At 44.2% G+C, this 57,671-nt stretch carries 48 protein-coding genes and 1 pseudogene (2 of these 49 running past the window's edge); 39 read left to right on the forward strand and 10 right to left on the reverse strand.

Annotation, left to right across the window (positions count from 1 at the left end):
* From AB4405_RS19435 to AB4405_RS19445, 3 genes are all read left to right on the forward strand, one after another.
* Nucleotides 1–289 carry the 3' end of a PhzF family phenazine biosynthesis protein gene (locus tag AB4405_RS19435; protein WP_372062459.1) on the forward strand. Its footprint begins 512 nt before the window's first position, so only the last 289 of its 801 coding nucleotides appear in the window; its start codon lies beyond the left edge, outside the window; its stop codon occupies nt 287–289.
* 118 nt (nt 290–407) lie between these two features.
* A complete protein-coding gene (locus tag AB4405_RS19440; protein WP_372062519.1) occupies nt 408–989 on the forward strand; it encodes an HD domain-containing protein in 582 nt (193 codons plus the stop codon).
* Nucleotides 986–1,222, forward strand: coding sequence for a GNAT family N-acetyltransferase (locus AB4405_RS19445; protein ID WP_372062460.1), 237 nt, complete (start codon nt 986–988; stop codon nt 1,220–1,222). The genes AB4405_RS19440 and AB4405_RS19445 overlap by 4 nt, the downstream gene beginning before the upstream one ends.
* Before the next feature lie 134 nt (nt 1,223–1,356).
* On the opposite strand, the gene AB4405_RS19450 is transcribed toward AB4405_RS19445, so the two are convergent.
* Nucleotides 1,357–2,832, reverse strand: coding sequence for a Na+/H+ antiporter NhaC family protein (locus AB4405_RS19450; RefSeq protein ID WP_372062461.1), 1,476 nt, complete (start codon nt 2,830–2,832; stop codon nt 1,357–1,359).
* An 18-nt stretch (nt 2,833–2,850) separates the two neighbouring features.
* The gene (locus AB4405_RS19455) at nt 2,851–4,194 is read right to left on the reverse strand and encodes a glutamine synthetase family protein (RefSeq protein WP_372062462.1); all 1,344 of its coding nucleotides are present in this window, start codon (nt 4,192–4,194) and stop codon (nt 2,851–2,853) included.
* Between the two features lie 344 nt (nt 4,195–4,538).
* On the opposite strand from AB4405_RS19455, the gene AB4405_RS19460 reads away from it, so the two are divergent.
* The 8 genes from AB4405_RS19460 to gabT all read left to right on the forward strand — a co-directional run bounded on the left by AB4405_RS19460 (nt 4,539) and on the right by gabT (nt 13,572).
* The gene (locus AB4405_RS19460; protein ID WP_102468981.1) at nt 4,539–5,285 is read left to right on the forward strand and encodes a gamma-glutamyl-gamma-aminobutyrate hydrolase family protein; all 747 of its coding nucleotides are present in this window, start codon (nt 4,539–4,541) and stop codon (nt 5,283–5,285) included.
* Between the two features lie 16 nt (nt 5,286–5,301).
* Entirely contained in the window at nt 5,302–5,859 is a 558-nt protein-coding gene (puuR, locus tag AB4405_RS19465) for an HTH-type transcriptional regulator PuuR (protein WP_102468982.1), read from the forward strand.
* A 26-nt stretch (nt 5,860–5,885) separates the two neighbouring features.
* Nucleotides 5,886–7,370 (forward strand): aldehyde dehydrogenase, encoded by a 1,485-nt coding sequence (locus tag AB4405_RS19470; protein ID WP_372062463.1) that lies wholly within the window; start codon nt 5,886–5,888, stop codon nt 7,368–7,370.
* A gap of 77 nt (nt 7,371–7,447) precedes the next feature.
* A complete protein-coding gene (locus tag AB4405_RS19475) occupies nt 7,448–8,725 on the forward strand; it encodes an NAD(P)/FAD-dependent oxidoreductase (RefSeq protein ID WP_372062464.1) in 1,278 nt (425 codons plus the stop codon).
* A 108-nt stretch (nt 8,726–8,833) separates the two neighbouring features.
* Nucleotides 8,834–9,700, forward strand: coding sequence for an N-carbamoylputrescine amidase (gene aguB, locus AB4405_RS19480; protein ID WP_372062465.1), 867 nt, complete (start codon nt 8,834–8,836; stop codon nt 9,698–9,700).
* Between the two features lie 10 nt (nt 9,701–9,710).
* The gene (aguA, locus tag AB4405_RS19485; RefSeq protein ID WP_372062520.1) at nt 9,711–10,793 is read left to right on the forward strand and encodes an agmatine deiminase; all 1,083 of its coding nucleotides are present in this window, start codon (nt 9,711–9,713) and stop codon (nt 10,791–10,793) included.
* Between the two features lie 62 nt (nt 10,794–10,855).
* Complete coding sequence (locus AB4405_RS19490; RefSeq protein WP_372062466.1) at nt 10,856–12,283, forward strand: NAD-dependent succinate-semialdehyde dehydrogenase; 1,428 nt, start codon at nt 10,856–10,858, stop codon at nt 12,281–12,283.
* A 14-nt stretch (nt 12,284–12,297) separates the two neighbouring features.
* Nucleotides 12,298–13,572, forward strand: a complete 1,275-nt coding sequence (gabT, locus tag AB4405_RS19495; protein WP_102468988.1) for a 4-aminobutyrate--2-oxoglutarate transaminase — start codon at nt 12,298–12,300, stop codon at nt 13,570–13,572.
* Nucleotides 13,573–13,858: 286 nt separating this feature from the next.
* On the opposite strand, the gene AB4405_RS19500 is transcribed toward gabT, so the two are convergent.
* Nucleotides 13,859–14,500, reverse strand: coding sequence for an HAD family hydrolase (locus tag AB4405_RS19500; RefSeq protein WP_372062467.1), 642 nt, complete (start codon nt 14,498–14,500; stop codon nt 13,859–13,861).
* Nucleotides 14,501–15,009: 509 nt separating this feature from the next.
* Between AB4405_RS19500 and AB4405_RS19505 the strand changes: the two genes are divergently transcribed.
* From AB4405_RS19505 to AB4405_RS19590, 18 genes and pseudogenes are all read left to right on the forward strand, one after another.
* A complete protein-coding gene (locus AB4405_RS19505) occupies nt 15,010–16,893 on the forward strand; it encodes a PTS mannitol transporter subunit IICBA (protein WP_372062468.1) in 1,884 nt (627 codons plus the stop codon).
* Nucleotides 16,894–16,995: 102 nt separating this feature from the next.
* Complete coding sequence (locus AB4405_RS19510) at nt 16,996–18,144, forward strand: mannitol-1-phosphate 5-dehydrogenase (RefSeq protein ID WP_372062469.1); 1,149 nt, start codon at nt 16,996–16,998, stop codon at nt 18,142–18,144.
* Complete coding sequence (locus AB4405_RS19515; protein WP_372062470.1) at nt 18,141–18,728, forward strand: MltR family transcriptional regulator; 588 nt, start codon at nt 18,141–18,143, stop codon at nt 18,726–18,728. Before AB4405_RS19510 ends, AB4405_RS19515 begins: the two co-directional genes overlap by 4 nt.
* Before the next feature lie 364 nt (nt 18,729–19,092).
* Nucleotides 19,093–19,860: a DeoR/GlpR family DNA-binding transcription regulator gene (locus AB4405_RS19520; RefSeq protein ID WP_372062471.1), complete on the forward strand. Its 768-nt coding sequence runs from the start codon at nt 19,093–19,095 to the stop codon at nt 19,858–19,860.
* A gap of 71 nt (nt 19,861–19,931) precedes the next feature.
* The gene (gene glmS / locus AB4405_RS19525; RefSeq protein ID WP_372062472.1) at nt 19,932–21,764 is read left to right on the forward strand and encodes a glutamine--fructose-6-phosphate transaminase (isomerizing); all 1,833 of its coding nucleotides are present in this window, start codon (nt 19,932–19,934) and stop codon (nt 21,762–21,764) included.
* 580 nt (nt 21,765–22,344) lie between these two features.
* Nucleotides 22,345–23,073, forward strand: coding sequence for a GntR family transcriptional regulator (locus AB4405_RS19530; RefSeq protein ID WP_372062473.1), 729 nt, complete (start codon nt 22,345–22,347; stop codon nt 23,071–23,073).
* 207 nt (nt 23,074–23,280) lie between these two features.
* Nucleotides 23,281–24,645: a PTS transporter subunit EIIC gene (locus tag AB4405_RS19535; protein ID WP_372062474.1), complete on the forward strand. Its 1,365-nt coding sequence runs from the start codon at nt 23,281–23,283 to the stop codon at nt 24,643–24,645.
* A gap of 45 nt (nt 24,646–24,690) precedes the next feature.
* The gene (locus AB4405_RS19540) at nt 24,691–26,127 is read left to right on the forward strand and encodes a sucrose-6-phosphate hydrolase (RefSeq protein WP_372062475.1); all 1,437 of its coding nucleotides are present in this window, start codon (nt 24,691–24,693) and stop codon (nt 26,125–26,127) included.
* A gap of 79 nt (nt 26,128–26,206) precedes the next feature.
* Nucleotides 26,207–27,311: pseudogene (locus AB4405_RS19545) on the forward strand (carbohydrate porin).
* 30 nt (nt 27,312–27,341) lie between these two features.
* On the forward strand, nt 27,342–28,268 hold the full coding sequence (locus AB4405_RS19550) for an aminoimidazole riboside kinase (RefSeq protein ID WP_372062476.1): 927 nt from the start codon (nt 27,342–27,344) through the stop codon (nt 28,266–28,268).
* 653 nt (nt 28,269–28,921) lie between these two features.
* Complete coding sequence (locus AB4405_RS19555; RefSeq protein WP_372062477.1) at nt 28,922–29,662, forward strand: DAPG hydrolase family protein; 741 nt, start codon at nt 28,922–28,924, stop codon at nt 29,660–29,662.
* A gap of 74 nt (nt 29,663–29,736) precedes the next feature.
* Entirely contained in the window at nt 29,737–30,378 is a 642-nt protein-coding gene (locus tag AB4405_RS19560) for a TetR/AcrR family transcriptional regulator (protein ID WP_372062478.1), read from the forward strand.
* Nucleotides 30,379–30,452: 74 nt separating this feature from the next.
* Nucleotides 30,453–31,283, forward strand: coding sequence for a DAPG hydrolase family protein (locus AB4405_RS19565; protein ID WP_372062479.1), 831 nt, complete (start codon nt 30,453–30,455; stop codon nt 31,281–31,283).
* Between the two features lie 206 nt (nt 31,284–31,489).
* Nucleotides 31,490–32,344, forward strand: coding sequence for a TnsA endonuclease N-terminal domain-containing protein (locus AB4405_RS19570; protein ID WP_372062480.1), 855 nt, complete (start codon nt 31,490–31,492; stop codon nt 32,342–32,344).
* On the forward strand, nt 32,328–34,409 hold the full coding sequence (locus tag AB4405_RS19575) for a Mu transposase C-terminal domain-containing protein (RefSeq protein WP_372062481.1): 2,082 nt from the start codon (nt 32,328–32,330) through the stop codon (nt 34,407–34,409). Before AB4405_RS19570 ends, AB4405_RS19575 begins: the two co-directional genes overlap by 17 nt.
* The gene (locus AB4405_RS19580) at nt 34,409–36,046 is read left to right on the forward strand and encodes an AAA family ATPase (RefSeq protein WP_372062482.1); all 1,638 of its coding nucleotides are present in this window, start codon (nt 34,409–34,411) and stop codon (nt 36,044–36,046) included. The genes AB4405_RS19575 and AB4405_RS19580 overlap by 1 nt, the downstream gene beginning before the upstream one ends.
* Nucleotides 36,047–37,591, forward strand: a complete 1,545-nt coding sequence (locus AB4405_RS19585) for a TnsD family Tn7-like transposition protein (protein ID WP_372062483.1) — start codon at nt 36,047–36,049, stop codon at nt 37,589–37,591.
* The gene (locus AB4405_RS19590; RefSeq protein WP_372062484.1) at nt 37,549–39,147 is read left to right on the forward strand and encodes a Tn7-like element transposition protein TnsE; all 1,599 of its coding nucleotides are present in this window, start codon (nt 37,549–37,551) and stop codon (nt 39,145–39,147) included. Before AB4405_RS19585 ends, AB4405_RS19590 begins: the two co-directional genes overlap by 43 nt.
* A gap of 1,187 nt (nt 39,148–40,334) precedes the next feature.
* Here AB4405_RS19590 and AB4405_RS19595 read toward each other — a convergent pair.
* Nucleotides 40,335–41,321 carry an MBL fold metallo-hydrolase gene (locus tag AB4405_RS19595; protein WP_372062485.1) on the reverse strand — a complete coding sequence of 329 codons (987 nt, stop codon included), beginning with the start codon at nt 41,319–41,321 and terminating at the stop codon, nt 40,335–40,337.
* A gap of 562 nt (nt 41,322–41,883) precedes the next feature.
* On the opposite strand from AB4405_RS19595, the gene AB4405_RS19600 reads away from it, so the two are divergent.
* Entirely contained in the window at nt 41,884–42,384 is a 501-nt protein-coding gene (locus AB4405_RS19600; RefSeq protein ID WP_372062486.1) for a YcxB family protein, read from the forward strand.
* Between the two features lie 41 nt (nt 42,385–42,425).
* A complete protein-coding gene (locus tag AB4405_RS19605; protein WP_372062487.1) occupies nt 42,426–42,701 on the forward strand; it encodes an IS3 family transposase in 276 nt (91 codons plus the stop codon).
* A gap of 59 nt (nt 42,702–42,760) precedes the next feature.
* On the opposite strand, the gene AB4405_RS19610 is transcribed toward AB4405_RS19605, so the two are convergent.
* Nucleotides 42,761–44,110 carry a polysaccharide lyase family 7 protein gene (locus AB4405_RS19610; protein ID WP_372062488.1) on the reverse strand — a complete coding sequence of 450 codons (1,350 nt, stop codon included), beginning with the start codon at nt 44,108–44,110 and terminating at the stop codon, nt 42,761–42,763.
* Between the two features lie 534 nt (nt 44,111–44,644).
* Here AB4405_RS19610 and AB4405_RS19615 point away from each other — a divergent pair.
* From AB4405_RS19615 to AB4405_RS19625, 3 genes are all read left to right on the forward strand, one after another.
* Nucleotides 44,645–45,736 (forward strand): alkene reductase, encoded by a 1,092-nt coding sequence (locus AB4405_RS19615; protein ID WP_372062521.1) that lies wholly within the window; start codon nt 44,645–44,647, stop codon nt 45,734–45,736.
* Between the two features lie 291 nt (nt 45,737–46,027).
* Nucleotides 46,028–46,525 (forward strand): DUF2798 domain-containing protein, encoded by a 498-nt coding sequence (locus AB4405_RS19620; protein ID WP_372062489.1) that lies wholly within the window; start codon nt 46,028–46,030, stop codon nt 46,523–46,525.
* Nucleotides 46,526–46,588: 63 nt separating this feature from the next.
* Nucleotides 46,589–46,903: a DUF3861 domain-containing protein gene (locus AB4405_RS19625; protein ID WP_372062490.1), complete on the forward strand. Its 315-nt coding sequence runs from the start codon at nt 46,589–46,591 to the stop codon at nt 46,901–46,903.
* Nucleotides 46,904–47,012: 109 nt separating this feature from the next.
* Here the strand turns inward: AB4405_RS19625 and AB4405_RS19630 are convergent, their stop codons facing one another.
* Complete coding sequence (locus tag AB4405_RS19630; protein ID WP_102469004.1) at nt 47,013–47,582, reverse strand: NnrU family protein; 570 nt, start codon at nt 47,580–47,582, stop codon at nt 47,013–47,015.
* 235 nt (nt 47,583–47,817) lie between these two features.
* Here AB4405_RS19630 and AB4405_RS19635 point away from each other — a divergent pair, with 235 nt between their 5' ends.
* A complete protein-coding gene (locus tag AB4405_RS19635) occupies nt 47,818–48,798 on the forward strand; it encodes a Gfo/Idh/MocA family protein (protein ID WP_372062491.1) in 981 nt (326 codons plus the stop codon).
* Between the two features lie 93 nt (nt 48,799–48,891).
* Here the strand turns inward: AB4405_RS19635 and AB4405_RS19640 are convergent, their stop codons facing one another.
* A complete protein-coding gene (locus AB4405_RS19640; protein WP_372062492.1) occupies nt 48,892–49,665 on the reverse strand; it encodes an ABC transporter substrate-binding protein in 774 nt (257 codons plus the stop codon).
* 12 nt (nt 49,666–49,677) lie between these two features.
* Nucleotides 49,678–50,763, reverse strand: coding sequence for a histidinol-phosphate transaminase (gene hisC / locus AB4405_RS19645; protein WP_372062493.1), 1,086 nt, complete (start codon nt 50,761–50,763; stop codon nt 49,678–49,680).
* Between the two features lie 190 nt (nt 50,764–50,953).
* Here hisC and AB4405_RS19650 point away from each other — a divergent pair, with 190 nt between their 5' ends.
* Together AB4405_RS19650 and AB4405_RS19655 are read left to right on the forward strand one after the other, a co-directional pair.
* Nucleotides 50,954–51,850 carry a LysR substrate-binding domain-containing protein gene (locus AB4405_RS19650; protein ID WP_372062494.1) on the forward strand — a complete coding sequence of 299 codons (897 nt, stop codon included), beginning with the start codon at nt 50,954–50,956 and terminating at the stop codon, nt 51,848–51,850.
* Between the two features lie 227 nt (nt 51,851–52,077).
* Entirely contained in the window at nt 52,078–52,287 is a 210-nt protein-coding gene (locus tag AB4405_RS19655; protein ID WP_102469015.1) for a hypothetical protein, read from the forward strand.
* 150 nt (nt 52,288–52,437) lie between these two features.
* Here AB4405_RS19655 and AB4405_RS19660 read toward each other — a convergent pair whose 3' ends face one another.
* Entirely contained in the window at nt 52,438–53,607 is a 1,170-nt protein-coding gene (locus AB4405_RS19660) for a threonine/serine exporter family protein (protein ID WP_372062495.1), read from the reverse strand.
* Nucleotides 53,608–53,792: 185 nt separating this feature from the next.
* Nucleotides 53,793–55,457 (reverse strand): amidohydrolase family protein, encoded by a 1,665-nt coding sequence (locus AB4405_RS19665; RefSeq protein WP_372062496.1) that lies wholly within the window; start codon nt 55,455–55,457, stop codon nt 53,793–53,795.
* A 221-nt stretch (nt 55,458–55,678) separates the two neighbouring features.
* Between AB4405_RS19665 and AB4405_RS19670 the strand changes: the two genes are divergently transcribed.
* A complete protein-coding gene (locus AB4405_RS19670) occupies nt 55,679–56,653 on the forward strand; it encodes a GTP-binding protein (protein ID WP_372062497.1) in 975 nt (324 codons plus the stop codon).
* Between the two features lie 72 nt (nt 56,654–56,725).
* On the forward strand, nt 56,726–57,671 hold the 5' portion of the coding sequence (locus AB4405_RS19675; protein WP_372062498.1) for an amidohydrolase family protein. 731 nt of this gene lie beyond the right edge of the window; only the first 946 of its 1,677 coding nucleotides appear in the window; the start codon lies at nt 56,726–56,728; its stop codon lies beyond the right edge, outside the window.

A 57,671-nucleotide genomic window follows, 5' to 3' on the forward strand; every position in this document is an offset into this window, starting at 1 on the left:
CGTGGCATGCGAAGGTCGCGCGATGGTGCTTACCGCACAATCGAACCGTACCGACATTGATTTTATTGCCCGTTATTTTGCTCCATGGGTTGGTGTCGATGAAGACCCAGTGACCGGTTCCGCGTATTGCGCATTGGCGCCTTACTGGGCTAAGCAACTAAATAAATGCTCACTTGTCGGTTACCAAGCCTCAGAGCGTGGTGGCTATGTCGCGATGATGCTGAAAGAAGATAGAATTGAGTTGACCGGTCAGGCCGTCACGTTGATCCGTGGTGAAATCAGTGTCTGATAATACAGTGCTTGATAAAACTATATTCAATGAAAGCTCATTGAATGAAACTCAGCTTAGTGAGGCCGCATTTAACGAGACTTGGAAGCCCGCATTACTGAGATTTATTCAACAGGAAATGGTGACGGATGCGGCACATGATATTCAACATGTTGTTCGAGTGGTAAATACTGCGACCCGCCTTTCTGAGACAGAAGGTGGCGATTTATGTGTCGTGCTGCCAGCGGCATATCTGCACGATTGCTTCACTTACCCCAAAGATCATCCTGACAGAAAACACAGCGCTTTTATCGCCGCGGATAAAGCCTGCGAATTTTTATCGAGTATTCATTACCCAAATCAGTATTTAAACGCTATTCATCACGCCATCGTTGCACACAGTTATTCTGCAAATGTGGCACCGACTACGCGTGAAGCCATGATCGTGCAAGATGCCGATCGGCTTGATGCGTTGGGGGCGATTGGGATAACACGTTGTATTCAAGTATCGGCGAGTTTACAGCGAACCCTGTATTCAAATGACGACCCATTTTGCCGTGAGAGAACCCCCGACGATAGTCAGTTTACGCTGGATCATTTTTATACCAAGTTGTTTTCGATTGCAGACACAATGAATACCTCGGCAGGTCAAGCTGAAGCACAAAACCGAGTCGAATGTATGCAATATTATTTAGCGCAGTTAAGCAGAGAAATATCATGATTGAACACCAGATGGATAGGAAGCGATTTGTGTACAGTAAAGAGGGTCAGGAAGGCGTATTAGATTACAAACTGACGGGCAATACGGTTAACTTTACTCATACGTTCGTTCCGGATGCCTTTCGCGGTCAAGGTGTAGCTAAACAGTTGGTAGAAGAAGGGTTGAGCTGGGCGCGAGAGCAGCGTTATGACATTGAAGCCGACTGTTGGTATGTCGCTAAAGCTTTAAAATAGAAAGATTTATGTCGCTTCATTTCGGCTAAAAGCTAAAAGCTAAAAGCTAAAGTAAGCAAATAGAGAAATAAAGAAAGGGATGCCGGCTGAGTGGCATCCCTTTTTAGTCTTACCTTTGGAGCCTATCTCTTAACTTAGGCAACCACGATAAAGAATAGGGTAGTAGCAACAATACCGATCAATGCGTATGGAAACTGGGTGGTGGCGTGTTGCATTGATGTACAGCCAGAGCCCTGTGCGGACAGCACGGTAGAGTCACTAAAGAAGCATGAGTGACTCCCTGCCGCAGACGCCGAAAGCATCGCTGCAATGGTAAGGTGCAATGGAACACCAATTTGGTTAGCTAGTGGTAAAATAATTGGCATCGCTACCGCAAATGTTCCCCATGATGATGCTGACGCAAACACCAAGCCACCCGTAATCAAGAAGATTAGTGCTGGAAAATATTGCGCTGACAAGTACGGACTTGCCGTTTCGATAACAAACTGAGTAAGCCCCAGTGAGTCGTTGACGCTCTTTAGCATAAAGCCGCCGATCACGGTTGCTAGAGGTAACAACATCACCTTAATACCGTCATAGACTGCATCAAATAGCTCGTTCATTGTGACGAGTTTTTGGATGCCATAGAAACAGATGGTAAAGACAATGGCGACGAATACGCCTGCTAATAGGTCAATACCAAAATACCAACTCGCACCGACAAGAACAATCATTGGCAGCATGAAGTTGATCAAACCCATGGTTGGATTTGAATGCGCTTTAATGTCAGCGCCAAAATCAATATCGGTGGCGCCATCTGGCTTCACTTGACCCGCTTTTGCTCTCGCTTCTGCCGTTTTCATTGCGCCGAGATCTGGCATTTTGCCCATTGCGACTAAGAATACAATGATGAGGGTAACCCAGCCGTAAGCCATGTAAGGAATGGCTTGTATATAAGCGGCTATCCCTTGACCCGGTTCGGCGACGCCATTCGCTTCTAATAACGAACTGAAGAAAATGGCCCAAGTGGAGATCGGCACTAATATACAGATTGGGGCGGCCGTTGAATCCACCATATACGCCAGTTTCTCACGAGAAACTTGGTAGCTGTCGGTGATTTTTTTCATCGATGAAGAGATAGCAATCGCATTTAAGTAGTCATCAATAAAGATCAAAATACCGAGGAAAAAGGTCATTAAAAGCGATTGATTACGGCTTTTTACTTTATTGACGAGCATGTCACTGAAACTGAGAATGCTACCGCCTTTTTCAAGAACAGCGATGAGTCCCCCCATCAAACCGCACACGAGAATAATCCATGCAATGGTTTCGTTCATCATGACATCCATAGAAATGCCAACAATCTGTTGAACGGCCTCTGAAGGATTAATCAGTAGAACGCCTGCAATTGTGCCACTAAATAGAGCTTCAACGGTACGGTGCGTAGTCAGAGCGAAGACAAGCACTAAACTGGTGGGTAATAGGCTCATCCACCCATAGCTCTCACCGGGGACGTGATTTAGGCCGATCGTAGTAAAAGTAATGAACAGAAACACAATCGATAAGCTTACCGCGACATGTTTACTGCTTAACTTGAATGGCGCGTCCAGCGCCTTGGTTTGCGTAGTCATAAAAACAAATTCCTTCTGTTATGCCGAGTGTAACATCCAGTCGATTTCTAGCGGCGTGATAATGCGCTCAAACTCAACGAGTTCACTTCGTTTGCAAGCAAGATAGAGGTCAATGAAGTCCTTCGAGAAATATTCACCTAACTCACTGCTTTCTAATTGAGTTAGGGCGTCAGACATACGGGTAGGTAAGTCAACAGCATTATCGCTCAGAGCCGGAGGACATTGATCTTGGTTATAATTATTACTCGCTAATACGGCTGAAAGTACTACGGCAGCGAGAATGTATGGGTTCACATCGGCACCTGCAATTCGGTGCTCTATACGACGGTTTTTACCGTCACTAATGGGAATTCGAAGGGCAACACCGCGATGGTTTTCGCCCCAATCAGCTTTGGTCGGTACGTACGCACCAGGGACAAAGCGACGGTAGGAGTTAACGTTGGGACATAGCAGCGCCATGGCATCAGAAATGTGCGATAGCATTGCCGTTAGGGTTTGATAGAAGAGCGGACTCGCAGAGTCATCAGATTGGGTGAAGAGATTGTCACCGTTGCTATCAACGAGACTTAAGTGCATGTGCTGGCCATTGCCTGCTTCTTCAAGGAATGGCTTGGCCATAAAGGTCGCATCAAAGCCATGTTTGTGCGCGACTTGCTTGATAAGACGCTTAGAAAAGATGATTTCATCACACACGCGGAGTACATCTTGAGAATGGTTGAAGTTAATCTCAAACTGGCCCGGTGCCGATTCAGATAGCGCACCTGCAGTATTTAAGCCTTGCTCAGATGCCGCGTTGTTTAAGTCCGCTAGAAAATCAGCGTAATCATCGAGCCCGTCGACATCATAGACTTCTGTGTCGCGTTCTCGACGGTTTTTTGTTGGGTTAATCGCCGTTTGTAGTTCGCCATTTTCACCGCGTACTTTATCAATCAAATAAAATTCAAGCTCTAGCGCAACCACTGGAAATTGATTGTTGCTGTGAAGCTGGCCAAGCATACGTTCAATAATGTTACGGATAAAGAGATGGTGAGGCGTTTTACCATCATCTTCCATCATACTCAGTAAAACCTGACCGGTTTGAGATTTAGCCGTTGGCAGTAAGCTACCTAGTACAGGGAAACACAGATTATCAGGTTCACCTAGATCCTCTCCCAGCCCAGCAGACTCAACGACGGCACCTTTTGTATCGAGTGTAATCGTTGATAGAGGAAGCGCGACACCTTTGGCCAGTTTATCGAGCGCATTGACTGGGATTCGCTTGCCTCGTGGTGTGCCATTGAGGTCGGTGAATATAAGGTCAACGTATTCGATTGTTGGCCATTTTTGGCGAAAATTTTTAACTTCCTGTAGATATGCTTCCATCTTTATTACTCCTAATTACCCAACGTAACGTTATTTACACCATGCTGACTTAACAATTTCACTACAAAATCCACGGCAAAGTTAGGGTTATTGATTAAAATTCAATTTAACTTATTGATTTAAAATTGTTTTTAGTTATTTCTGGTTGTTTTTAACTTGTTATCGGTTAACTAATTTGTAACAGTTGATGCTCTTTTGCTCAATATATCGAACGAAATTAGTCTTTTTTTTAACCAAAATAGGGATGCTAGTCACATTTTGGCATCTATTTCGAACAATGGTGTTGATAATTTTGCACGCTGATTGTAGGGTTTTTGTTAAATAAATCGAACATGGATGTAATGATGTCTGAAACTAGAAAACCGATTATTGGACTCGTAAGTTGCAGGAAGTCATTAGGTGGCTACCAGATTCAGTCATTAAATGAGTTCTATCTTCAGGCAATTAAGGATTTTGGCGGGACGGCAATCATTTTGCCTTCATCTATAGAAGCGTCAGAGTTTGACCGTATCGTTGGAATTTGTGATGGATTAGTGTTTCCTGGCAGCCATTCAAATGTCGCACCCCACCGTTATGATGGTACGCATGAAGAAGCCAAAAAAGATGAAGATCGTGATGAATTGGCATTAACACTCATTCGTTACGCGTTAGACAAAAATATCCCGTGTCTGGGCATTTGTCGTGGCTTCCAAGAGATGAACGTCGCGCTTGGCGGGTCGCTTGACCCTGCGGTTCATGAGTCTGGATATGATGATCATCGTGAGAATCCAGTAGAAAACTTTGAAGAGAAGTATGCACCTGCTCATCCTGTATTCGTAGAACCTGGTGGTGTTGTATCTCAATGGTTAACACAAGCCCAATGGAACAATACTCAGTCATTTGAGGTAAACACCCTTCATAACCAAGGGATTAAAACGCTAGCAAGTGCATTACGAGTGGAAGCGAAAGCACCCGATGGATTGGTTGAAGCATTTAGCTTGCCAGGGCAAAAATACTTTGTTGGCGTGCAGTGGCACCCAGAATGGGAAGCCAAACACAATCATTTCTCACAAATTTTATTTAAAGAATTTATTATGTCCGCCTCAGATTGATTTAAGGACCGAATAAATGGACAACCACCAAATTGGTAAAAATATTGCTCAACTTAGAAAAGAGCGTGGATGGTCACAAAGAGAATTAGCAGAGAGAGCCGGCATTACACATAGTGCGATCTCTTCGATAGAGAATGGAAAAGTTAGTCCGTCAGTGAGTTCGTTGCAAAAAATAGTGAACGAATTTTCATTGTCGCTCTCAGAGTTTTTCACGCTGGAGCAACAGAACGAGAAAGTAATCAAGGTATTGGTTAAGCAAGAAGAGCTCATTGAAATAGGCAGTAAGTTGGTCTCAATGAAGCTGGTCAGCAATGGCAGCAACAAACAGGAAATTGGCTTTCTAATTGAGGAATATGCCCCGAATAGCACCACAGGGTCAGCCAATATTAAACATGAAGGTGAGGAAGTCGGCACCGTGTTAGACGGTGAGATTGAACTGGAATACGACGGCGAGACTTATCTTGTGAAAACAGGTGAGTCTTATGTTATCGACACCACGATTCCTCATAAATTTACCAACCACTCCGATAAGGCATGCAGAATGATTAGTGCCCATACGCCTAAAGCATTCTAGCACCTTGAGGTCAGCAAGGAGCGAGTATGAAAACGCAAGAACAATGGATTGAATATAGAGACGCATTAGCGATCGAACAGCGAGCTTTCCTCAACGGTGAGTATTGCAATGCAGCACAAGGTGAGACGCTAGAAGTCGTCAATCCAGCGACAGACGACATCATAGCGAACATCCCTCGCTGTCAGTCTGACGATGTGGATCTTGCGGTTAAGTACGCTAGGCAGGCTTTTATTGATGGAGAGTGGAGTCAAAGTGCTCCTTCACATCGTAAAGAAGTGTTGATGAAGTTTGCTGCGCTCATTGATGAAAACACCGAAGAATTAGCGATGTTGGAAACCATGGATACGGGTAAACCCATCTCGCACAGTGTGTCTACCGATATACCTGGTTCGGCAAAATCCATTCGTTGGTATGCCGAAGCCATCGATAAAGTGTACGGCGAAGTGGCGCCTACAGAAAAAGATGTCCACGCGTTCGTATCCCATCAAGCCATTGGCGTTGTCGCTGCCGTCGTACCATGGAATTTCCCTTTATGGTTGGGCAGTTGGAAACTAGGCCCAGCGCTTGCTGCGGGTAACAGCGTCATCCTAAAACCTTCAGAGAAGTCTTCACTCACCGCAATTTTTCTTGGCAAGCTTGCCAATGAAGCGGGTATCCCACATGGCGTATTTCAAGTCGTGACCGGATTTGGGCATGAAGCGGGCGAAGCTCTTGCTCGACATGATGATGTTGATTGCATCGCGTTTACCGGCTCAACGCGTGTTGCGGGGCACCTAATGATTAGTTCGGGTGAAACCAATCTAAAGCGTGTTTGGGCTGAAGCGGGCGGCAAAAATGCCAATATCGTATTTGAAGATTATGAAAACCTTGATCGCGCAGCAGAAGAAACCGCGGCGGGTTGTTTTTACAACCAAGGTGAAGTGTGTGTAGCCGCAACCCGTCTTTTGGTTCATGAGAGCATCAAAGAGGTGTTTATCGACAAAGTGATCACGGCGGCGCAACGTTTTATGCCAAAAGATCCAATGGATCCAACCTCGGCGATGGGGGCATTGATTGACCGTGAGCACAAAGAAAAGGTCTTAGGCTATTTGAAGTTAGCGCAAGACGCAGGCGCGGTGGTTCGCTGCGGCGGTGACGTTAAGGGTGTTGGCGCATTTGTTGAGCCTATCGTGATTGACCAAGTCGACAATAAAATGCGTGTTGCTCAAGAAGAAATTTTTGGTCCGTTGTTATGCGTCATTTCATTTCAAACAGAGCAAGAAGCTATCGATATCGCAAATGACTCTAAATACGGTCTGGGCGCAGCGCTGTGGAGCGATAACCTAAACCGAGTGCATCGTGTCGCCAAAAAGCTAGAAGCCGGTTCAGTTTGGGTCAACAACTACAACGAAGGCGATATGACCGTCCCATTTGGTGGATTTAAAATGAGCGGAAATGGACGAGATAAATCGATCCACGCCATTGAAAAATTTACAGAAACCAAAACGACGTGGATTCGTCTCCAACCTTAGACCTATAGCACTTAAGTTTATCAAACGTAAATAAACGAAGTTTAAGGCTATAGCAGCAATAAAAAAGGAATTGAACAATGAATAAACATACTGATTCATACTACGCTGACTCAATTTTAAATGTAAGTGAGTACCCACAACTACGCGATAATATTGAGTGTGACGTATGTGTTGTTGGGGCTGGTTTCTCCGGCCTATCTTCTGCTCTGCACCTTGCAGAGAAGGGCTTTAAGGTGGTTATTCTAGAAAACGCTAAGGTTGGTTTTGGTGCTTCAGGGCGTAATGGCGGTCAGATTGTCAATAGCTACAGCCGTGATGTGGATGTGATTGAAAGCCGTTATGGCGAAAAACAAGCGAAAGCATTGTGTGACATGATTTTTGAAGGCGGCAGCATCATTCGCGGCTTGATTGATAAGCACAATATTGATTGTGATTTCAAACAAGGTGGGATGTTCACTGCGTTGAATTCAAAGCAGATGAAAGGCTTAGAAGAACACAAAAAACACTGGGAACGCTACGGCAATGACCAGTTGAGCTTATTAGATGCGAAAGAAGTGGAATCTGCTGTTGGTACCAACGCTTACCAAGGTGCCTTGCTTGATATGAGCGGTGGGCATATACACCCATTGAAATTAGCATTAGGTGAAGCGGCAGCCGTGACCGCGCTGGGCGGACGCATTTTCGAACAGTCAGGCGTGACCCGAATTGATAAAGGAGCGAATCCTGTTGCTCATACTGAGCATGGTAGTGTGAAAGCAAAATATATGGTGCTGGCGGGTAATGCATACCTGGGTGGTTTAGCGCCGAATATCAGTAATAAAGCGATCCCTTGTGGTACTCAAGTTGTTGCGACAGAGCCTTTATCAGAAGCGCAACTGCAACAAATTTTGCCGTCAGATTACTGTGTTGAGGATTGCAATTACCTGCTGGATTACTTCCGTCTTAGTGCTGACAAGCGCTTGTTGTTTGGTGGTGGTGTCGTATATGGCGCTCGTGACCCTGAAAACATTGAATCTTTGCTTCGTCCTAAAATGGAAAAAATATTTCCACAACTTAAGGGCATTGGGATTGATTACAAATGGACAGGTAACTTCTTGTTGACGTACTCACGCATGCCACAGTTTGGTTCATTTTCTGACAATATCTACTACTTGCAGGGATACAGTGGCCATGGTGTCACCTGTACTCACCTTGCGGGTAAGTTGCTTGCCGAGGCCTTAGCGGGTCATGCTGAACGCTTTGATGCCTTTGCACAGCTCACTCATATTGCCTTCCCAGGAGGTCGCCATTTTGCCATTCCAATGACGGCAATGGGCGCGGCGTATTATAACTTGCGTGACAAGCTTGCCATCTAGGCAGCGTGTACCCTAAGACTCATTCAATAACGTGAAACACACAAAAGAAGCGCCTGCTATGACGGGCGCTCATCAGCCAAGATCAACGAATCGATAAAGGAAGATCCCATGAGTAGAGTAGTAAAATTCGCCGCACTTCAGCTGTCCAAAACGTGGGACCTAGACGCCAATATGGCGAAAATCAAAGGTGCCATTCGTGAGGCCGCTGCTAATGGTGCCAATGTTGTTGTTCCACAAGAGCTGTTTGCAGCCCCTTACTTTTGTAAGAAGCAAGAATCGAAGTATTTTGAGTTGGCCGAAGAATTCGCGACCAGCCCACTGATTAAAACCATGAGTGAACTTGCTAAAGAGCTTAATGTCGTGATCCCTGTGAGCTATTTCGAGAAAGCAGGCAATACCTTTTTTAATTCACTCGTCATGATTGATGCCGATGGCACCATCTTAGAAAACTACCGTAAATCACATATCCCAGATGGCCCAGGTTATAGCGAGAAATACTACTTCAGCCCGGGTGACACAGGGTTTAAAGTCTGGAAAACAAAATTCGGTACTTTTGGCGCTGGTATTTGTTGGGACCAATGGTTCCCTGAGCTTGCTCGCAGCTTGGCGTTGAACGGTGCAGAAGCAATTTTCTACCCAACAGCGATTGGGTCTGAGCCTCAAGATTTGACATTAGATTCGCGCGATCATTGGCAACGTACAATGCAAGGTCACTCTGCCGCCAATCTAGTGCCCGTCGTTGCGTCCAACCGTGTGGGTGTTGAGGTTGATGACGGCATTGAAACGACCTTCTATGGTTCATCGTTTATTACCGACCATACCGGTGGAAAACTGGCAGAAGCGCCACGCGAAGGTGAGACCATTATCTACGCTGAGATTGACCTTCAAGCGACCACCAAAGCACGCCATGCTTGGGGTTTATTCCGAGACCGTCGTCCTGATTTATATCAAGATGTCATGAGTATGGCTCTATAGCGAGGTCATGATGAGACTCACTACGACTCCAAAACAAGATGGTTTCTCTTTTCCGGCTGAGTTTGAGCCGGTAAGAGAAGTATGGTTGGCTTGGCCCGAGCGCAAAGATAACTGGCGCAACGATGCTAAACCGGCGCAACAAACCTTTGCTAATGTGGCTAATGCCATTGCCGACGTGGTTCAGGTCACTGTCGCAGTGACGTCTACCCAATATGAACGAGCTCGTACTCAACTGCATAGTTCAATAAAGCTCGTAGAGATGGCATACAACGACTCATGGATGCGAGATATTGGACCAACAGTGGTCGTGAATGCACGCGGAGAACGACGAGGAGTAAGCTGGAAATTTAATGCTTGGGGCGGCGAGTATAATGGCTTGTATGATGACTGGAGCGCCGACGACCAAGTGGCGGAGTCAGTATGTGAAGTTGCCGGAATGGATCATTACCAAGCGCCAATCGTGCTAGAGGGTGGTTCTATTCACACCGATGGTGAAGGGACGTTATACACAACCGAAGAGTGTTTGTTGAGCCCCGGACGAAATCCAGAGTTACAACAAACCGATATCGAAAAAACCTTATGCGAATACTTGGGCGTTGAGAAAATAGTCTGGTTACCTAAAGGCCTTTATAACGATGAAACGGATGGTCATGTTGATAACCTTATTCACGTAATTGGTCCGGCAAAAGTGATACTGAGTTGGACGGATGATCCCTTCGATCCACAATTTAAGCTATCTCGAGAGGCTTATACGGCACTGCGCAGTCAAAAAGATGCAAAAGGTCGTGACATTGAGGTGATTAAAATACCAGTTCCTGGTCCCTTGTATTACACCCAAGAAGAAGCCGAAGGGATTGATTCCAGTGATGGCATGGTTCGACAAGAAGGGGAGCGACTAAGCGCATCATACGCTAACTTTTTGATGGTAAATGAACATGTGTTTCTGCCATTGCTTGATGAGCAGTTTGACAGCATCGCGATGGAGATACTAAAAACAGCGTTACCAAATTTTCATATTGTGGGTATACCTACCAGAGAAGTTCTACTGGGCGGTGGCAACATTCACTGTATAACACAGCAGATCCCTGCTTAATAAATAGGTGTTTTCCGATAAAAGCATGTGGCCTAAGGAAGACAGAAGGAAGGTAAATCAATATGCAGCAAATACAAAATAAAAGCTTACTCTCTTTTATGACTTCTGCAGCAGAGCAGGCTATTGCGGTAACTAACCCCGCCACTGGAGACATTGTTGGCCACGCGCCAGTGTCTAATGAACAAACCTTAATGGACGCCATTGAGCGGTCCCATGTCGCCCAAAAAGAATGGGCGAAGTTACCGGCAAAAACACGTGCTGGTATGCTGAATCGCTGGTATCAGTTGATTCTAGAGAACAAAGACGACCTCGCAAGAATTATGACGCTTGAGCAAGGTAAGCCTCTGGCCGAAGCCGCAGGTGAAGTGCTTTATGGCGCCAGCTTTATTGAATGGTTTTCTGAAGAAGCTAAACGTACCTATGGCGACACTATTCCAGGCCCAACGGCAGATAAGCGATTGGTAACAATCAAGCAACCGATTGGGGTGGCGTGTGCGATCACGCCGTGGAACTTCCCTATCGCTATGATCACCCGTAAGGCTGGTCCAGCGCTCGCTGCGGGTTGTAGTTTTATTGTTAAGCCTTCTGATTCGACGCCGCTGTCGGCATTTGCCACGGTAGAATTAGCGTATCAAGCGGGTATTCCTCGCGATGTATTACAGGTGGTATTGGGGGAAAGTTCTCGCAAAATTGGTGCAATTTTTACATCGCACCCACTCATTCGAAAGCTGTCTTTTACGGGGTCAACGCAAGTCGGCAGCGTACTGATGGCGCAAAGTGCGAAGGACATCAAACGCACGTCAATGGAACTTGGCGGCAACGCACCGTTCATCGTTTTTGAGGATGCTGACATCGATGCGGCTATCCAAGGGGCGATGGCCTCTAAATTCCGTAACGCAGGACAGACATGTGTGTGTGCAAACCGATTTTATGTGCATAGCAAGGTGTACGATGAATTCGTTACCAAATTTGATGCGGCGGTTCAGCAACTGAAAGTAGGAAATGGTCTGGATGAAGGCGTGAATGTGGGTCCTGTCATTAGTGAATCGGCTAAACAAGGGATTCAGGCGCTTATTGACCGTGCCATTGAGCAGGGTGCGACCCCTACGTCAGAGTTGCAAAAGCTGGATAGTTTGTTCATGCAACCTGTCGTACTTAAAGATGTGACCCATCGTATGGACATCATCCAAGAAGAGATCTTTGGTCCGGTTGCACCGGTTGTGCGTTTTGAGACGGATGAAGAGCTGATTGAGATGGCGAATGACACCATCTATGGCCTAGCATCTTACTTTTATAGTCAAAACATCCATCGTGTTTGGAAGGTCGCGGAAGCGCTCGAGTACGGCATGGTGGGAATTAACGAAGGCATCATCTCTACGGAATTGGCGCCATTTGGCGGCGTGAAACAATCGGGCATTGGGCGTGAAGGCGCAAAACAGGGTATCGACGAATATATGGACGTTAAATACCTGTGTTTTGGTGGCAACTAAGAAGGACAATTAAAATGAACAATCAACAATTACACCAAAGAAGAAATCAAGTCATTGCCCAAGGCATGGGTGCGCTGTACCCACTTTACGTAACGAAAGCGGATAATGCTTTGGTCTGGGATGTCGATGGTAACAAGTATATTGACTTTGCTGCGGGCATTGCTGTCACCAATACTGGCCACTCGAATAAGCGCATCTCTGAGGCAGTGAAGGCACAGATTGATAATTTCTCGCATACTTGTGCGATGGTGACGCCGTATGAGTCATTCGTGGAGTTGGCCGAAAAACTAACCGATATTGTCCCGGGTGATACTCAGAAAAAAGCGATCTTCTTAACAACAGGTGCTGAAGCGGTAGAGAATGCTGTCAAGGTTGCTCGTGCTCATACAGGCCGCAGTGGAGTGATTGCCTTTAAAGGTGGCTTCCACGGTCGTACCAATATGACGATGGGTTTAACAGGCAAGGTTGCACCTTATAAGGCAGGCTTTGGACCGTTCCCTAATGAAATTTTTCACGCACCGTATCCGAATGAATACCACGGTGTGTCGATTGAGCAAAGCCTTCAAGCCCTACAAGATTTGTTTGCCTGTGATATTGAACCTAGCCGAGTCGCTGCGATCATTTTTGAGCCAGTACAAGGCGAAGGCGGCTTTTATCAAGCGCCGCCAGCCTTCGCACAAGCGTTGCGTAAGCTGTGTGATGACCACGGTATTTTATTGATTGCTGATGAAATTCAAACAGGGTTCGCTCGTACGGGTAAAATGTTCGCGACTGAATACTTGGGAATTGAACCGGATATGATGACGCTAGCCAAAGGGATTGCTGGTGGTTTTCCAATCTCTGCATTAGTCGGTAAGGCGCATGTCATGGATTCTGCGTTGCCAGGTGGTTTAGGTGGCACTTATGCGGGTTCACCTCTTGGATGTGTTGCGGGTCTTGAAGTGCTTAAGATCATCGAAGAAGAGCAGTTATGCGCAAAAGCGCAAGGGATTGGTGAAATCGTAAATGCTCGTATCAATAAACTAAAAGAAACCGTGCCGGCAATTGGCGAAGTTCGTACGATTGGCGCGATGATGGCCATTGAATTTACTGACCCTAACACGGGCTTACCTGGTCAAGACATAACGAAAGCGGTCATTGGGAAGGCGCAAGAAAATGGCCTGATTTTATTATCATGTGGTGTAAAAGCGAATGTCATTCGCCTCTTACCACCGCTAACGATAGAACCTGAAGTTTTGGCTGAGGGTTTAGACAAGCTAGAAGCGATCATTCAAGACGTCGCAAAATAGCGATGACGTCTGCCGAGCAAACGATGATGTAAGCCGTACCTATATTTTGTATCATCGTGGTAAAGCAAAGCCCCCTCGATTCGAGTCCGAGGGGGCTTTTTTAATCGTTACTACAGATGTGATATTGCGATGTCGTAATGTCGTAATGACGTAATGACGTAATGACGTAATGTTGGGGCTGCAGTGAGTGATTGGCAGTACGAGTGATCCAAGCAAAAAGCGTTCTGATAATCAATGCTTGAGAGAGCCCGTACTTGAGATAGTCTGCGCTTAAGATAACCGATGCTTAAGATAATAACGGTAAGACATCGTACAAACTCTCAAATAAATAGTCGGCTTCGGCTTTGACATCGCTATCAGGAAGCAACATGTCAGGAATCATGGCCGCTATACATCCAGCGCTTTTCCCCGCTCGCATGCCATTATTTGAATCTTCTAGTACCAGACATTGAGATGGCTTGATCCCCAGTTGTGTGCAAGCCATAAGGTAGCAATCGGGCTGAGGTTTACCGTTAAGTACATCCTCAGCGGCAATAATGAGATCGAATTGCTTTAGATAATCGGACTGACAAAAGTTACGTTCTACCTCCTGACGGTGTGAGGACGTCACTAACGCTATGGTTAAGCCTTGATGTTTGGCCATTTGAAATACGGCATGAAACCCAGGTTTGAACGTCACACCTTGCGAACGTGCGCGATGAAAATGTTGATCGCGTACTGTACGGAAAGCTCTTAAATCAAGGAGGTGAGTAAAATGCTCACTTAGTATCCGTTCACATTCAGAATCTTGCACACCTATAAAAGTGCGGTAGAGATCATCATTTAACTCAAGACCTTGTTGTCTCGCAGCATGTTGCCAGCTGACTTTGTACAAAACTTCAGTGTCAAAAATCAAACCATCCATATCAAACAATAGCGCCTTAATCATCTCTCATCCTTATTTCATTATCAAAATGCTCACAGCCTAACGCAAGAGGTACACAATAATCGACGTTCAATTTAAGCAATAAATGGGCTGAAAAATCAAATTCATTTCTGTAATTTAATTACATTTATAGGTGAATTAGCGTAGTTAGTGTGCAATTTCAACGAGCGACCCATCGATATCTATCGAGGTTATTGATGCCATTTATAAATAATGTGAAGTTCATCACTAACTAAAAGTGGTTAATGCATGAGGCAAAAGTGACTTTTATCACTGTTTATTGATAATCATTATCATTAAAAATGAGTTGTAATTTATAAACAGCGATATGTTGTGATCTCCATCACTAAAAATTAAATGTTACGGAATAAATGCGGTGATCCACGTCACAAAATGCTGCCCATTGAGGCATTTTAGAAATCTTGTGTTACTTTTATATGGACTTTTGAAAAACACTTTTTGTCAACGAACACATTATATCAGCGAATATTACAATAACGAGGACACCCTATATGTTATCTCCTGAAGCGAAAATCAAAGTGCAGAACTTTGGTCGTTTCCTCTCCAACATGGTGATGCCAAACATTGGCGCATTCATTGCTTGGGGATTGATTACGGCACTATTCATTCCTACCGGTTGGATCCCAAATGAGACATTGAGCTCAATGGTGGGTCCGATGATTACTTACATGCTACCACTGCTGATCGGTTATACCGGTGGTAAAATGGTGGCAGGCGACCGTGGTGCTGTGGTAGGTGCGATTACCACAATGGGTGTGATCGTTGGTACTGATATTCCAATGTTTATGGGAGCGATGATTGTTGGTCCTTTAGGCGGCATCGCAATCAAGAAATTTGACGCTGCGGTAGACGGTAAAGTTAAGAGCGGTTTTGAGATGTTGGTGAACAACTTCTCTGCGGGCATCATTGGTATGATTTGTGCCATCATTGCTTTTATCGTTATTGGTCCAGCAGTAAAAATGCTGTCAACAGGTCTAGCGGGCGGCGTAAACTTCCTTGTAAACGCGGGCCTACTGCCACTGACTTCAATTTTCGTTGAACCTGCGAAAATCCTATTCCTGAATAATGCAATTAACCACGGTATTTTCTCTCCGCTGGGTATTCAACAAGCAGAAGATATGGGTCAATCTATCTTCTTCCTTATTGAAGCAAACCCTGGTCCTGGTCTTGGCCTTCTGCTTGCCTACATGTTCTTTGGTAAAGGCAATGCGAAGCAGTCTGCACCTGGTGCCGCTATCATTCACTTTTTTGGTGGTATCCACGAGATTTACTTCCCTTACGTTCTAATGAACCCTCGTCTTATTCTTGCGGTTATCGCAGGTGGTATGACTGGTGTCTTCACCCTGACTGTCTTTAATGCAGGTCTGGTATCTCCAGCATCGCCAGGTTCAATCTTTGCTGTTCTTCTAATGACACCAAAAGCTTCATTTATCGGTGTGATTCTTTCTGTAATCGCTTCTGCAGCCGTATCATTTGCTGTTGCAGCGCTTCTGATGAAGACTCAAACACAAACTGATGACGAAGATGACTCTCTAGAGAAAGCGGCAAGCCAAATGAAAGACATGAAAGCGTCTTCAAAAGGCCAAGCTGGTGCAGAGCTAGACCTAGCTGCGGTTCGTAAAATCATTGTTGCATGTGATGCTGGTATGGGTTCAAGCGCAATGGGCGCTAGTCTACTTCGCAAGAAGGTGGACGCTGCTAACCTCGATATCTCAGTAACGAATTTAGCTATTAACAACTTGCCGCAAGATGTCGACATTGTCATCACGCATAAAGATCTGACAGACCGTGCTCGTAAGCATGCAGGTTCAGCTCATCATATTTCACTAAATAACTTCCTAGACAGTGCGTTATACGATGGTCTTGTTAGTGAACTAGCCGATGCGCAAACAGCAAAAAAGCCTGAAGCGCCAGCGAACACAAGCTCTAGCGATAATGGAACGCTAAAGTTATCAAATGACAATATCTTCTTGGGTATGGACATGAAGTCCAAAGAAGACGTTATCAAGTTTGCTGGTGAGCAGCTCGTCAAACTTGGCTATGTAGAGCCTCAATACGTCGCCGGTATGATGGCACGTGAAGAGCTAGTATCTACATATTTAGGTGAATCTATTGCGGTTCCTCACGGCACGATTGAAGCGAAACAGTTTGTGAAGCAAACGGGTATCGTATTCTGCCAATTCCCTGCCGGTGTTCAATGGGGTGAAGATGAAGATGACGTCGCGAAGATGGTTATCGGTATCGCTGCGCAAGGTGATGAACATATCCAAGTGATTACCGCCATTACTAACTCACTAGATGATGATGAAGCCGTCGAATTGCTGAAATCGACCACTGATGTCGCTGACGTGCTACGCATCTTGAACGGTAAATAATCCGATTTATCGCTCCTAAGTGAAAGAGACCAGTGCCCCCGCATTGGTCTCATTTTGATTTTATCTTTTTCTTTTTTTCGTGTTTATTTAGGAAAACGTCTTATGAAAGCTCTCCATTTTGGCGCAGGCAATATCGGTCGTGGTTTTATTGGTAAATTACTATCGGATGCGGGTATTCATGTCACATTTGCGGATGTGAATGAAACGGTTGTTAATGGCTTAATTGAGCGTCAATCTTTCCCTGTAAAAATTGTTGGCGAAGATTGCGTTGTTGAAACGGTTACTAACGTTACCGCGATTAACTCAACTAGCTCTGATGTTATCGATGCAATCGCAAATGTCGATATCGTGACCACGGCAGTCGGTCCGACCGTGCTAAAAATTATCTCGAAGTCTGTTGCGCAAGGCATTGAAAAGCGCATTGCACAAGGCAATACATCTCCCCTCAATATCATCGCATGTGAAAATATGGTTCGCGGAACGAGCCAATTAAAAGACATGGTGTTTGAACACCTTTCAGCCGATGCACAAGCATTTGCATCTGAGCACATTGGATTTGTAGACTCAGCGGTTGACCGTATTGTGCCGCCAGCTGAAGCGGGCGAAACGGATCCACTTGCTGTTACCGTTGAAACCTTTAGTGAGTGGATTGTGGATCAAACGCAATTTGTTGGAGAAATCCCAAACATTAAAGGGATGGAATGCACTGATAACTTGATGGCATTTGTTGAGCGTAAGCTCTTTACACTCAATACTGGCCACTTGATTACGGCATATCTTGGCGTGCGTGCCGGTCATGAGACTATCAAAGATGCTATCGAAGATGACGCTATTCGCGCTGATGTCACTGCTGCAATGCAAGAAAGTGGCGAGGTTCTGATTCGTCGCTATGGTTTCGATAAAGAGGCGCATGCGGCTTATATTCAAAAAATCATTGGTCGTTTTGCTAATCCGTTTTTGCGTGATGAAGTAGACCGTGTTGGTCGCCAACCAATCCGCAAACTGAGCCCTCAAGACCGCTTGATTAAGCCTCTGAACGGTACGTTAGAATATAGCCTACCTAACAGCCACCTTCTGAAAGGCATCGCCGCCGCGTTCCTTTATACAAATGACGATGACCCGCAAGCGGTAGAATTGCAGGCCATGTTTGCAGAACAAGGCTTCGAAAAAACATTAGCGCATTATTCTGGGCTGAATATTGACGCAGAAGTTGTTACACTTGCGCACCAAGCGTATCTAGCGCTTAAATGATTCAAGTAACGGGTGTCACTTCGGTGACACCGTTTGTTTTAAGAGAACTTATGCCGCTGCATCCACCAAACGAAACTGAACTTCTTGAAGCGCTGTCTGAAGCGAAAGACGCGAGTGAGTGCCTAATGGCTGCTTACGACGCGATTGATGATACGCTTGATGCGCTGATTAATAGCGTCTTTCATAAAGATGACTATGCAGTAAAGTACGTGGTGGATCCGCTACTCACTAGCGATGGCCCGCTCGGCGACATTTTGGTTCGCGCGAAGCTGTTGCTAGGTCTTGGCGTGATTTCCAAACAAGTGTATGACGATATTGATATCTTTGTGACGCTTCGTGAATGGACCAAACATCAAGAGAATAATGTCAGTTTTACCGAGGTGGACGTCATTTTCGAGCTGAACAAAGTGTCAGCAATACAGAAGATGATGCCGATAGAGTATGACGCCAAGATGGCGGAAGGCTTGGATGCGGTGATGTTGAAAATGTATCTTGAACGCCATTACCAGCGAGTGAAGTCAACTCTGATACTTGCGGTAACTGAAATGGTCAGCACCCTTTGTCGAGATAACCCGCTACTTTAATCGTGGTTGCTCTATGCCGAGAACGGGCACTGTTTCTTTCGTTCTTCCCCCTCAAAAAATAACTGACCTCAAAGAATGTCTGAAGATCAGACATTCTTTGAGGTCATGCTCATTTCCACTACTTCCTTCCTTGATCATGTTTTCCTCTGTCTTCTCATGTTTTGCCTTGCTCAGGTTCCAGTCTTCTTCTTGTTAAAACTCATTATGTTTCGTTTCGTAATTAATGGTCGAAAGTTCATGTCTCTATTAATGTCTACTAATTGCGACATAATAGGTTCTATTGGATTTATTTGGGTTTGTGGTTTGAAAAATATCTTTCGTTGTGAAATAATTTACTTAGTTAATAAGTTTTGAAGTGAAACTAATGCGAAAGCGAAATACCCAAGTCCGACGTCATTCTATTGCTCAGCTCGTCCAAGAGAAAGGGCAGGTGAGTGTGGAAGAGCTGTCTGAGTTGTTCGATACCTCAGAAGTGACGATTCGAAAGGACCTCACCTCTTTAGAGAATAACGGTCAGTTACTGAGACGATATGGCGGTGCCGTCGCATTACCTCAAGAAGCTGTTGATGAGGTACTTAATCACTCTGATGCTGACGTTGCGGATAAAAAAGGCATTGCTAAAGCGGCCGTTGATCTTATCCGAGATCACAATCGGATTGTGATTGATTGTGGCAGCACCACGGGTGAACTCGTGTCTCGGTTGGGCAGCAAAAAGGGTTTAGTGATCATGACTAATTCTCTTGCGCTAGCGAACGCTGTTAACGAACTCGAAAACGAAGTCACATTGTTAATGACGGGTGGAACATGGGATAGCCATTCAGACTCGTTCCAAGGCAAAGTGGCTGAGTCTGTTTTACGCTCTTATGATTTTGACCAGTTGTTTATAGGCGCTGACGGCGTTGATTTGAGCCGAGGTACCACCACATTTAATGAACTCATTGGACTGAGTAACGTGATGGCAGAAGTCGCACGTGAAGTCATTGTTATGATTGAATCTGAGAAAATTGGTCGAAAAATACCGAATTTAGAACTTGCATGGGATGCCATTGATGTCCTGGTGACGGACAGTGGCTTGTCTAACATGCAAAAACAACAAATAGAATCTAATGGCGTAAAGGTTATTTGCGCCTAACCCAAATTATCCCCTTGTTAATGATTTGCTTGCGTTCAAAGGGGAAACAAAACTAGAGATGGAGACATAATATGTGTGGAATCGTAGGTGCGGTAGCACAGCGCGACGTAGCGGAAATTTTGGTTGAAGGCTTACGCCGACTTGAGTATCGCGGATATGATTCAGCGGGTGTGGCGGTTGTGAACGAAAATTCAGAACTAACGCGTGTACGTCGTTTAGGTAAAGTACAAGAGCTTGCAGACGCAGTAAACGCTCAAGACGTTATTGGCGGTACGGGCATCGCACATACTCGTTGGGCTACACATGGCGAGCCATCAGAAGTGAACGCGCACCCACATGTTTCTGGCGACATTGCTGTGGTCCATAACGGTATTATCGAAAACCACGAAGAGCTGCGAGTTGTTTTGCAAGAGCGCGGTTATGTATTTCATTCTCAGACTGACACTGAGGTTATCGCTCACCTGGTTGAATGGGAACGTCGCAGCTCAGAAACATTGGTTGAAGCGTTGCAAAAAACAGCCGCTCAACTAGACGGTGCTTACGGTACTGTGGTTGTTGACCGCAAAGATCCAAGCCGCATCGTGGCTGCACGTTCTGGTAGTCCAATTGTGATTGGTTTTGGTGTTGGTGAAAACTTCCTTGCCTCTGACCAACTTGCGTTATTGAGTGTGACTCGTCGCTTTATGTACCTAGAAGAAGGTGATGTTGCCGAGATTACACGCCGTGATGTGACCGTTATCGATGTAAATGGTCAGCCTGTCGAACGTGAAATCACAGAATCCAATGCCGAACATGACGCTGGTGACAAAGGTAAATATCGCCACTTCATGCAAAAAGAGATCTTTGAACAGCCTTCAGCGCTTATCTCTACAATGGAAGGTCGCCTGACTGACAAAGCGGTCGTCACGGAAAGCATTGGTATTAATGCGGTTGATATTTTGAAGAAAGTTGAACATGTTCAAATCATCGCATGTGGCACTTCGTACAACTCTGGCATGGCGGCTCGTTATTGGTTTGAGTCTATCGCAGGCGTGAGCTGTGACGTGGAGATTGCTTCTGAGTTCCGTTATCGTGACTTCGTGGTTCGTCCAAATAGTTTGTTGGTGACCCTATCTCAATCAGGTGAAACCGCAGATACGCTTGCCGCGCTGCGCCTTGCAAAAGAAAAAGGCTACATGGGCGCTATGACCATCTGTAACGTCGCTGGATCGTCGCTAGTGCGCGAATCTGATTTCGCCTTCATGACGCGTGCAGGAACGGAGATTGGCGTAGCATCAACAAAAGCATTCACCACTCAATTGGCTGCGATGCTAATGATGGTCGTGTCTATCGGTCGCCTACAAGGTCGCATGAGTGCAGAGCGTGAAGAAGAAATCGTGAAGTCACTGCATTCGCTTCCTGCTCACATTGAAAAAGCGCTCGCGTTTGATAAAGAAATTGAAGCACTGGCGCCTGATTTTGCAGACAAACACCACACCTTATTCCTTGGTCGCGGTGAGTTCTACCCAATCGCGATGGAAGCGTCTCTAAAACTCAAAGAGATCTCATACATTCACGCTGAAGCGTATGCGGCAGGCGAGCTAAAACACGGCCCATTGGCATTGATTGATGCGGATATGCCTGTAGTTGTCGTTGCCCCAACGAATGAGCTTCTAGAGAAATTGAAATCGAACATCGAAGAAGTGCGTGCACGTGGCGGTTTATTGTATGTCTTCGCCGATGAAAAAGCGGGTTTTGAAGGCGACGAAAACATGAAGATCATCAAGATGCCTCATGTTGACGACATCATTGCCCCTATCTATTACACCGTACCAATGCAGCTGCTGTCTTACCACGTAGCACTGATTAAAGGGACCGATGTCGACCAACCTCGTAACCTTGCGAAAGCGGTAACGGTTGAATAATTGACTGCTAGCGCTTAAATGATTTGTACAAGAGTAATAAAGACTCATACTGAGTATTAAAGTGTCATACTCAGGAATAAAGTATCATACTAAAAAGGCAGCGAAGATTCGATCTCGCTGCCTTTTTGCTGTTTGCTCTAGCGCGTTTTTGCCCCAAAGTTTGTTATGTTTCCAAATCCATTACAGATAGCCAGCTAGTTTTGATATACAAAAAGTAATGCGTGGATTTGCTCGACAAAAACGCTGACTCTCTATTTGCATTAGTAAAAAGTATCCATATTGATCATTTTTCAAAATACCTAGTCACTCAGTTAACCGATGGATGGTGAGATCAGTGCATTGCATCTAAACTACCTTGATTTATGCCGGAACTAATAGTTTTGAGTTGTAAAGGTTGTTCTTCGCCTCTGAAAACGCTGCAGTCCTTTGGGTTAGAACAATTTCCATATCAACTTGCTTTCTTCAGGTCATCAGCACGTTTTTGCTGTAAGGCTAAAATTAATTTACTCTCACCTTGCATACTTGGTATTTCCCCACACCTTGAGTAAGATGACCCGAAACCCTTAGTTTTTATGGAATTATGACTGAGTTATTTGAGCAAAAAAATTTGCAGCCTTTGTACATTCAAGTCGCGGGAGAGTTAAAGCGCGAGATTGATAAAGGCACTTATCCTGCGGGCAGTAAGCTACCGTCTGAAAATCAGTTGGTGGACCTGCTGAAAGTCAGCCGTGTAACGGTGCGTAAAGCGTTACAGCAACTCAATGATCGTGGTTACATCTTCTCAGAGAAGGGCAAAGGCAGCTTTGTTAAATCCAATAAGCTGCGTCACGACTTCCTATCTATGTCTGGTTTGGCGCAAGAAGCTGCGGGCGCAGGGTTAGAGGCAACTAACATTGTCGATGCGTTTGAAGTGTTACCCGCGGACGAACTTGTCTCTCAGAAACTCAATATTTCGCTTGGTGAACCGGTTAACTTTGCTCGTCGTTTACGCTTGGTGAACGAACAAGTAGTCTCATTTGAAGAGTTTTATATCCCCCGAGTGCTGTTGCCTAACCTCACAAAAGAGGATCTCAAGGGATCAAAGTTCGAATATTTGAGCCGCCATGGGATTGAGATGGTTAAAACGCAACAAAAACTGTTGCCGGCTCTGCCCGACGCTACAGTTCAGCAGTTGTTGGATGTTGGAGAGCTAGATCCTATATTGATCAACCAATCACTAAACTACTATGAAGAGCAGAAGATCTACGAATATTCAACGGTTTACTATAAACCTAGCTTATATGATTTTGAGATAACCGCACGAGTTTAGAGAATGTCAAATAGCCCACGATTGTGGGCTATTTTTTTATCTATAGGTTTTGAATGTAAGCAATCTTATGCATTTTCAATAAATAACAAGTGTGACGAATAACAAAAAAACGACAATGAAAAATACAACTTGTATTTAACCTGTATTACCATAAATACAAGTTAAATACAGGTTGTTATTTCTTTGCACTCTTTGGAGACGAAAATTATGGCGCGAGACGCGAAAGTTGTAGCGAATAGAGTTATGGCCTTACTGGGATGTGAGGGCAATATCGCACAACTGAATCACTGTGCAACACGATTGCGTGTTGTGGTCAAGGACGATGAACAAGTCGACGTTGAAGGACTCAGCGCAACAGAAGGTGTACACGGTTACTTCTTCCAAAATGGTCAGCACCAAGTGATCTTGGGTACCGGATTTGTGGGTAAGGTTTTTGCCATCATGAAAGGCAAAGAAGCTACTGAAGAAGCCTCACAAACCGAAGAGAAGAAAGACAAAGTCAGCACCTTTCAAACGGTAACACGCACTTTCTCTGATATCTTTGTTGCCATCATCCCTGCGTTGGTTGCAACCGGTTTACTCATGGGCTTGCGTGGGCTGTTGGTTAACGGCTTCGGTATTGAACTATCTCCACAGTTAAATACGTTGTCTCAAGTTTTAACCGATACTGCCTTCATCTTTATTCCAGTATTGGTGACATGGTCTGCCATGCGCGTGTTTGGTGGTAACCCAGTGCTCGGTATTGTATTGGGCTTGATGCTGGTGGCACCGCAACTCGCCAATAAATGGGATGTCGCCTTTGGTAACGCCGAAGCGATGATGATTCCATTCATGGGCTTCGAAATTGCGGTGACGGGCTTACAAAGCTCGATTCTTCCTGCGGTGTTTATGGGTTGGTTTGCTGCCTTAGTTGAGCGCACATCACGCAAACACATCCCTGAAGTTCTGGATTTGATTCTGACACCATTTATTACGTTGTTGGTCTCTTTGATTGCTGGCTTGGTGTTCGTTGGTCCAATCCTACTCGGCATTGAAAAACTCATTACCGAAGCCGTGCTCTACTTCTTACAAATCCCATACGGCATTGGTGGCTTGATTTACGGCGGCGCAATTCAATTCATGGCGGTAACAGGTATGCACCACACCATCGTGCCTATCACGATTGCGATGGTGACAGACACAGGCTTTGACTACATCAACCCATTGGGTACTGCTGCAATCGCAGGCCAGTTTGGTGCGGCAATGGCGGTGATGTCGATGCAGACAGACAAAGTGAAGCGTACAGGTATGTTTGGTGCAGCGTTGCCAGCTCTGTTTGGTATCACTGAACCAGCGATGTTCGCGATTACTCTACCTCGCGTAAAACCGTTCTTTTATGGCTGTATTGGCGGTGCATTAGGTGGCTGTTTGGGCGCGATTGCGGGTATCGGCTCTGCGGGTACGGGCGCAACCATGTTACCGGGTATTCTGCTTTACCTTGGCGGCGGTCTAGGAATGTATGTGCTTGTTATGTTGGTGGGTGCGGCTTCGGCTTTCGCATTAACAAAGCTGCTTTACAAAGAGCCTAAATAATTTTTCACCACCCATTTGAGTGAATATCTTTTTCTTGGAGTTGTTATGGATTTTTCTAATCGTCAAAACCGCTTTGTCCGAATTCACGAGGTGAGCGAGGAGTATTTGGCGGATATTGAGCACAAAACACAAACAGACCCGTTTTACCCGAGCTACCACATTGCACCAAAGCACGGCCTGTTGAATGACCCGAATGGTTTGAGTTACTTCAATGGCCAGCACCATATTTTCTACCAGTGGTTCCCGCTTGGCCCAGTGCACGGTTTGAAGCACTGGTACCACGTATCGACCAAAGATTTCGTGAACTTTACTGACCGCGGTATCGCGATGTACCCAGACCAAGATTACGACCATCATGGTTGTTATACTGGTGTCGGTGTACCACACGATGACCAGTTGTACATTTTCTACACGGCGAACTTGAAAAAGGAGAATGATCAACGTCATCCGACTCAAGTTCTCGCGATTATGGACAAGCAAGGTAACGTTGAAAAGAAAGGCGTAGTCGTGGATTTCGATCCAAATGCCTACACGGCAGAGGTTCGTGACCCAGTGCTGGTTTGTCGTGACAACGATTATCACATGTTGATTGGCGCTCAAGATCACAACGAAAAAGGCACGCTGGCTTATTATCACGGCAACGACATTGATGATTACCACCATATGGGTGACATCGATGTGGGTCTCGAAGACTTTGGCTATATGTGGGAGTGTCCGAACTACTATGAAACCGATGAAAACGGGGTTTATATCTTCTCGCCTCAAGGCGTGAGCTCAGATAATAAGTACGATCTTAAGAACGTCTTCTCAGTGGTTTACATGGTCGGTGAACGCATTGATTTTGAATCAAAAGTCTTCAACAACCAAGGCTACCGTGAGCTGGACAAAGGCTTCGATTTCTACGCGCCACAAACGTATCTGGATGACCAACAACGTCGCATCCTTATTGGCTGGCTGGGCAACTCAAAAAGTGACTACCCTACCGATAAGAATGGCTGGGCACACATGTTGACTCTGCCACGTGAGTTGACGATTGATGGTAGCTACCTAATTCAGACACCACTGAAAGAGCTTGAAGCGCTGCGTCAAAACTCAGTGGATGTTGAAGGCTCTACACCGATGGCATTAACGTCACGTGCGTTTGAGTTGGAACTGAATGTAGATGAGTCTTTCACTCTGACCCTGGCTAACCAGAAAGGTGAGCAGATGGTGTTCCAAGGTGATCGCTATGAGCTGATTCTGGACCGCTCTCACGTTTCTCACCTACACGCAGAAGCATACGGCACTGTTCGTTACGCACAGCGCCTAGAGCAAGCACAAACCATTCGCGTTTTTGTCGATAACTCAGCGATTGAAATTTTTGCTGACAACGGGAAGACAGTGTTCACCTCTCGAATCTTCATCGATGAGTTGTCTCTGGTCACGCTCAATAATGCGACTGGCACACTGCATTACATGTCTGCGATACAGGCTACTCGCTAGCCACCAATAAAGTATTCCAAAACAAAAAAACAAGGCCCTCGTCGGGAGGGCCTCTTATTGCCAAAATATAGGGTTTAGCATGAAAAATACACTAAAAATGTCGCTCGCTGCGGCTTCAGTAATGGCTGCAATGACAGCGAACTGTTGATACGGAAGAAGGTAACTTCTCTGTTGGCGGTAACGTCGAGTTGAACTTCAACTACCAAGACCGTGAATCACACGACAATAATGACAGCGAATTCAACCAAGACGGCCGTGTTCTAATCGAATTTTCTGGCGAAAAGTACACGAGCAATGGCCACTATGTGGGTGTTAAAGCACAGCCTCTGTTTGAGAGCACAGGCAATATTGCACTGGATGATGCGTACTTTGAGTTTGGTAAGAAAGACGGTTGGGCAATTAAAGCTGGTCGCTTTGAAGCTTACGACATGTTCCCTGTTGGTCTTGATGTATTCCTAGAATACTCTGGTGATACAGCCAACGACTTGTATTCAGATGGAGCGGCATATTCGTACCAAGCGAAAGAAGCGCGTGGTCGCGGTTCTGACGGGCAGATCATGTACAGCCAAACTTTTGGTAATTTGTATATTGAAGTTGGCGCGATGCTGGGTGACCGTTCTAACTTATTCGATGGCGGTCTTGAAGGTAAATACCACGGGAAGGAGATCGAATCGAGCAAAGATTCATTTCTAGTTCGCCCAGTTGTAGCTTACCAAATGGGTGATTTTAAGGTGGCGGCTTCGGTGGAAACCAACCTCGTTTCAGACGCGATTGTAGCTAAAGGCGTCGATATCTCAGATCGTACAGGCTACGGCTTAACGGGTAACTGGGCCAGCGGTGATTGGAGTGTCAATGCGAACGTTGCTTACATGGATGCTGTAGACGAAAACAACCTAACAGCCGGTGTTAATGCACTGTGGAATAACTTTGGTTTGGGCTATATTCACGCTACCAATGAGTATGAAAACAAAGAGTTCTCTTCTTGGGTTAAAGGTGACGTAAACGTATCAACATGGTATGCATCTTACGCATTCCGTGATGTACTTGAAGTACAAGACTTCTCAATTCTTTTGGGTACATACTACACGACTGTCGACAATAAACTGGACCAACAATCGGACGCATCAGCCTTTGCTGAAGAAGACGATTTCGGCGCTCGTGTACGTCTGTTCTACGAATTCTAATTAAAATGTCGTTACGAGAGGCAAGGTGATATGAACAAGGTTTGGGTAACTGGAGATGCTGTTGTGGATTTGATTCCAGATGGCGAGATTCGTTATTTAAAATGCCCAGGTGGCGCGCCAGCAAACGTTGCTGTGGCCATCTCTCGATTGGGCGGTGATACCGCTTTCTTTGGTCGAGTTGGGCAAGATCCGCTAGGGCGCTTTATGAAGCAAACCCTAACGGATGAGAAGGTGAATACTGATGACATGCTTCTAGATGAAGCGCAGCGAACGTCTACAGTGATTGTCGACTTAGATGATGATGGTGAACGCAGCTTTACCTTTATGGTTAAGCCAAGTTCTGACCAGTTTTTCAGCGTCGAAGACATCCCAAAATTTGCATCTGGGCAATGGATGCACAGTTGTTCTATCGCTTTGGCTAATGAGCCATCACGCAGCGCAACGCTTGAAGCGATGAAGCTAATGAAATCAGCAGGCGGCTTCATCAGCTTTGACCCGAACCTAAGGGAAGAGGTATGGGCAGATTCATCTCAGATCCAAGAGGTGGTGATGAGTGCAGTTAATCTGGCAGATGTAGTGAAGTTTTCTGAAGAGGAGCTGACGTTCCTTACAGACACTGGCACTCTCGATACGGCTTTGGACGCATTAAATGCGGCGCCTAACAAACTGATTATCGTGACGCTAGGCGCACGTGGTGCACTGGCTGTTTACAATGGTGAACGTCGAGTGATAGAGGGCACTAAGGTTGCGCAAGTCATTGATACAACGGGCGCAGGTGATGCTTTTGTTGGTGGCTTGCTAGCGAAGCTGTCTCAGAATGCTGACTGGCGCTCTTGGAGTCAGGTCGAAGCGGCTGTGCATTGGGGTAACGGCTGTGGCGCACTCGCGACGACACAAAAAGGCGCTATGACAGCACTGCCAAGTTTGGCTCAGCTAACGGAGTTAGTTGAAGAGTAGTGATTATGGTCTTTTAACTTTCTGAAAAAAGTCGCTGAACAAGAGTGACTTTTTTATCTAAAAAGTGGGTAAAGTGCCGCCAACAAAACTGAAGAGGCTTCTTCTTTAGTCCCTCGTTGTTAATGTCTTTCCATACCTGCAGTTATTCATTTAATTCTAATTTAGCAAAACCACTGACTCACTTTTGTCCAAAAACGTGTTGGTTTAGTTTTCGTCAACGCTGTTTTCGTCAACGCAGAGCAGACTATGGCATGTTACTACTCTAATAAATCAAATTACCCGTCATCCCCTTAAAAAAAGGGGGGCTTCATCAGTGCGTTGTGAGCCTATTCTGGTGCCATTCATTTCGATTTAAGCGAGTCATATACTGATGAAGATCCTCGTCTGCACGAGGATGACGGCCTAATTGGGATGGGTTAAAGAGTGACAAGCTAAGAGAGACCTGCCCCAACAATCCAGAGCAGAATCGAACCTGATTTCTAGCCGAGCAATTTGACTTACTGTTCCTCATATCTAGAACTCTAACAACGTGGTCAAATTTGCCAATCCACTACAAGAATAGATTTTTCCAATTGACTTGCAATACGTACGTATTGCAAAGTAAGAATAAGCAATACGTACGTATAGCAAAATTTGACTTGAAAGGAACAAATGTGAAAAAATATATTGTCATACCATTAGTGATAATCGCGGTTTTTATCGCTGTATTTGGTGTAAATCCATGGGCGACAGCCAATCGAGGCCCAGATGTTCTGTCTGAAAACTATTCGGAGGTAGAAACAGGGGTGTACCGCGCTGGTAATGGCATCTTGGTGGTCAAGGCTCTAACTCGTATGCCGAATGTAGAGCCAGAAATGGTTCGATGGTGGTTTGCAGACTATATGGAAACCACTGAGCACTATCAGAGTTGGTATCCAACTGAGCATGTTTGGATGGACTGGGAAAACAAAAAAACGGGCGAGCATATCGGTGCCAGTCATCTTGTCGATGAATATATCGGTGACACTTTAAATAAGCTGCGCATTCAATTTGTAGAACCTTCAGAAATTCTAAACGGTTATAAAGAATCGGAAGATCGCTTCGTAATCTGCGCGTATGCTGGTTTGCGAGAAGAGCTGATTAATGCTAGTAAGATGTGTCATATCGTGACTAAGACTGAATATGGCTCTGAAATGCGTTCGGTTTTTTGGCAGGGCTATATCGAAAAACGTAATTCCGAGAACCAAAACGAGACAGTCTTCTCGATTGAAGGCTTAATTGGTAATACCGCATTGGCTCGCACTCTTATTGTTAATAAGAATGATGGCATTGCATTAATGGGTCATGCTATTGGTGAAATGAATATTCTTGCTGGTTTTTTACCGGAGCTATATGCACAAGAGAATAATCTTTAAAGTCTGGTAGAACGTAGACTAGCGGCGTAAAGTCGCTATTCTGTTTCCGTTATTGTTATGGGTAAGATTAAAAAGTGAGTAATAAAACTATACGAGTAGGGCGGCAAACTGCAGGCGAAGCTGTAATAACGAAAAATGAGATTCTTGGTAGTGCATTCGATCTTTTTTCGACCAAAGGATTTGATGCGACCTCCATTCGTGAAATAGCGGCACATGCAGATGTATCGCACGGCACAATTCGTCATCATTTTGGTTCGAAATTAGATATCTGGTTTGCTATTGTTGACCGACATAACGCGCTCTATAGCACGGAACTGAATGCGGCATTGTCGCTAGAAGCGAGCAGTGAAAAAAATGAATTAAATTTATTTAAAGCCGCCGTGTCGGTGTTAATTAAAACTTTATACGATCACCCTCAGATGATCCGGCTAATCAGTATGGAGTATGATGCTGAAAATGATCGTTCTCGTTATTTATCGGAAAACATTATTGGTATGCATTTGTACGTTAGTCAGCTATTTGATGCTGCGAAGGAATGCGCACCTCGGCTAAAAAAATATACTTCAGACACTTTTCTTGTTGCTCTATTGGGTTTGATTTCAGCTCCGATTAATTTTTCGATATTGAATAAGGTTATTGCCAGCGAAGATATTATGAGTGCTGAATTTAAAGATCATTATCAAAGCTTAATCATGAATATCTTATTTGGGGATTGATGAAGTGTCATTGCTTTATTCTAAACGTAACTAGTGCTACTTCGGGATGGACAATAGTTAGAGATGAGAGAATTATGACCCAAGAAAAATATTTAGGCATGCGAGCAGGGGATCTTGAAGATAAACCTTATGCAAAATATTGGAACCCTCACCTGTCTACGATGCAAGACCATGCTTTACGCGCTATTGCACATGGTCCTGAGGCTTCCGAATTAGGTTTCCCCATTACAGATGTCAGCCAACTCCTGCAGCAAGGTTATTTGCCTTTGGAAAATGGCTATACTTGTTTGGATAATGGGCAAATTTTTGTAAGCGTATTAACAAAAATGCCAAAAGTGACCGGAAAAATGATTGACTGGTGGTTTGGTTGGCACTACATGGAAAGCCAGCGTTACAAGCTATGGCACCCTCGTTGTCATATAGCTAATCGAGCAGAAAAAATGATAGGTGACGAACCAAGTTTATCCGATCGTGAAAAATATCTTAATAACCCTAATTTTGTCACTGAATATATTGGAAGTGGATTACAAGATATCCTTATTACTTTTTCAGATGCTTCTAATTTTTTCGATACTAGTCAGTTTCAAGAGTCTAATATTAGTACTGCTATCTGTGGCTCTGTTGGACTTCAAAAATTTCCGTTAAATGTAGGAAAGCTAATCCATTTAATCAGAGAGACTGTAGATGGCTGTGAAATGCGCAGTCGCTTTTGGATAGGAAAACCTGAAGTTAGAGGGTTAGATGCTAACGGTGCTGTAAATAAAATAGTTGGCTCTAGATTTGTCGCTAAACATGCCGTATCTCTCGAAATGGGGAAGGAGTTGTTTGTGCATTGCGCAATGGAAATGAATCACTTGGTCAGCTTTCTTCCCGAGTTATACGACGATTATCACGCCAATACATAACGAGCGCTTAAGGGGGGGTTCAAGATGCTTTTTTCTAATGTGATAGAAGCGGTTTAGTGCAGTGGTCGTAAATCGTTTTTGTCCAGAAGTGTGTTGCGTGGAATTGTGAGGTAGAAGCTGTCCGTGCATCGTGACCATCAATTCTCTAATGACTTAAATCAAGTAATAAAGTTGCATACTCATTGCTAGCCCTTTATGCTTGTTTTATGTTCAATCTTCTAGTTTTGGTTCATATGGCAAGAGGCAAGTATTCTCCATCAGAAGCTAAATACAACCGTTGGATCAAACAAGGTCGAGGTAGTGGGCAGGGAGCTGACTACCTTCCTTGGATAACGGTTCGAGATATTCCCTCTGACGGGCGCTCTCATCGTGTGTTTGGTCATAAAAGCCAACGTACCCACCATTTACTTTCAGATCTCGAACTTGCAGTATTCCTTACTCTCGAATGGAACTCACAAACTATAGATATTCGAGAACAATTCTCTCTCAATCGTGAAGATACACTTCAACTTGCCTTTGAGCATGGTATTAAACACCCTGCAGATGCTGGTGTGAAAATGTTTATGTCATCTGATTTCCTCGTAGATGTTCAAGACAAGCAGCGGCCTCAATATGCTATCCAAGCTAAATATTCTGATGCCTTAGAAGATCCGAGAATAGTTGAGAAACTAGAGCTAGAGCGGCGATTTTGGCTTATGAAACAGATTCCGTGGTATCTGGTGACAGAAAAGGATGTATCGCAAACTTTAGTTCAGAATATTAGTTGGATTTACCCTGCTGAGAGAGATGAAGTTTCCGATGATATCTTGATAGGCCGAACAGCCTTTTATAGCGAGTTATTTCAGCAATATCCTCAAAAGACGATTGTCGATGCCAGTAAATATGTCGATCAAACTTACAATCAACCAAACGGTACTTCCATCTATGAGATAAGGCAACTGCTTGCCAATCGTTGCTTTTACTACGATATGTCTCATCCATTCCACTTGCTGACCGCTCAGGATTTGGTTCCTGAAAATATGGTTACCTTGATAAGGGCTCGCCATGTTTCAAATCAATGAAGTACTTCAATTTGAAGACGAGAAATATCGGATATTACGCCAACTTGGTGATAGCTATGTCTGGATTTCTGTTGATGACAAGAGCGACTTTCCTACCATCATAGATCTCTACTCCCTTGAGTTAGCAAGACAAGATGGAATCCTAAATCGAGTTGATGATCCATACTCTTACCTAATTATGCTTGCCCCCGAAGAAGGAAGCGTCGCTCAGGTAAAGCGTGATGCGAACTATGAGCTAATACGACCAATCATTGAGCTAGATGAGTTCTATAAGCCGGAAGTGCGTGGAGAAGCTATACGATTAGTGTTGAGTACTCATCAGACAACCAAACAAACCTTGTACCGCTTGATTCGTCAGTATTGGCAGCGAGGTCAAAGTGCAAACGCATTACTACCAGACTATAAGAACTCCGGTGCAAAAGGGAAGAAGCGTATTCCTGGGGGTAAGAAACTTGGCAGACCAAGAAAGTACATGCCTGGTGTGGGTGTTAATGTCGATGAGTCTATTGAAAAGCTCTTTCGTATCGCCATTCAAAAGTATCTCCTTACTGATAAAGGCTACTCATTTCCTTATGCCCATCGACGTTTTAAGGATACGTATCAGAATTATTTTCCAGATATACCGGAAGAAGAGATTCCTTCAAATTGGCAGATGAAACACTTCTATGAACGTGAATACACCCAAGTTGAGAAGTTAAAAAGCAGAGCGAAACCTAATGCATTTAGTAATGATATAAGCCCACTGAAGAGTACGGCTAACATGCATGCGCTAGGGCCAGGCTCTCGCTTTGAAATTGATGCCACCATCGCAGATATCTATGTGGTATCGGATATTAATCGAAGCTGGATTGTAGGGCGGCCTGTTGTTTACATCGTGATTGATGTCTTTAGCCGTTTAGTGGTTGGTTTTTATGTCGGTTTTGAAAACCCATCCTATGTGGCTGCAATGCTGGCGCTTCAAAGTGCAATGACAGATAAGGTAGATCTGTGTCGAGAGTTCAACATTGAGATTGATTCAGAAGATTGGCCTGCAATTGGTTTGCCTGATGCCATCTTAGCGGATCGAGGCGAGATTCTTGGCCACCAAATCGAGAGTTTAGAGAAGAGCTTTTCGGTGCGAATCGAAAATACACCGCCATATCGAGGTGCAGCTAAGGGGATTGTTGAAAATACCTTTAAGTGGCTACAAGCTGATTTTACCCCATTTGCTCCAGGGGTAGTGAGTGGCACGACCGTTAAGAAGCGTGGTGGTAAAGACTATCGCCTTGATGCCAAGCTTTCGGTTTCTGATTTCAAAGAGATTATTCTCTCCTCTATTCTTTATCACAATCAATATGCGGTATTAGAAAAATATGACCGCTCACCGGATATGCCTGTGGACCTTCCTCTTGTTCCATTAGAACTGTGGAATTGGGGGCTTCAAAATCGTACTGGTCGATTACGCACTGCCTCTAAGGATGGTATTCGACTTGGACTCTTACCACGATCTAAAGCGACAACGTCTCGATTCGGTATCTGCTTATTTGGTGTCTATTACACCTCTGCAGAAGTGATGGCTGAAGGCTGGATGCATCGAAGCCGTAATGTATCTAAACCAGATGAAGTGATGGTAGCTTACGATCCCAACCTTGCTGATGAGATTTACCTGTTTCCCTTTAGTGATAGCGCTGAATACTGGATTTGTCGGTTATCAGATCGTTCACGAGAGTTTGTGGGTTGCTCTTTTTGGGAAGTCTGGCAGCGACAGGGGCAGCAAAAGGTGACAATAGCAACCAGTAAAGTACGCTCGGATACATATAAGAGAGCCCATGAGCGCCTAGTGATTGAGAAGATTAAGCAAGCTGAAAAATCGAGCCCTGATGTTTCTGCCATTCCTAAATCTGAGCGAATTTCTGCAATCAGACCAAATAAAAAAGATGAGCTTGAAAGGGAGCGGGAGCATCGAAGACCTCAAGTGAGTAATGAGGAGCGTGATAGTGCAGAGATTATTCATTTAAGTGAGCCTGAGGATAACTACCAATACCCAAGCTATGTTGATGAGTTATTTGATGAGGATGACGATTAATGACTTTACCGAAAGAGTACGTCAGAGCTTTTTACCGAAGCACAGGTAACCCATCATATGATGGAAACCCTTTCATTGAAGCTTTAACCCCGATTATGGAGATTAAGCAACTCAAAGAAGGGTTGGAGGGTAAGGTTAATTTTTCTTTGGATAATTTAAGGGCTAAACCACGGAAAAGAGCGCATATGGTTGCCTCTTTGCTCGATGATTTCTTTCAACCCCTCTCTCAACATGTCCTCTTGGAAGAAAAAATATCGATAATGATACGTCGAGGTTATGTCAGCAGGAACATAACTGACGGGTCGTTAAATGAGCGTTTACAAGAAGGCTACGAGCGGATTATGGCTGGTGATTCTGAAGGCCAGCGATTCAGCAATGTATTAACAACAGCAACTTGCTTGTCATTGATTGGGTGTTCTGGGAGTGGCAAAAGCTCAACGTTGGGGCGTATCCTTGCTACTTACCCTCAGGTTATTTACCACGAAAAGCACAATTTCTATCAACTGAGTTATTTAAAAATTGAGTGTCCCAATAATGGTTCACAGAAAAGTTTGTGTTTAAATTTTTTCAGAGAAGTAGATCGGTGTCTGGGCACTACTTATCTTAAACAGTATCGGACGGCTACTTTAGGGGAAGATAATTTACTGAACTTAATGGGACAGGTCGCAAATGAACGGGCGATAGGCGTTTTAGTCATAGATGAAATTCAACGCTTGAGAGTCAAAAAAACTGTAGGTCGAGAACAAATGCTAGAGTTCTTTGTTGAGCTAGTTAATACAGTGGGCATTCCTGTTGTGTTAGTCGGTACTCCCAAAGCTCGACCATTATTCGAGATTGAACTCCAATCGGCTAGGAGAACAACGGGTATTGGCTCTCTTGAATGGTCACCTATGGGGCAGTACCCCAAAGAGCCAAAAGCTAGAAATGAATGGGTTGCATTTACTAATAAACTTTGGCGCTATCAATGGCTTAATAAGCGAGATGAAGTACTCAGTGATGAGATTCGAGACTGTTGGTATGAGTTATCTCAAGGTGTTCTAGATATCGTCGTCAAACTATTTGTGCTAGCTCAATTACGTGCAATTGCGACAAAGTTAGAGCGTATTACGGTTGATGTAATGAGATCTGTATATGAGGACGAACTAAAACCGGTACATGCGATGCTAGATGCTTTGAGGAGGCAAGATTCAACAGCAATCAATAAATACTCCGATCTTCACTTATCTGATTTTGATAAGAAAGCTCTTACTTTGTATCAGAAGATTAGTGAACTGCTTGATGAACCAGAGCTAGCATTTAGCAATAACGAACAAGCTATGCGTCTTTATAACATGTTAGTGCAAATGGATTGCCAATCTGAGTTATTAGCACCGCTGGTTGAGCGCATTTTTGAAGAGCAGCCAAAGCTGACACTACGAGAAATGATGCCAGTGGTACTTGAGTGGTATGAAGAATCGAAGGTGCAGGAGTCTCAAAAGCCACAGACAGTGAAAACTGAATTGGTTAAGCATAAAGATTGGGTTGGCTTAGAAAGTGATGACTTACGTTTTATTCATTCTCAGCTAAATCAAACCAAATCTTTTTACAATGCACTCAAAGAAAGAGGGCAGATACTCGACTTGAGAGCTGCTAATTAAATGCTTGGCTTTCCCGTTCCTTACCCTGAAGAGCTGATTTATAGCCTTGTGGCAAGAGCGGGAGTTCATGCTGGAATAACCTCACCAAAGTTATTATTAGAAACCGTTTTTGAAGATAGAAAGGTAATCCCAACTGTCGATTTGCCAAGTCACTTATCTCAAATATCGGGTCATTATCCATCATCATTGGATCTAACTACTCTGTCATTGATATATCAGCATACACTTTTTCCTATCTATGCCCCCTTTATCAGTGAAGCTAAGCGGCAAGATGGTATTGAATGGATGGCTGAACAATCTAAAGGGGTTATTCATATCGTTTTTGGTGTTGTTGCCTCTCTTGTAAAACAGGCTCAGCACCTTAGATATTGCCCGAAATGCTTTGAGGAGCAATGTATCCAATATGGTGAAAGGTATTGGATTAGAGATTGGCAAGTATCTGGTATGACTTGGTGCCTGAAACATCAAACCCCGTTACTTCAATCAGCATTATCACTTCACCATGAACAGCGGCATCAATTTTATCCTGCGAACATATCGAGCGATGATCACCCGATCCAATCGTTAAAGAAAGAGTCATTGTGGGTTGCGAATTGGGCTCTCCAATTATTAAGAATAGCGCCTAACACATCCCCTACCGCTTACCAGTGGAGTTGTTATTACCGTGACTTAGCCGTTCAAACTGATTGCAATAGAGGGGCGAATATTAACCAGTCTGAAGTGACTGAGAGTATTGATGCTCATTGGAGTCAAGAGTGGCTATCAGCGAATCATCTTTCGATAACAGATAAGGAAACCTGTTGGGTTAAGGACATTCTGCGCAAACATCGAAAGTCGTTCAGTTTCCTGCAGCACTTGGTGGTTCTCTCTAGTCTCTTTGGGAAAGTGCCTTGCGCCTCTGCGGTTATTGAAAGTGTTAAGCAATATCCTACGAATCAACCTATCACTCAAAAAATTAGCTTGGATCTCGTGGTTGATCGAAGCAAAAGGTTGCAATGGCTCACTCTACTCAAAGCTTATGGGAGCAAGCGAGCAAGGTTGAATGGTTCACAAGGTTTGTATATGTGGCTGTATCGACATGACTATGAGTGGCTCATGAAAATCAACAAGCGGTACCGCAGAGAGATTCGTTATGAGGATAAGCGTGTAAATTGGACGGTTAGGGATAAGAAGCTTGTTCGCCGTTTATTCAAAACGCTCAGAGAGCACGAGCAGGATGATTTCTCACCACGGCTATCAGCTACGTATTTGCTCGCAAAAATGGGGTTCGGTGCGATGCCTGAAAGAAAGTATCGCAAGCTGCCCCTCACTCGACAGTTTCTTTTTAAGTACTCGGAATCGGTCACACAATATCAGATCCGCCGATTGACCAATGAGTATATTTCTCAACATTTGCAACCTACTCAGATTGAACGGTGGCGTTTGCTCAGGAACTCAGGTTTGAGTGAAGAGCGTCTAATGCCATTGACTCGCTGTTTTCTACAAGGATTGATGGACGATATATGGGTAACTACAGTTATAAACACATCCCCGAAAGTGCCATAGTGCTTGGCACCGGTTCGTTATTTAAGAAAAAGGATAACGTTTATTGGGGAATTAACCTTTCTTTTTCGCAAAAAGTCGAGCGTCCTTCAATACGGATTTCTGGTGCCCCATTGATTCGTCGGCATAAAACATTGAGTGCCAATCAGGGAGATACCACGAAAGGTAAGCTTTTGACCTTTAAAATTGAGGATGCTCAACGGTGGAAGGTAAAGCAGTTAAATGAGTGTCCTGCACTCGACTCAATGAAGATAAAAGAGCGCAACCAAGAGCAATGGTGCTTTGAAATTGAACTGAAAGATGGAACCGTAGTTTTTCTGCCACAGTTTGAGTTAGCTAGGGTTCTGTTCTTACACGATAACTACATGTCGAGAGTGTGCCTTGAGCATGGCAGACTATCATCAGATTTCAATATCAAAGAACGAGATGGTCATTGGCAGATAGGCGCAACGCCAGCGTCTAGTTACCCGCTTGACGCCTACAATGATGAGAAGTGCAGGCGGTTTCTAAGTTGGGTGTTAATGGATCCTGAAGCTAGAAAGTCGTTTGATAGTATTCAGCAAACCATGATGAAAGAGCATTATTTTCAAGGTCAATATCAGAAGTGGGATTTTTCATTTATACCACCAAGCCTGAAAGGAGCTTCACTTCAAGTTGCAGGGTGGAGTGATTGGAATACTGATAGCTTCTTTGCTTGGGAAGTTAGACGAATCGATAATTTGCCATCTTCAATGCCAAAAGAGATCGATTTCTACCATCCTAAGTTTGAGCGAAAAATTAATGCTCAAGGAGGTGGAACTTATAAAGGGCGTCCAGAACGTCCTGAAGACCATGATCTTGACGATACTGAAGATGCTAACCAAAATGAAAAGCGAGTGACATTAGGTACGGATGCTGTGCAATGTTCTTTCGCCATCCCGTTTAAGACCAACAAGAGCACGAACAAGGTCAAAGACACTAAGAGCGGTAAGCCAGATGAAGACGAGCCTGGGGAGGCTTCTTCGACCTTATCACCCAATGACTGCGATATGACAGGAACTATCCCCGGTGCCGATTACGACATTTTGAATGATGAAACGGATGATGCAGCTCTCTATAAGAATAAGTTTGACTGTTTTTTTGATGTGATGGATAGGCTAGAAGAACTTGATGGGCTCTATATGAAACGTTTTCCCTTAGCTAAACTGCCCAAGCTTCCACGTTGCAAAAAGCACATGCTAGCCGACGATGCAAATCCTCGATGTATTGCTATTGTTGAGGTTACTTACCAAGACAGTGTATTTCATATCATCGAAGTCGATACCTCTGATGCCAAAGATTCATTATCAACGATGGTGCTGCAACTAAGTAGCCAAGGTAATTTGAAAGAGAAAATGGGTGAGCTTGTTACTCGAATAGTTAAGAAATCAATTTCTTGGCCTACTGATTACCTTGAAGAGATCTGTGGTGTTGGTAAGTTCAAAGGTGTTTCCCACCCATCATGTAAGCACAAAGGGTTGTTAGATCCTGCTGACCTAGAGAAGTGGGCTGATAGGTTTATGGTGCGATTGGTCGGATAGCGATGCCTTTTATCGCTGTTTTTCTCTAGTGATACGATAGAGCATTGGTTAAGCGACGAACTGTAATTATCCTCTCAAAAGATAAACTTGTTGATTATTTGGAGCGAACCTTAAGACTGTAAAAATAAACAGCTGGTATGAAACTTTATTACTTAGTTTCAGCTCCATTTTGGCTGTGGTGCTCATTTTAGTATGATACTTTATTTTTCTGAGGCGTTTTTCATCAATACAAAATCAATGAGTTAGATAGATGTGAGTATGGGACTTTATTACTCGTGTACAGATTGTCGGAAGACAATAACGTTTGATCATTTTTAAACCTCCTACTAATTTTAACTTAGTCGGAGGTTTTTTATTCCAACCCATACACTGCCACGCATCTGCACTAAACCATTCATCATCTTTCAGTGAAGTATTCAATGCTTTGCTCCACTAACTTAGGCCTACCCCTTTCGGTGTTACTTACCGCACGTATCCAAGTTCAAATATGGTCGTTCCTGTGCAGGCAGGAATCTACTCACCCCGTTACAGAATTGCGTGGTGAGCACAGCCATTTTCCGTACGCTGAAACACATTTTTGGACCAAAGCTCTTCGGTTATCGCTCTTCAAATCATCCCAATTAGACCGTCATTCCCTTGGAAAAGAGGATCTCATTCAGCGCGTTGCGAAGTTAAGATACGTGACTTAGTCGAAGGTTTTCAGTTATCTACACGTGGTAGGAGATCCTCACTTTTGTGAGGATGACGAATATATTGTGAGAGAAGGGTTTGGAATAACCAACAAGCTTTTGTCTTAAAACATGCCAGCTCAGTAAAGACATCAGTAAAGAATGGACTCTGTCATTTTACTACTCCCACAAATAAAAACTAACCGTCATCCCCTTGAAAAAGGGGATCTTCATCAGCGCGTTGTGAACCTGTTCTAGTGCCATTCATTTCTATTTAAGTGAGTTACACGCGTTGAACGATCCTCGGCTGCACAAGGATGACGCCCTAATTGGGACGAGTTAAAGATCGACGGGTTAAGAGGTCCCGGCCCAAAGGTTTGGCGTAGATAACTCGAGCTAATTCAGAAATTCTCGAAAACTTTTCGGGCCACGAACCGGCTCTTTGGAATATTCCAGAGAGCCAAACTGAAGTTATTCTGAATAATTAGTTGTAGCCTTCATTGTTAAGGCTGTTTTCAACTAAAAGCGCATTTTTTCACCTTGTGTAGGGAAGATGAAATTTACGCCTAAGTTGTTAACTTCATCCAACTGAGTTTGGATGATTGTTTTTGGGTCTTCACCTTTTCTTAAGCTGTATTTTATATGGCTAACTACAATATTGAGCCCCTCAAGGCTACCCTCTCCACTGAGGTCTTCTAGTCTGCTAAGCTCTTTCATTAGCCAGTTTGGAGTTAAGTGGCCAAATAGTGATTTGTCAGGAGTGCTGTTAGTAAACGACACTTCGATTACCATGCCTTTCAATTTACCTTCTTTTACGTATGGGGCGATTGTCTGCCAAACATTATCTAAGGCGGATCCTTTCTCAACTAAGTCAGGTCCAGTGTCACCAAAGTAGATAAATGCTTCGCCTTGTGGATTTTTCAACAAGAAAGCGGTGGAGCGTCCGCCAGAATGTTTTAATGGAAGTGCTTTAACTTGCAATGACGTATTGGCAACGGGAAGCCATTGTTGTTCAGGTAGGTTGATGTAGCTGTATTTGTTGAGTTTGTAGCCTCTACCATCATTACCAAAGTTTGGCCATGCTGACCAATTAAAGTAATTGTCCATCAAGGCTTGGTTTGTTGCTTCAAGCCCATAAATTGGTTTATTTGAATCATCAGGTGATGAGATAATTAAGCCCGCTACATGGTCCAAGTGAGCGTGACTCACAAAATAGCCTTTCACCTTTTCACGTAGTAAGTATCCTACCTTGGTGTAAGGTGACTTCTCAGGAACAACGATATTATCAAACGTTCCTTTCTCATTCGCTACAATGAGGCCGTTGACAATAGTGCCTGCATCTAGCAAAACGTAATTGCTGTCATGTTCACTTTTGAACATGAAAGATGTGAGGTTACCATCTTGGATACCTCCTTTACTTCCAAGAGTAATGGCTTCGAAGCTCTGTGCAAATGCCCCGCTGTAGAGCATGGATGAGATGACCAAGGCTAAGCTTTTTTTCCACATGATGATTCTAACTCCTGAAAAAGTGGATGTTCAATTAAGGACAGGTGGTTATTAGGTTAGTTTGTAGTGGCATAGTTAATTATCTTCTTGCTGAACAATATAAAGCAAGAATGTGTCTCTATTTTTGCAGGTCAGGCGGTAAGCAGCATGACCTAAATCCGACATTCCTCATCTTCGAGTTGGTTGACGTTATGGTTGCCTAGCTAAGAGTTGTTAAAAATCGAGCTTGTATGCACACGGCGGGCTTTGGCGTGCTACTTCGTATGACAAACAAAAATAACCGTAATCCCCTTGAAAAGGGGATCTTCAGCAGCGTGTTATTAATAGTCAATGGCATGGTAGTACGCCTAGTTTTTTGTTGGTTCAGCTTACATTTATATACATCATTTGTTACCCATTTAGATAGCAGATTGGCTATGATGATAGTCAATCTTGTCAGTGTTCTTGATTTATCAATAGTGGGCACAATAGTTAAAGAAAGCCCCGAGAAGCGTTACAATACTCGAGTTGCGACATCGCAACATGGGATACCCATTCACAGCAAACCTTAAAGTAGCCGCCTATGTCTAAAGATTATGGTTTCACCACAGAATACACCCTCGACAAAGCCTTTTTTGCCGAGTGTTATGATCAAACTAGTCGTCCAGTTAAATTTCCAAAAGCTTATGTAAAAGGCATGCTTTTTCTTCTATTTGGCGTAGTTTTGTTAACATTTGAGTTATTACCCAGCGGTTACGTTGGTTGGTTTTTTATTGTTTTGAGTGTTATTGAGGCGCTCAGTGTTTATTTTAAAAGAACTTGGTGGTTATGGCGACAAACACTTAGTATGAGCTCTGGTGGTAAGGTGGTATTTCAGGCTGATTCTAAGGGTGTGAGTTATAAGAGCGGTAAAAATACTCGAAGCATCGCGTGGAGTGAAATCGACCAACTTCAACAAAGCGATTTAGGGTTTATTCTTCATATTGGAAAACAGCGTCAATATGTCAGTAAATCTTGTTTAAATGATGAAGAAATCGCGTTCATTGTTGAGCAGCATGAAGCATCAAGAACGACCGAACGTTAATGTGTGAAAAATAATTCTAACAATGAATTTTCCTATCATCTATGCATAAAACAATATCGCTATCGACAGTATCAAAAAAGGTAGCGGAGAGTGGGTTAACGCAAAGTATGTTGAGAAAAGGTAGCTGCTTGGATAATGCTGTTGCTGAAAACTTTTTTGCTTTACTCAAAACCGAGATGTATCACAACCAAAGCTTTGAAGATGCCGATGCTCTGATAGAGCAAATCAAAGAGTACTACAATACCAAACGTATAAAAGTGAAACTAAAAGGCCTGACTCCGATAGAATATCGAACTCAGGCCTTAAAAGCCGCTTAGCAGAAATGTCCAACTTTACGGGGTCACTTCATAGCTAGGCTTTGAATTAGAAAAGGCGATTAGTCGTGACTGTTGTCTAGTTTATAAAATGTTACCTTGGCATAATCGTCATCGTTACTTGAATTATCTTGTAGATAAATACCGGCTTTAAAGTACATATAATTGTCAGCATCGTCATAACCACTGTTTGCCATGTTAACTTCTTTTGCCGCGATTTCAGCGCCATTTTTACTCAATACCACAATCAACTTATCGCCCTCAACCGTAATGGAATAACTGAACGTTTCATCCAATGCAATCCCTGAACTTGGGTTAGAGGTGCTATCTAAATTACCACTGCTATCGACCATATTACCGAGTAGGTTGTACCAAGTTTCATCCCCGCCACTTGCCTTAGAAGTCTCATGAGCAAAATAGACGGCTCCGTTGGAGTTACCCGGAAGCTTGTGATAATACAAGCGGATAGGTTCATTTTTCTCTGCGTGGATTTGTCCCACCACAATACGACCGACCTGCTCTTCATTTGATGACGTTGTTGTCACATGGTTGATGGCAAGTGTGGCATTCATTTGGCCATCAATGCCTCCCCATCCGTTTTGGTCACTTGTTGGGATAGATGAAAATGCCCAATTGTTTTCTTTGCCTGACGTTGATTTTGATGTGTCACCACGACGAAGCATCTCGCGCAACTCCGTACGGACGTATTTAGTACCACTTGATGTCGTCACGCCTTTCACTGGGGTATAAAACACCATGCCGCCGTCGCTACCAGTATAAAAGAACTCATCTTCATAGCGGTCATCGAGCGCGTTTTCTTTTACGGATGTCGCGTAGCCGTCACCCTCATCGATAGGGATGCTTAAATACCAGTCAAGCAGGTCAAAATTTTCAGAAGGTGCGACGTTAGGGTCTAGGTTGGTATTCTCTGAGCTCGAGTTACCAAATATCGCCACTTCCTTAATATTGGTCCAAGTGCTGCCTGCGGTGTTCTCGAATATTTTAATACGAACCCAGCGGGCAGATATATCCGTAATATCGTAGTTTTCGTAATAAGTTGAAGTACCGCTGCTGCTGCCCGAATAGACTTTGTCCCAAGTACTTGAACTCTCGTCTGCAAGTGTTCGGATTTCGAATCGATAAGACTGGGTGTCACCCTTGCCCCATGCGATATCGAGATCTTCTACTTTTTGTACCGATCCCAGATCCAACACGAGGTTGACGACACCTTCTGCCGCCCATCGTGACGACCAATCAGTGCTGCCATCGATCGCGTTCGATGCCGGATAACTATTATGAGCACCGCCCCAATCAGAAGCGCTTTCGATGAGCAAAGGAGCGGCGGTGGATCCTGTGGATACTAAAGCAGTAAGTAGCAGTGATGGCGTTAATTTATGCAGCTTAAAAATCATACAAAACCTTCCTGGTTTTTGTTATAGACATTGGCGTTTCAAAGCTAATCGATTACATTTTAACTACACAAACCCAGAATAAAATAATCATTTCCTGGTAAAACTTGAATGTAACTTACTAGCAAATATGAATTTTTCTATCGTACGTATCATAGGGTTCAGATAAATACTAAAATTAGCGTAGCATATATCATTCTGGTGGCGAGGTTGCTTGTGTCGCATATTTGCATTCAAATAATACAAATGTTGAATGTTTGTTAACTCATCACACCTTATTATGTCTTATTAAATTTGTTTTCATAAAAATTGAGGGGTTGATGGAAATAGCGGTTCTTCCAGAATGGTTAGCGATTCTATCGGCTTGATAATCTTAACATCAGTGGTGCTTTGATTATTCAGAATTACTGAATAATCAATTTTGTTTTTAAGTCATTATCAATTGAAACAAAACCAATATACTGAACCCTCTAGCCGTCAGTGTGATTTAAACGTGGCTTAAAACATCGATGAACTATGTGCCGTTCGAGGATTATGATGAGTAAATTATTTGAAAAAACAGAATTAAAAACGTTAGACCTAAACAACCGTGTTGTTATGGCACCAATGACTCGCGCTCGATCCAGTCAACCCGGTAATATTCCAAACGAAATGATGGCCACTTATTACACACAACGAGCCTCGGCTGGTCTTATTATCTCTGAAGCAACTCAGATTTCAGATGATTCGCAGGGCTATTCATTTACGCCTGGTGTTTATACGGATCAACAGGTTAAAGGTTGGCAAATGGTGACGAAATCGGTCCATGACGCGGGGGCGGCTATGTTTTGTCAGCTCTGGCATGTGGGCCGAGTGTCTCATCCGGTTTTCCAAAAAGGCCAGTTGCCTATTGCGCCTTCAGCGCTTGCGCCTGTGGATACCCAAGTTTGGATTTCTGACGAGCACGGAAACGGCGATATGGTGGATTGTGTGTCACCGCGAGAGATGACGCAGGCTGATATTGATCGCGTGATTGGTGATTTTGCTAATGCGGCAAAAAGAGCGGTTGAAGCGGGTTTTGATGGAGTGGAAATACACGGTGGCAATGGTTATTTAATCGACCAATTTTTGCGAACCAATTCTAACAAGCGAACTGACAACTACGGTGGTTCTCGTATGAATCGCGTAAGGTTTCTTATTGAAGTTGTTGATGCTGTTATTGATGCCATTGGTGCCGACAAGGTTGGTGTTCGTCTTGCGCCATTCATTACATTCAAAGATATGGATTGCCCTGATATTGTCCCGACAATTCTTGAGGCTTCAACACAGCTGCAAAACCGAGATATTGCCTATCTGCATTTGTCGGAAGCCGATTGGGATGATGCACCCGTTATCCCTGAGCAATTTCGAGTTGAACTACGTGAACGGTTTAGCAATGCGATTATTGTTGCTGGGGGTTACACCACCTCAAGTGCGGAAGACGTATTAAATAAAGGGTATGCCGATTTGGTGGCGTTTGGTCGCCCATTCGTCGCTAACCCAGATTTAGTGTTGCGCCTGAAAAATAAAAATGAGCTCGCTCAATTAGATGGCGCGACGTTGTTTGGTGGTAACGATATCGGTTATACCGATTATCCCATCGCGCGGTAGCTTCATCGAACATTGATTTCCTAGGCCAGTTTTGAGTGATTCGCTGCTCTTGACTGGCCAAATTGCCTTCGCAAACCCTCCAATTTCTATTTGAACGAATCGCGTGGGCGGTGACTTCCTCCTGTCTTGTATCTGCCTTTGTGCTCAGTTTCTCTTCGTTTACTCGCAACCGTACTCAATCCCTCTTTGATTAAAGTGATGTGCTATTGATAATAATATGGTTGACAATATCAACGATTGGCAATATAGTTGCCTTTATCAACCTTATTGTTCATCCCTTGGAGGGAAATAATGAATACGAATACAGTTGTTCACTCAGATATTTCAATGTTGAGCCCAGCGAAAACGCCGCTCGGTTATAAGGTTGTTGTGGTAATAGGGATGATGATGTTGATGGGAGGGTCACTGACAGGAGTCATGACCTACGTCAACGTCGGTTACTCGGATGCTTTCGTTTCCGATTGGCTTCGCTCATTTCTTACCGTTGCAGTAACGGTAATGCCGGCCGGAATGTTCCTTATGGGGGTCATGACTAAGCTATTCGAGCGCCTAATGCCGGATTCTAATGAGAAAAAGAGGAATCTTGCTATTGGCATGAGCATGGCGGTTGTCATGGAATCCTTAATGGCATTTACCACCGCACTTAACAATATTGGTTTTTCAGATCCCTCGGCGTTTTTATCGGCTTGGTTTAATGGATTAGTGGCAGCATTGCCTGTCGCACTGGTGCTAATGACGGTGATATCAATCACGGTGAAGCCGAAACTTGAACGATTTTTGAAGAGCTAGCGCGTGGCTAGCCTCCAAATAACGAGTATGTATAAATAATGTAAGAAACAGAAGGTAATGAATATGATGATTAAAACAAAAAAAGAGACATGCTACCGCGTAACTATTGAAGAAGTGACTGCCGATCAAGAGGTTGGAAAAACACTGCAGTTTGAATTTGAAGATAGAGAAGACGTATTTAATGTGGTTGATAAACTAAAGCAGGGTAGTGGACTTGATGACGCCACCGCCACCAAAATGGGTGTCGCATTACGCCTATTAGGGCCGGTAATGATGATGAATCGCAAGCATCCTTTGTTCGCTGACTTTATGCCGCACTTTAAGACGTTTATGCAAAACCTGAAGAGTACAGTGAAGGCTGCAGTAAAAGATAAGTAACCGTTTTAAGCGGGATTCTTTGCGAGTCGTCATTGCCTAATGAGAGCCAAAATGTCACTTTGGCTCTCATTTTAACAGTAATAAAAGCGATATTTTTAGATAAAACCCGCTAGCCGATCAACGGCATACCAATCAATTTCCCATGTAAAAACATCACAAAGCTGACAGTAAGCGCGATGCCAATAATGACCGCAATGACATCGTTAAATCCAGACTCCGGTAAGCTTGGAATCGCCCTCTTTTCTCTTTTCTTCATTGAGATGATATCAAGCACTGCCCAGATCAAAAAAGAACTGAAGAGAATGACATCGGCAAGCGTTCCGTTCACAAGCAGGTGACAGATAGCCCAAATTTTTACGGCAAGAAGCTGAGGATGCTTGGTAATGCGACCAATTCTTCCAGGGAAGTAAGGGGCAACAAATAGCACCATAGCAAATAGCATTCCCAAGTAGGTAATATGACGCAGCCAATAAGGGGAAGAGTATAAAATCACAGGGTCAAAACGAAGGGCCGCATATCCTTTCGCGATTAAGATAATACCGACAATGGATACGATCGAATAGAAGCCTTTCCACATTAACGTGTTTTTGGCAGCAAGCCGATCGCGCGAGTCTTGTGCAAAGATTGAAATAGAGTGGATCCCAAGGAACAGGATTAATCCAATGATTAATAAGGCCATGACCAATATCCTTTTGTTGAAAAACGAGGTTTACCTACTGAGTATTATGATCCTTACCGTTCTTAATTGAGATTACAACCATAGCGTAATGATTTTGGTTAATAGGCTAATTATCATTAGTTGATCGTACGAAAAGTTATGGCGAAGTTGACGTCACCCTCAGTTAAAACCGCGCACTCGCGGTACAGTAGGCATTAAAAAACATCAATCGTTTACGAGATTAGGAGTCGATAGCGTGTTGAATTTAGCCACAATAGGGTCAAACTGGATCACGGAGTGTTTTGTCGAGGCCGCGTTAGCATCGGGCGTGTACCAATTGGTTGGGGTGTATTCTCGAGATATAGAAAAGGCACAGTTGCTGGCCGATAAGTATCTTGCTCCTCATGCTTACGATAATTTAAATCATTTAGCTCGAGACGAGCGTATTGATGCGGTATATATTGCCAGTCCTAACTCTCTGCATTTTGAGCAATCAAAAATGATGTTGGAAAGTGGTAAGCACGTTATATGTGAGAAACCACTGGCGTCAAACGTGCAAGAAGTACGAGAGCTATATCGTCTCGCCGAAGAGAATAATGTGGTTTTGTTTGAAGCCTTTAAGACTGAATATCTTCCCAACTTCGCGGTGGTTCGCAATGCTTTGGGGCGGGTAGGGCCAATGACGCATGCCTTTTTCAACTATTGCCAATATTCCTCTCGGTATCAACGCTATTTAGATGGGGAACAACCGAATACGTTTAATCCTGCATTCTCAAATGGTTCAATCATGGACATTGGGTATTATTGCATTGCCGCGATGGTGAGCCTGTTTGGACGACCTCGCCATGTGTCGGCGCGTGCAGTACTGCTTGACTCGGGCGTCGATGGTGCCGGTCACGTGAGCTTAGATTATGGCGATTTTATCGCGACTGTACAGCATTCGAAAACCTCAAACTCCAAGCTGCCCAGCGAGATTCAAGGAGAGGCGGGAAGCCTGATATTGGAAAACTTCCCCGAAGGAAAAACCGTCACTTTGGCATTAAACGATGGGTCCAGCCAAGACCTAACGTTAGATCAGCATGAGAATACAATGGTCTATGAAGCGCTTCACTTCCATCAACAAGTTAAAGACGGAAGCGCGGATAAGTCGGCAATAGAAAGGTCGATCATCACCGCAGAGGTGCTAACCGAAGTGAGACGACAAACGGGGGTACAATTTCCTGCCGATGGTATTTAAGAGGTTTTGTTTGTTAAGCCAGTCCAGTGACATAGTTGGATAAAAAATAGAGAGCATCATGCTCTCCATTTTCCTGTTGATAGGTGGCGTACGTTATAACTCAGCACCATATATATCAAATGTGAAGTACTTGGCTGCGATTTTATCGTAGGTACCGTTGGCACGAATGGTATCAATCGCTTGGTTAAATTTCTCAGCAAGCGCTTTGTCTTGTAATCGGAGTGCTAGCGCCGTGCCTTCTCCAATGTAGGCCTTGTCGGTGACGGCTTTGCCTTTGAATTCAAATGATGCACCTTCCGGTTTTTCTAGCAATGCCAAAGCGAGTTGATCGGAGTTGCCAAATGTGGTGTCAAGACGCCCATTTTGAAGGTCTAGGTACACCTCATCTTGTCCTGAATATCGTTTAATATCAGCGACGTCGGCAAAGTGGTCGGTGACGTAGCGATCATGAATTGTCCCTTGCTGAACCCCAATCGTCTTACCGGTTAAACCAGCTTTATCTGTGGTGAAATCAGCGCTCTTTGCTGCCACAAAGCGGGCGGGTGTTTGGTAGTACTTGTTGGTAAAAAGTACCTTGCTCTTTCGCTCTTCAGTGATTCTCATTGAGGCCATGATGACGTCTGATTTTCGAGCTAATAGACTAGGAATGAGCGCGTCCCAGCTTTGAGAAACCCATGTACAGTCGAGTTTTGCTTCCTCGCATAGCGCGTCTGCAATTTCGATATCAAAACCAACAGGTGTCCCTTCATTGTTCTTATAGTTGAATGGCGGGTAAGTAAAATCTGACGCGAGTCTGATTTCCTTAGCTTGTACCGCCGAGCATAAGAGAGCGGTAATGCAGGCAAAACTTAGTGCGATTTTTTTCATGGAAACGTCCTTTTATTGAGCCTGTACTGTGCGGCTTTTAGAATAATGAGTGAGTGTTTCAATAACTTCGATCATGCTTTCTTTGCTGCCGATCGTAATTCGTACACACTGTGATAAAGCGGGTTCGTGGCTTTGGTTTCTTGTCACGATGCCGTTTTCTAAAAGAACGGCAAATAAGTCGATGTTTTCTTCTACCTTCAGCAACACAAAGTTGGTCGCGGATGGAAAAATTTGTTCGATGAAGTCAAATGACAATAAGGCATGGCGAAACCATTCACGAGTTTCAATGAGTGATTGCGTTGCGTCCGATACGGTCTTGAGCCCCTTAGGTGATAGCGCATCGAGCACGATGCTGGCTGAACAGTCTGGCATTGGGTAAGGGGGAATCAATTTGGCGACGTATGCCATGACTGCGTCACTGGCTAAGATAAACCCACAGCGCACGGCTGCCAAACCAAAGGCCTTTGATAAGGTTCGAATAACCACAAGGTGTGGGTACGATTCGATTAAGTCAACAATAGAAGATTGAAGCTCAAATTCTATATAAGCCTCGTCGACAACGACTAATGACGATTGTTGAGTCCCCTCCAGTACCGCAACGATGTCCTCTTTTGGGATAAGGTTACCGGTTGGGTTGTTGGGAGAACACAAAAACACAATATTGGTGTGTTGTGACTGGCGGATAATCTTGTCAACATCGAGATTAAAATCAGGAAGTAATGGTACATCAAGTGTTTTGATGGCGAGCGCATCAGCACAAAATTCATACATGGCATAGGTCGGTGAGCAGATTAAAATCTGATCATGTCCCGGTTGGCAAAATGTACGAATCAATAAATCAATGGCTTCATCTGCGCCGCGTACGGCCAGTGTCGCAGCTTGAGTATTAGCGTAGCCTTGATAAGCGCTGGCGATATCTTGAGGCAAAAAATCAGGGTAGCGGTTGTAGCTTTCATTAGGCTGTTCAGGATGCAGAGAGTGCTCCAATTCATTGGCATTTAACCAGATTCGACCATTGCCACCAATGCGTCTTGCTGACTGGTATGGTATCAGTTTTTTTACCGCCTCAGGTACTAGGCTTGCTACGAGATCGGTCAATGTCCTTTCCTTTTTGTAAATACTCAATCATTTATAATGGGTAATAATTTATTTTTTGGTCATTATTTAGAATGATTATTCGTAAATATCCCTTGATGTCTATTAGTTAACCAAAATGTAGTTGAAATAAGAATCGAAATAAATACATACTAGCCATGATAATAATTCATATCTAAGGTGTCAGGCGAGTATGAAGAAACCACTACCATCAACCAAAACATTGCAGTCTTTTCTAGCGACGGCAGCACACCTTAACTTCACGCATGCCGCCAACGAGTTGAATTTGACGCAAGGGGCGATCAGTCGGCAGATTCAGTCGCTGGAGACGCATATTGGTAGTGAACTGTTTTTTCGGCACGCAAGAGGTCTGAGCCTGACGCCAAAAGGTCAGCGACTCGTGCCGTTGATAGAAGACGCTATTCATCATTTGCAATCTGCGTTGGCGCAGGTATCTGACTCGCCATCTAAGGTTCGGTTGAATGCACCAAGTTGTATTACGTCGTGGTTGTTACCACGGCTCATGACTTTTCAACAAGCGTACCCTGATATAGACGTTGAGCTTACCTCGACGATTAAACATGTCTTTGAGCAAGACTTTGACTCATTTGACGCTGTGATCGCCTACGGAAAATCCCCCAAACAAACGACGTTAATGAGTCAGTTATTGTTTGAAGAACAGCTGGCACCGATTTGTCGAGCGGATAAAATTAGGCAAGAAGACAAAATAGAGAACAGTAGCAATGTGATTATGCCAGATAAGCTGCACCATTATACCTGGCTTCATGCCAACACTGAGCAAAGTGATTGGAAGTTGTGGCTTAGCCATATACAAAAAAGGCAGCTTAGTAATTCGTCAAATCAACATTTTGCCACACTTGATCAAGCGATGAACGCCGCGCTGCAGGGGTTTGGTATCGCGATTGGGGACGTTACACTCGCCGCTCAGGATCTCGAGCTTGCTCGAGTGGTAAGAGTGAGCGAAGAAACCGTATTTTCTGGCAGTGGTTATCATCTTATTCAGCCTAAAAATCGCCAATCGAGTGGTTTGTCATTGCTGGTGGCATGGCTAGGCGAAGCGAATAGCTAGGCAAAGAGAATCGTTTGTCGGCGAACATAGGCATGAATAACAGCGCTACAGACAACAACGAACCAGAAATGAATAAACAACCTGATTCAGTGATGAAATGACTAACCATTTCGACATTTTCCCCTCATAATGCGCGTTTAGTTGTCGTCACTTCGACAAGCCTGGCAACATTCGACATCGCCTTATTGGAGCTGCGATGACGTATGCCATTAAATAGGTATTAAAAAATGCACTACATGAGTTTGCAATTAGACGCGCAAGCACAACAATTTGCCGATGAACTGCTCGATGGGTTAGAAAATCAAGATGGGTGGATTAAGATGACGGCTCGGTATGCCGCATTGATCGATACTCGGCTTTCTGAGAGTCAGTATGTTGGGACGGTTACGTGGTTCAGTGATGAAGACTACATTGAACACCATATTGAGTACACCTAAAGAATTCACCCTTTAGCATGATTTGCAATCACCCCCCGATCACAGGAATAAGGTGATTGCGTTTAATATTAGTGCCAATGCGTTACATATGCACGCTTGCTGAAAAGGGTGTAATTAGCTTATTTATAACCAGCGCGATATCAAGGGTAGCTAATCAACGTTGAGGAAAAAGGATTTACTCATAAAAGAGTAAATAACCAACTGACCCGCCATAATAGAACAAAACATCAATAGCGCGGAAAGCCCGATATTGGGTGTCGCTAGCACCGATGTTTCAAAGAACGACTCACTGGCGCCGACCATAATTCGGCTGCCAGGCACTAGAATTATGATGCCTTGAACAATATAGACAATGGGCGGAGTCCCTCTCATTTTCCCGACGAGTAGCCCGTAAAGAGTAATGAGCATCGAGCTTATCCAAGTTCCAACGATCCAGTCAGGGGTAATCCAATGAGGTCCCCACATTCCAATGATTGCTGCAGGTAAGCTTATCGCAATATCCTTTGCATCAGCGTTAAAAATCACGCCAATACCAGTAGAAATACCAACCAGAGCAACGAACTGCGTAATTGGAGGGATCTCGTTGATATAATTGGTGACATCAGGCGTTGAAATAAACAATCTAGAGATCGTAAGTCCCAAAACAATACCAATAAAAAGCTTCATGATGACAAAGCCACTTTGTGCAAGAAGTTCAATGCCCGAACGGTAATCGTTAACAGAAAAGCTTGCGAGCGCATTGGTAATAGTGAGACCAGGGATAAATAGCACCACAGATGATATACAAAGCGCCAAAACGGGTAAATCAGGCGCGTAGCCAGACGCAATACCGACAACAATACTTGCGATGAGGGCGACAATGAACTCGGTCAATATAGCGCTTTTATGAGTCAATTGGCATTGTATCACCCAAGCTATTAGCCCTAAAAATACCGACAATAACACCGCACAATAGGTACTCCCAACGAGCATTAAATAACAGGGTGGAAGTAAGATGTTGGCAATGCCAAGAGTGTAAAAAGAGTAACGACCCACCACCGTTATTGGCGAGTGGTTCTTCAGCGAACGTAGTGTACTTACCAATTGTCTTAGGTTAACAGAGGGCGGGGTCTTGTTCTGTATAACGACGCTCTGATTCGGTTTCTCAATGATAGCCATAATCTTACTTGGAGTGACATCAATTGTAGCCTCAACCCCATGCTTTGATGCGTATTGCTCGGTGTACTTTGACACTGAATAGGGGGCGCACCCCGATTGATGCAGGTGATCAGCGAATTCTAGGATTGGTTGAATGACGTCGTGAGTATTGGTTGTTGCCATTATGGAATCACTTGTTTTGAAAACGGAACGTTAAGTTTTATCTCATTACCAATGAATGGAATATCTCGAGTTAATATCGTGTTAGAGCCAGTATTGAGCTTTGTAATGCGCGACACGTTATGAGTGTTGATTGGTCTTCTCATAACCGTCGCTAACATTGGTGCTTAATCGTTTTTATCGATTAGCTACAGAGAGGCCTCTCGTCTAATTGGTCGACCCGCCATCACATCTAACCGCATTTCACCTTTTTCGATAATAGGTTTGCCGTTTACAAGGACATACTCCATACCGGTGGAAAGGGATGTTGGCTTGGTGTAGGTCGCCGTATCACGCAACGCTGTAGAATCAAAAATGACTAAATCAGCATCTTTCCCTACTTGTACGCGGCCTTTATTTTTCATTTGAGGAATGGAATTTTCTAGAATTCTACAAGCATTTAAGCTCGTTTTTTCCATGGCTTCGATAAGTGAAATAGCTTGATAATCATTAACATATTTACTGACGAAGCGAGCGAAGCAACCCGTTGATCTTGGATGGGCAAAAGCATTGTCTGGAAGAGGCCATACGTGACCCTCAATAACTTTGCCTTGATCGTCAGCCCAAGGCATGGCGTCGGAAGCGATTGCTGCACCAGGAAATAATACAGAACGGTCCATTTTTTTACGGTCGTCTGGGTTCTCATCAGGTTTCAGGAAGTGCATGACGACAATAGATCCTGGAGCGCTGTTTTGAAGATCACTGATTTTGTCTTGTGTCAGCGTTTTACCATTCATTTCCATGTAGCTTGCACTTGGGACTCCCCAGCGTTCTAACCAGTCATCACCTCGAAACACTTCAGCGCCGACCACCGAAGAGCCGGCCCCGTATGGGTAAGCCTCTGTGGTGACGTGTATACCACGATCAATCGATGATTGAATGAGGTCGGCACAATCTTCAATGTCGCCAACAGAGGTACTATTTAGATGACAGATGTGCATATGCGCGCCGGTTGTTGCCGCTAAGCTGATGAGCTCTTGATAAGCTTCAAAGCTTGATTTTGGTTCTGAGTTGTTCAAATAGCGAACATGCGTAAACGTTGGGACATCATAACGTTTGGCTAGTTTTGCTAACTCATAATATTCTTTGTGGCCATAGCCTGGTGCATAACCTGCGTTGACTCCAATCCCCAGCCCTCCTTCTTTCAGCCCTTGTTCAACAAGCGTTAGGATCTGATCGAGCTCCTGCGATGTGGCAAGCGAATTTTGCCAATTACTTTTCGAAAACGCTTTTTGGAACCACGCGATAGTGCCGTCAAAAGGAGGCATATCCTGCTCTTTAGCTGTGACACGAGCGTAAGTCCACGCAACAGAAGCCCCATAGTTAATAGGACGACCTTCTTGGGCGACATTGTCATAAAACTTGCCGATTGGCAGTAAGCCCGATTCCATTTCTAGTGCAGTTGTTACCCCATCATAAGCCTGAGCACGTGCCGCGGGCAGTTGTTGTCCGTGGGCGTGCATATCAATAAAACCAGGGGCAACGACTAACCCCTGTGCATCAATAATGTTCTTTCCTTGTAAGGGCTCTGTAGAGATCGCAGCGATGCGGTTGCCCTTGATGCCAATATGACGAATCGCATCTAAGTGTGTTTCTGGATCAAGCACGCGACCATTTTCGATGACCAGGTCAAAAGGACCATTTTCATTGGGCAGTATAGTAATTGGTTGATTAGAAAAATCGGCAGCCTCAGCATGTAGCACAGACGTAAATGGTAACGTTGCGGCACCTACTGCTAATTGCTTGAGCATGTGGCGTCTGGACTCGTTAGTGAGAGCCGGTTGTGTTTGTTCAAGATCAGCGTTTTCTTTCATCACTTTTGCCTATTACATAATCGAATGTTGGTGTCCGAAATTAGACAAAATCGTGAAATTCATCAAGGTCATTTTACGCCACTAAGCCCCACCCGCCGACGTGATGATAGGGATGATATAGCCATGAAATTCTGAAAGTCGAATGGCGTAATATGACCTAGGATAAGGTGTTTGTAACTCTTATAGTAAGCCTCATGAACACATAACATATGAGACGACGCATGACGAAGAAACCCATTCCAGTGACCCTCCTCGCTGGCTTTTTAGGAGCGGGTAAAACCACGCTACTGAATCATATATTGACCAATGCTAATGGTATGCGCCTCGCGGTTATCGTTAACGATTTCGGTTCGATTAATGTTGATGCAGAGCTTGTTAAATCAGAAGATGACAACATGATTGCACTGGAGAACGGCTGTATCTGTTGCAATCTTGCTGAGGGGTTAGTGGTTTCTGTCATGAGGTTGCTCGCGTTAGAGCAACGACCGGATCATATTATTGTTGAAACGTCAGGGATTGCTGAGCCGAAAGAGGTCGCTCATCAATTCGAGGATCCTGAACTCCAGCAACATTCACCACTTAATGCCATCATCACTACAATCGATGCTGAAAATGTATTGGCACTAGAAGGATCGATGGCTTCGCTTGCCGAACAGCAAATTCAAGTGGCTGATATTGTTTTAGTGAACAAAGTGGATCTCGTGGATGACTCAAAGCTAGAAAAAGTTAAAGATTGGTGTCGCTCCCAAGCGCCGTTTGCCAAGTTGATTGACATCGAATTTGGTCAGGTTGATTTGCCGATTTTATTTGAGGTTCCTGACAGGGGAAGAGACCTATCTCTAATGACAGTGGAGGATGACCACCATCATGAAAAGTGTGGGTCTGACTGTCAGCATATCAAGCACAATTTTGAAACATTCAGCTTCGAAACTGAGCTTCCTTTGTCTTTACAAACACTGTATCCGGTACTGCAACGGTTCTCGATTGATGCTTATAGGATGAAGGGCATATTGAATTTAGCCGACCGACCTGACCATCGCTGTATCTTCCAGTGCACGGGGCAACGCGCAACAGTTACCGTAGGAGATCCTTGGTTAGAGCAAGAAAGCAAGGTAACTCGGTTGGTGTTTATCGGCCCTAAAGGGGGGCTAGATATGGATGAAATGCAAAGAAAGCTAGAGTCGTTGGTGGTTTGATACCGCTGGAATGCATGCGAACTTATTTATGAGTGTTCGTTACGACCAAAGACAAATAGAAGGCCAATGACAATGTCGAAACTAAGAAATGAATCCATGTTAGATACCGAGCTCGATCACAACAAACGAAGAACATTGAAGACCTTGGCTGTCGGCGCGGCGGCGATTCCGTTCGCATCTGTTGTATACGCTGATGGTAATCAATTGATAGAACAGCCCCAACTGCTACCAAATGAACAAGGTCCATTTGATCTTGTTATCGAAAATGGCCGAGTATTAGACCCTGAAACTGGGTTAGATGCCGTACGTAGCATCGGTGTAAAGGGCCACCGAATAGCGGCTATTTCCAAGAGCAAGCTCAATGGAAATAAAGTGATTGATGCGGGAGGTTTAGTCGTCGCTCCTGGGTTTATTGATTTACATGCACATGGCCAACAGCTCCCGGCTGCTCGTGCTCAGGCCTTTGACGGAGTGACGACAGCATTAGAAATGGAGTCTGGGCTTCTTCCCATTGGTCGTTTTTACGAAATGACGGCACAAGAAGGCAGACCGATTAACTACGGAGCATCGGCGGCCTGGACTTACGCAAGGGTGATGGCGAAAGAACAAGACATGCCAGCACCTGACGCGACGATCACTTGGTTTCAAAAAGCATTTGCTAAAAAGAACTGGCAAAACTCCCTAGCGACAGATGATGAACTCAAGCAGATCCTTGCACATGTTGAACAAGGACTGCAAGAAGGTGGTCTTGGTATTGGTGTCAATGCGGGTTATGCGCCTGGTTATGGCCATAAAGAATATTACGAAGTGGCTAAGCTTGCGAAGCAATACGAGGTTCCTACTTATACCCATGTCCGTTATGTAAATAGTGTTGAACCAAAGTCCAGTTTTGAGGCCTATCAGGAACTGATCAGTCTATCTGCTAGTACGGGCGCGCATATGCATATCTGTCATTTAAATAGCACGTCGGTTCAAGATATTGATGATTGCGCGGATTTGGTTCAATCTGCAATTGATA

Origin of the sequence: Vibrio sp. 10N.261.51.F12, assembly GCF_041471725.1 — a bacterium.
In the GTDB taxonomy this organism is placed as follows: domain Bacteria; phylum Pseudomonadota; class Gammaproteobacteria; order Enterobacterales; family Vibrionaceae; genus Vibrio.

Coding starts and splice junctions, on each gene's coding strand:
- AB4405_RS19440 (WP_372062519.1), top strand. CDS start 408: ATGGTGACGGATGCGGCACATGATATTCAACATGTTGTTCGAGTGGTA.
- AB4405_RS19445 (WP_372062460.1), top strand. CDS start 986: ATGATTGAACACCAGATGGATAGGAAGCGATTTGTGTACAGTAAAGAG.
- AB4405_RS19450 (WP_372062461.1), bottom strand. CDS start 2,832: ATGACTACGCAAACCAAGGCGCTGGACGCGCCATTCAAGTTAAGCAGT.
- AB4405_RS19455 (WP_372062462.1), bottom strand. CDS start 4,194: ATGGAAGCATATCTACAGGAAGTTAAAAATTTTCGCCAAAAATGGCCA.
- AB4405_RS19460 (WP_102468981.1), top strand. CDS start 4,539: ATGTCTGAAACTAGAAAACCGATTATTGGACTCGTAAGTTGCAGGAAG.
- puuR (WP_102468982.1), top strand. CDS start 5,302: ATGGACAACCACCAAATTGGTAAAAATATTGCTCAACTTAGAAAAGAG.
- AB4405_RS19470 (WP_372062463.1), top strand. CDS start 5,886: ATGAAAACGCAAGAACAATGGATTGAATATAGAGACGCATTAGCGATC.
- AB4405_RS19475 (WP_372062464.1), top strand. CDS start 7,448: ATGAATAAACATACTGATTCATACTACGCTGACTCAATTTTAAATGTA.
- aguB (WP_372062465.1), top strand. CDS start 8,834: ATGAGTAGAGTAGTAAAATTCGCCGCACTTCAGCTGTCCAAAACGTGG.
- aguA (WP_372062520.1), top strand. CDS start 9,711: ATGAGACTCACTACGACTCCAAAACAAGATGGTTTCTCTTTTCCGGCT.
- AB4405_RS19490 (WP_372062466.1), top strand. CDS start 10,856: ATGCAGCAAATACAAAATAAAAGCTTACTCTCTTTTATGACTTCTGCA.
- gabT (WP_102468988.1), top strand. CDS start 12,298: ATGAACAATCAACAATTACACCAAAGAAGAAATCAAGTCATTGCCCAA.
- AB4405_RS19500 (WP_372062467.1), bottom strand. CDS start 14,500: ATGATTAAGGCGCTATTGTTTGATATGGATGGTTTGATTTTTGACACT.
- AB4405_RS19505 (WP_372062468.1), top strand. CDS start 15,010: ATGTTATCTCCTGAAGCGAAAATCAAAGTGCAGAACTTTGGTCGTTTC.
- AB4405_RS19510 (WP_372062469.1), top strand. CDS start 16,996: ATGAAAGCTCTCCATTTTGGCGCAGGCAATATCGGTCGTGGTTTTATT.
- AB4405_RS19515 (WP_372062470.1), top strand. CDS start 18,141: ATGATTCAAGTAACGGGTGTCACTTCGGTGACACCGTTTGTTTTAAGA.
- AB4405_RS19520 (WP_372062471.1), top strand. CDS start 19,093: ATGCGAAAGCGAAATACCCAAGTCCGACGTCATTCTATTGCTCAGCTC.
- glmS (WP_372062472.1), top strand. CDS start 19,932: ATGTGTGGAATCGTAGGTGCGGTAGCACAGCGCGACGTAGCGGAAATT.
- AB4405_RS19530 (WP_372062473.1), top strand. CDS start 22,345: ATGACTGAGTTATTTGAGCAAAAAAATTTGCAGCCTTTGTACATTCAA.
- AB4405_RS19535 (WP_372062474.1), top strand. CDS start 23,281: ATGGCGCGAGACGCGAAAGTTGTAGCGAATAGAGTTATGGCCTTACTG.
- AB4405_RS19540 (WP_372062475.1), top strand. CDS start 24,691: ATGGATTTTTCTAATCGTCAAAACCGCTTTGTCCGAATTCACGAGGTG.
- AB4405_RS19550 (WP_372062476.1), top strand. CDS start 27,342: ATGAACAAGGTTTGGGTAACTGGAGATGCTGTTGTGGATTTGATTCCA.
- AB4405_RS19565 (WP_372062479.1), top strand. CDS start 30,453: ATGACCCAAGAAAAATATTTAGGCATGCGAGCAGGGGATCTTGAAGAT.
- AB4405_RS19570 (WP_372062480.1), top strand. CDS start 31,490: ATGTTCAATCTTCTAGTTTTGGTTCATATGGCAAGAGGCAAGTATTCT.
- AB4405_RS19575 (WP_372062481.1), top strand. CDS start 32,328: ATGTTTCAAATCAATGAAGTACTTCAATTTGAAGACGAGAAATATCGG.
- AB4405_RS19580 (WP_372062482.1), top strand. CDS start 34,409: ATGACTTTACCGAAAGAGTACGTCAGAGCTTTTTACCGAAGCACAGGT.
- AB4405_RS19585 (WP_372062483.1), top strand. CDS start 36,047: ATGCTTGGCTTTCCCGTTCCTTACCCTGAAGAGCTGATTTATAGCCTT.
- AB4405_RS19590 (WP_372062484.1), top strand. CDS start 37,549: ATGGGTAACTACAGTTATAAACACATCCCCGAAAGTGCCATAGTGCTT.
- AB4405_RS19595 (WP_372062485.1), bottom strand. CDS start 41,321: ATGTGGAAAAAAAGCTTAGCCTTGGTCATCTCATCCATGCTCTACAGC.
- AB4405_RS19600 (WP_372062486.1), top strand. CDS start 41,884: ATGTCTAAAGATTATGGTTTCACCACAGAATACACCCTCGACAAAGCC.
- AB4405_RS19605 (WP_372062487.1), top strand. CDS start 42,426: ATGCATAAAACAATATCGCTATCGACAGTATCAAAAAAGGTAGCGGAG.
- AB4405_RS19610 (WP_372062488.1), bottom strand. CDS start 44,110: ATGATTTTTAAGCTGCATAAATTAACGCCATCACTGCTACTTACTGCT.
- AB4405_RS19615 (WP_372062521.1), top strand. CDS start 44,645: ATGAGTAAATTATTTGAAAAAACAGAATTAAAAACGTTAGACCTAAAC.
- AB4405_RS19620 (WP_372062489.1), top strand. CDS start 46,028: ATGAATACGAATACAGTTGTTCACTCAGATATTTCAATGTTGAGCCCA.
- AB4405_RS19625 (WP_372062490.1), top strand. CDS start 46,589: ATGATGATTAAAACAAAAAAAGAGACATGCTACCGCGTAACTATTGAA.
- AB4405_RS19630 (WP_102469004.1), bottom strand. CDS start 47,582: ATGGCCTTATTAATCATTGGATTAATCCTGTTCCTTGGGATCCACTCT.
- AB4405_RS19640 (WP_372062492.1), bottom strand. CDS start 49,665: ATGAAAAAAATCGCACTAAGTTTTGCCTGCATTACCGCTCTCTTATGC.
- AB4405_RS19650 (WP_372062494.1), top strand. CDS start 50,954: ATGAAGAAACCACTACCATCAACCAAAACATTGCAGTCTTTTCTAGCG.
- AB4405_RS19655 (WP_102469015.1), top strand. CDS start 52,078: ATGCACTACATGAGTTTGCAATTAGACGCGCAAGCACAACAATTTGCC.
- AB4405_RS19660 (WP_372062495.1), bottom strand. CDS start 53,607: ATGGCAACAACCAATACTCACGACGTCATTCAACCAATCCTAGAATTC.
- AB4405_RS19665 (WP_372062496.1), bottom strand. CDS start 55,457: ATGAAAGAAAACGCTGATCTTGAACAAACACAACCGGCTCTCACTAAC.
- AB4405_RS19670 (WP_372062497.1), top strand. CDS start 55,679: ATGACGAAGAAACCCATTCCAGTGACCCTCCTCGCTGGCTTTTTAGGA.